Source organism: Candidatus Zixiibacteriota bacterium (genome assembly GCA_026397505.1).
Classification (GTDB): Bacteria; Zixibacteria; MSB-5A5; order GN15; family PGXB01; genus JAPLUR01.
The window spans coordinates 1-57,671 of the sequence record JAPLUR010000116.1; the positions used below are offsets into that span (position 1 = coordinate 1).

49 protein-coding genes and 1 tRNA gene are annotated in these 57,671 nt (G+C 49.6%); 36 read left to right on the top strand and 14 right to left on the bottom strand.

The window, feature by feature from the left end:
• Positions 1-90: 90 nt before the first annotated feature.
• The 8 genes from NT002_11885 to NT002_11920 all read right to left on the bottom strand — a co-directional run bounded on the left by NT002_11885 (position 91) and on the right by NT002_11920 (position 11,374).
• A complete protein-coding gene (locus tag NT002_11885) occupies positions 91-438 on the bottom strand; it encodes a hypothetical protein (protein ID MCX6829961.1) in 348 nt (115 codons plus the stop codon).
• A gap of 623 nt (positions 439-1,061) precedes the next feature.
• Entirely contained in the window at positions 1,062-1,667 is a 606-nt protein-coding gene (locus NT002_11890) for a flavodoxin family protein (protein MCX6829962.1), read from the bottom strand.
• Entirely contained in the window at positions 1,630-3,633 is a 2,004-nt protein-coding gene (locus NT002_11895) for an ATP-binding cassette domain-containing protein (protein MCX6829963.1), read from the bottom strand. Before NT002_11895 ends, NT002_11890 begins: the two co-directional genes overlap by 38 nt.
• Positions 3,543-5,624 carry a VWA domain-containing protein gene (locus NT002_11900; protein ID MCX6829964.1) on the bottom strand — a complete coding sequence of 694 codons (2,082 nt, stop codon included), beginning with the start codon at positions 5,622-5,624 and terminating at the stop codon, positions 3,543-3,545. Before NT002_11900 ends, NT002_11895 begins: the two co-directional genes overlap by 91 nt.
• 18 nt (positions 5,625-5,642) lie before the next feature.
• Positions 5,643-7,559, bottom strand: a complete 1,917-nt coding sequence (locus NT002_11905) for a hypothetical protein (GenBank protein MCX6829965.1) — start codon at positions 7,557-7,559, stop codon at positions 5,643-5,645.
• A 40-nt stretch (positions 7,560-7,599) separates the two neighbouring features.
• Positions 7,600-8,328 (bottom strand): 2-phosphosulfolactate phosphatase, encoded by a 729-nt coding sequence (locus NT002_11910; GenBank protein MCX6829966.1) that lies wholly within the window; start codon positions 8,326-8,328, stop codon positions 7,600-7,602.
• Positions 8,329-9,417: a glycine cleavage system aminomethyltransferase GcvT gene (gene gcvT, locus NT002_11915; GenBank protein MCX6829967.1), complete on the bottom strand. Its 1,089-nt coding sequence runs from the start codon at positions 9,415-9,417 to the stop codon at positions 8,329-8,331. It lies immediately after the preceding gene.
• A gap of 28 nt (positions 9,418-9,445) precedes the next feature.
• Positions 9,446-11,374, bottom strand: a complete 1,929-nt coding sequence (locus NT002_11920) for an aconitate hydratase (protein ID MCX6829968.1) — start codon at positions 11,372-11,374, stop codon at positions 9,446-9,448.
• A gap of 293 nt (positions 11,375-11,667) precedes the next feature.
• On the opposite strand from NT002_11920, the gene NT002_11925 reads away from it, so the two are divergent.
• The 8 genes from NT002_11925 (at position 11,668) to NT002_11960 (ending at position 19,495) form a co-directional block, all read left to right on the top strand.
• Positions 11,668-14,148 carry an SBBP repeat-containing protein gene (locus tag NT002_11925; GenBank protein ID MCX6829969.1) on the top strand — a complete coding sequence of 827 codons (2,481 nt, stop codon included), beginning with the start codon at positions 11,668-11,670 and terminating at the stop codon, positions 14,146-14,148.
• Positions 14,149-14,349: 201 nt separating this feature from the next.
• On the top strand, positions 14,350-15,219 hold the full coding sequence (gene ispE, locus NT002_11930) for a 4-(cytidine 5'-diphospho)-2-C-methyl-D-erythritol kinase (GenBank protein ID MCX6829970.1): 870 nt from the start codon (positions 14,350-14,352) through the stop codon (positions 15,217-15,219).
• 33 nt (positions 15,220-15,252) lie between these two features.
• Positions 15,253-15,522, top strand: coding sequence for a SpoVG family protein (locus NT002_11935; GenBank protein MCX6829971.1), 270 nt, complete (start codon positions 15,253-15,255; stop codon positions 15,520-15,522).
• A 13-nt stretch (positions 15,523-15,535) separates the two neighbouring features.
• Positions 15,536-15,607 (top strand) — tRNA-Gln (locus NT002_11940).
• A gap of 86 nt (positions 15,608-15,693) precedes the next feature.
• A complete protein-coding gene (locus NT002_11945; protein ID MCX6829972.1) occupies positions 15,694-16,629 on the top strand; it encodes a ribose-phosphate pyrophosphokinase in 936 nt (311 codons plus the stop codon).
• A gap of 45 nt (positions 16,630-16,674) precedes the next feature.
• Positions 16,675-17,415, top strand: a complete 741-nt coding sequence (locus tag NT002_11950) for a 50S ribosomal protein L25 (GenBank protein MCX6829973.1) — start codon at positions 16,675-16,677, stop codon at positions 17,413-17,415.
• Positions 17,416-17,617: 202 nt separating this feature from the next.
• A complete protein-coding gene (locus tag NT002_11955) occupies positions 17,618-18,865 on the top strand; it encodes an AAA family ATPase (GenBank protein MCX6829974.1) in 1,248 nt (415 codons plus the stop codon).
• Positions 18,866-18,877: 12 nt separating this feature from the next.
• Positions 18,878-19,495 (top strand): DUF4276 family protein, encoded by a 618-nt coding sequence (locus NT002_11960; GenBank protein ID MCX6829975.1) that lies wholly within the window; start codon positions 18,878-18,880, stop codon positions 19,493-19,495.
• Between the two features lie 97 nt (positions 19,496-19,592).
• Here NT002_11960 and priA read toward each other — a convergent pair whose 3' ends face one another.
• From priA to NT002_11975, 3 genes are all read right to left on the bottom strand, one after another.
• Positions 19,593-21,824, bottom strand: coding sequence for a primosomal protein N' (gene priA, locus NT002_11965; GenBank protein ID MCX6829976.1), 2,232 nt, complete (start codon positions 21,822-21,824; stop codon positions 19,593-19,595).
• A 54-nt stretch (positions 21,825-21,878) separates the two neighbouring features.
• A complete protein-coding gene (locus NT002_11970; protein ID MCX6829977.1) occupies positions 21,879-23,261 on the bottom strand; it encodes a tetratricopeptide repeat protein in 1,383 nt (460 codons plus the stop codon).
• 89 nt (positions 23,262-23,350) lie between these two features.
• Positions 23,351-24,709: a hypothetical protein gene (locus NT002_11975; protein MCX6829978.1), complete on the bottom strand. Its 1,359-nt coding sequence runs from the start codon at positions 24,707-24,709 to the stop codon at positions 23,351-23,353.
• A 381-nt stretch (positions 24,710-25,090) separates the two neighbouring features.
• Here NT002_11975 and NT002_11980 point away from each other — a divergent pair, with 381 nt between their 5' ends.
• The 5 genes from NT002_11980 (at position 25,091) to NT002_12000 (ending at position 27,479) form a co-directional block, all read left to right on the top strand.
• The gene (locus tag NT002_11980) at positions 25,091-25,768 is read left to right on the top strand and encodes a CDP-alcohol phosphatidyltransferase family protein (GenBank protein MCX6829979.1); all 678 of its coding nucleotides are present in this window, start codon (positions 25,091-25,093) and stop codon (positions 25,766-25,768) included.
• 9 nt (positions 25,769-25,777) lie between these two features.
• Positions 25,778-26,326 (top strand): GNAT family protein, encoded by a 549-nt coding sequence (locus tag NT002_11985; GenBank protein MCX6829980.1) that lies wholly within the window; start codon positions 25,778-25,780, stop codon positions 26,324-26,326.
• Position 26,327: 1 nt separating this feature from the next.
• On the top strand, positions 26,328-26,864 hold the full coding sequence (locus NT002_11990; GenBank protein ID MCX6829981.1) for a GNAT family N-acetyltransferase: 537 nt from the start codon (positions 26,328-26,330) through the stop codon (positions 26,862-26,864).
• A gap of 111 nt (positions 26,865-26,975) precedes the next feature.
• The gene (locus NT002_11995) at positions 26,976-27,131 is read left to right on the top strand and encodes a hypothetical protein (GenBank protein ID MCX6829982.1); all 156 of its coding nucleotides are present in this window, start codon (positions 26,976-26,978) and stop codon (positions 27,129-27,131) included.
• Between the two features lie 177 nt (positions 27,132-27,308).
• On the top strand, positions 27,309-27,479 hold the full coding sequence (locus NT002_12000) for a hypothetical protein (GenBank protein MCX6829983.1): 171 nt from the start codon (positions 27,309-27,311) through the stop codon (positions 27,477-27,479).
• Positions 27,480-28,781: 1,302 nt separating this feature from the next.
• Here NT002_12000 and NT002_12005 read toward each other — a convergent pair.
• Positions 28,782-29,339, bottom strand: a complete 558-nt coding sequence (locus NT002_12005) for a hypothetical protein (GenBank protein ID MCX6829984.1) — start codon at positions 29,337-29,339, stop codon at positions 28,782-28,784.
• A 212-nt stretch (positions 29,340-29,551) separates the two neighbouring features.
• Here NT002_12005 and NT002_12010 point away from each other — a divergent pair, with 212 nt between their 5' ends.
• From NT002_12010 to NT002_12090, 17 genes are all read left to right on the top strand, one after another.
• Complete coding sequence (locus NT002_12010; GenBank protein ID MCX6829985.1) at positions 29,552-30,187, top strand: MBL fold metallo-hydrolase; 636 nt, start codon at positions 29,552-29,554, stop codon at positions 30,185-30,187.
• Between the two features lie 9 nt (positions 30,188-30,196).
• The gene (locus NT002_12015; protein MCX6829986.1) at positions 30,197-31,030 is read left to right on the top strand and encodes a histidinol-phosphatase; all 834 of its coding nucleotides are present in this window, start codon (positions 30,197-30,199) and stop codon (positions 31,028-31,030) included.
• 6 nt (positions 31,031-31,036) lie between these two features.
• Positions 31,037-31,639, top strand: coding sequence for a DNA-3-methyladenine glycosylase (locus tag NT002_12020; protein MCX6829987.1), 603 nt, complete (start codon positions 31,037-31,039; stop codon positions 31,637-31,639).
• Between the two features lie 39 nt (positions 31,640-31,678).
• The gene (locus tag NT002_12025) at positions 31,679-32,308 is read left to right on the top strand and encodes a site-2 protease family protein (GenBank protein MCX6829988.1); all 630 of its coding nucleotides are present in this window, start codon (positions 31,679-31,681) and stop codon (positions 32,306-32,308) included.
• Positions 32,309-32,312: 4 nt separating this feature from the next.
• Positions 32,313-33,008, top strand: coding sequence for a hypothetical protein (locus NT002_12030; GenBank protein MCX6829989.1), 696 nt, complete (start codon positions 32,313-32,315; stop codon positions 33,006-33,008).
• A 113-nt stretch (positions 33,009-33,121) separates the two neighbouring features.
• Positions 33,122-35,077 carry an ABC transporter ATP-binding protein gene (locus tag NT002_12035; GenBank protein ID MCX6829990.1) on the top strand — a complete coding sequence of 652 codons (1,956 nt, stop codon included), beginning with the start codon at positions 33,122-33,124 and terminating at the stop codon, positions 35,075-35,077.
• A gap of 21 nt (positions 35,078-35,098) precedes the next feature.
• The gene (locus NT002_12040) at positions 35,099-36,220 is read left to right on the top strand and encodes a glycosyltransferase family 9 protein (GenBank protein ID MCX6829991.1); all 1,122 of its coding nucleotides are present in this window, start codon (positions 35,099-35,101) and stop codon (positions 36,218-36,220) included.
• A gap of 24 nt (positions 36,221-36,244) precedes the next feature.
• Positions 36,245-37,330 carry a glycosyltransferase family 9 protein gene (locus NT002_12045; protein MCX6829992.1) on the top strand — a complete coding sequence of 362 codons (1,086 nt, stop codon included), beginning with the start codon at positions 36,245-36,247 and terminating at the stop codon, positions 37,328-37,330.
• The gene (locus NT002_12050; GenBank protein MCX6829993.1) at positions 37,327-38,085 is read left to right on the top strand and encodes a glycosyltransferase family 2 protein; all 759 of its coding nucleotides are present in this window, start codon (positions 37,327-37,329) and stop codon (positions 38,083-38,085) included. The genes NT002_12045 and NT002_12050 overlap by 4 nt, the downstream gene beginning before the upstream one ends.
• 6 nt (positions 38,086-38,091) lie before the next feature.
• A complete protein-coding gene (locus NT002_12055) occupies positions 38,092-39,126 on the top strand; it encodes a glycosyltransferase family 9 protein (protein MCX6829994.1) in 1,035 nt (344 codons plus the stop codon).
• Positions 39,123-41,264, top strand: a complete 2,142-nt coding sequence (locus NT002_12060; GenBank protein MCX6829995.1) for a bifunctional (p)ppGpp synthetase/guanosine-3',5'-bis(diphosphate) 3'-pyrophosphohydrolase — start codon at positions 39,123-39,125, stop codon at positions 41,262-41,264. The genes NT002_12055 and NT002_12060 overlap by 4 nt, the downstream gene beginning before the upstream one ends.
• Before the next feature lie 206 nt (positions 41,265-41,470).
• Positions 41,471-42,556 carry a hypothetical protein gene (locus NT002_12065; protein ID MCX6829996.1) on the top strand — a complete coding sequence of 362 codons (1,086 nt, stop codon included), beginning with the start codon at positions 41,471-41,473 and terminating at the stop codon, positions 42,554-42,556.
• Positions 42,557-42,567: 11 nt separating this feature from the next.
• Positions 42,568-44,436, top strand: a complete 1,869-nt coding sequence (locus tag NT002_12070; GenBank protein ID MCX6829997.1) for a S8 family serine peptidase — start codon at positions 42,568-42,570, stop codon at positions 44,434-44,436.
• A 210-nt stretch (positions 44,437-44,646) separates the two neighbouring features.
• A complete protein-coding gene (locus tag NT002_12075) occupies positions 44,647-45,312 on the top strand; it encodes a tetratricopeptide repeat protein (protein MCX6829998.1) in 666 nt (221 codons plus the stop codon).
• 108 nt (positions 45,313-45,420) lie between these two features.
• Positions 45,421-46,137 (top strand): ComF family protein, encoded by a 717-nt coding sequence (locus NT002_12080; GenBank protein MCX6829999.1) that lies wholly within the window; start codon positions 45,421-45,423, stop codon positions 46,135-46,137.
• Position 46,138: 1 nt separating this feature from the next.
• The gene (gene xerD, locus NT002_12085; GenBank protein ID MCX6830000.1) at positions 46,139-47,059 is read left to right on the top strand and encodes a site-specific tyrosine recombinase XerD; all 921 of its coding nucleotides are present in this window, start codon (positions 46,139-46,141) and stop codon (positions 47,057-47,059) included.
• 2 nt (positions 47,060-47,061) lie between these two features.
• Positions 47,062-47,988, top strand: a complete 927-nt coding sequence (locus NT002_12090) for a GGDEF domain-containing protein (GenBank protein MCX6830001.1) — start codon at positions 47,062-47,064, stop codon at positions 47,986-47,988.
• Positions 47,989-47,991: 3 nt separating this feature from the next.
• Here the strand turns inward: NT002_12090 and NT002_12095 are convergent, their stop codons facing one another.
• Positions 47,992-50,163 (bottom strand): tetratricopeptide repeat protein, encoded by a 2,172-nt coding sequence (locus tag NT002_12095; GenBank protein ID MCX6830002.1) that lies wholly within the window; start codon positions 50,161-50,163, stop codon positions 47,992-47,994.
• Between the two features lie 268 nt (positions 50,164-50,431).
• Between NT002_12095 and NT002_12100 the strand changes: the two genes are divergently transcribed.
• A complete protein-coding gene (locus tag NT002_12100) occupies positions 50,432-50,740 on the top strand; it encodes an iron-sulfur cluster assembly protein (GenBank protein ID MCX6830003.1) in 309 nt (102 codons plus the stop codon).
• A 225-nt stretch (positions 50,741-50,965) separates the two neighbouring features.
• Entirely contained in the window at positions 50,966-51,781 is an 816-nt protein-coding gene (locus NT002_12105; protein MCX6830004.1) for a T9SS type A sorting domain-containing protein, read from the top strand.
• Positions 51,782-52,215: 434 nt separating this feature from the next.
• Here the strand turns inward: NT002_12105 and NT002_12110 are convergent, their stop codons facing one another.
• Entirely contained in the window at positions 52,216-53,235 is a 1,020-nt protein-coding gene (locus NT002_12110) for a hypothetical protein (GenBank protein MCX6830005.1), read from the bottom strand.
• A gap of 159 nt (positions 53,236-53,394) precedes the next feature.
• On the opposite strand from NT002_12110, the gene NT002_12115 reads away from it, so the two are divergent.
• From NT002_12115 to NT002_12130, 4 genes are all read left to right on the top strand, one after another.
• Positions 53,395-54,183, top strand: coding sequence for an ABC transporter permease (locus NT002_12115; GenBank protein ID MCX6830006.1), 789 nt, complete (start codon positions 53,395-53,397; stop codon positions 54,181-54,183).
• Positions 54,180-54,947: an ATP-binding cassette domain-containing protein gene (locus tag NT002_12120; GenBank protein MCX6830007.1), complete on the top strand. Its 768-nt coding sequence runs from the start codon at positions 54,180-54,182 to the stop codon at positions 54,945-54,947. The genes NT002_12115 and NT002_12120 overlap by 4 nt, the downstream gene beginning before the upstream one ends.
• A gap of 13 nt (positions 54,948-54,960) precedes the next feature.
• The gene (locus NT002_12125) at positions 54,961-55,896 is read left to right on the top strand and encodes an MlaD family protein (protein ID MCX6830008.1); all 936 of its coding nucleotides are present in this window, start codon (positions 54,961-54,963) and stop codon (positions 55,894-55,896) included.
• Positions 55,897-56,610: 714 nt separating this feature from the next.
• On the top strand, positions 56,611-57,486 hold the full coding sequence (locus NT002_12130; protein ID MCX6830009.1) for a hypothetical protein: 876 nt from the start codon (positions 56,611-56,613) through the stop codon (positions 57,484-57,486).
• Positions 57,487-57,671 lie beyond the last annotated feature (185 nt).

The following is a 57,671-nucleotide window of genomic DNA, read 5'->3' on the forward strand; positions in this document are numbered from 1 at the left end:
GAGATAAATTATGTCCAGGCAAATAATAAGGGCGGTCACGTGACCGCCCTTCTATGGCAAAATCAAGGATGTCAAAAATCTTCCTGCCCCTTACTTGTCTCCACTCAACTTCTTCACATACTCGGGAAGGCAGAACGCACCCAGATGAATATCCACATTGTAATAATTGTTCTGCAGTTTCAATGTTTTATAACGGCCATAATCGAAATCATCAATCGGATGATATTTCTTGGAGCAAAAAGCAAACGACCAGTAAGAGGAGGGGTAAATCGGCACGTGCGCCGTGTACATTTTCACGATCGGGAAAATCTGCCGCAGATTCTTATACATCTGCTTCACGGTCTCGGAATTAAAAAACGGCGATTCCGACTGCGCCACCATGATACCATCGGGACCAAGCGTGTCATGCACCTTCTGGTGGAATTTCTTCTGAAACAGCTTTCGTAGGTCGGGTTACTCATTCCGACCCCGGTCGGAATGAGTAACCCGACATTTAATTTCTTTCGCCAAATCTACTCCCGCCTCAATTCGCTCACGGGCGGCTTCAATCTGCCCGTCGGCTATCAAATCCCTTTCCCTTCATATCAAAATCTGTAGCGCATCGATGGTGATTCGGAACCTTTCCCATTATATAGAAGGTAATTATTATGCTTTTTGCTGAAAATCGACATGTTTTCGAACGCCGGAATACGGCCATTGCCCACAATAGCCCAAAAACGACGGGCCATGCCGCTCAAAACTGTGTCACATCTTCACAACTCTCTTGGGCATATTATCTTACACCGTCGGCCTTATACTTTGCCCCAACGAAACTGCGCATTTTAAAAAACGAAGAAACAAACCCAATTTGCCGAACCCCTCCCGACCACCCAACCCATTTTCCGGCAACAAATAAGCAGAAAGTGATCATGTTTTTTGGAGGGTCAAGAATTTAATCGACGAACCCAATTTACTTGGGTTTCGGGTGCCCCTCCGCTGCACATTTATCGTGCCGCGCGGTTCCTCAGACCCGCCGGAATAATATCAAGTGGAGTAGTTTCATCTGCCTTTATTTGGTTATGTCATATGGAATTCAGGCGGGAATAAAGGAGCTGCCCCAATTGAAAAGCTTCCTGCAATTTGGCTGTGTCGCGCCGCACCGGGCCGGCCTCTTTCCAGTCGGAACCGGCATAGAATATTTTGCCGCAATTTTCGATCTCAGTCCACTTGAAAAAGCCGGCAATAACTTTGCGGGCGCACTCGAATTCTCCCCGTTCACCGCCGACCAGCGCCATGGCTCCGAGCCGTTTCTTGGTCAGGATTCTTTTGAAATGATGCCCGGTCAGGCCCTCAAAATCGGGCGGGCAAAGGCAGTTGCATCTATCGATAAATGCCTTGGCCTGAGCCGAGACCGAGTCAAAATAGACCGGCGAGCCGAATAGGACGATGTCGCAATTTATCAGAGTATCATAAACAGGGTAGAGGCCGTCATGGAAAAAACAGTACTCCGGGTCGGGGCTTTTGCCGCAGGCCTGGCAGGGGATATACTGCAGGTCGTTCAGCCGCACCAGCTCATTCACCGGCCGCGCCGGCGATGATTCCGCAATGCCGCGACCGATTTCGGCCAGTAAAAATTCGGTTGAACTGTTCTTAATCGGGCTGCCGCTCAGGGTCAATATCCTGGTCATCTATCTCCTGCAATTTTTCGAGGCGGTGATACAATTCGAGCAGAGCCCCCTCGATACGATTTTTCTCATTGTATGCCGCCGTCAGCTTCTCCCAGTCCGTTTTGGGTATATTGGATTCAATATCTTCTTCGAGCCGCTCCAGAATCCTTTCATGATCTTTTATTCTGGACCCGACCGAGAGGATTTCCTTTTTCAACCGCCCCTTGGCCTGCGACTGTTTTTTGAAATCATAGTACTCACGAATTTTTTCCGGGTCGGTCGGTTTCTTCACCGGCAGTTCTTTTTCGGAATCCTTTTTTTCTTTGTAATAACTGTAATTGCCGCCAAAGACCCTGGCCGTGCCTCTCTCGATCGCAACAATTTTCTCGGCGACCCGGTCGAGGAAATACCGGTCATGGCTGACTATCAAGTAAGTACCATGATAATTCAGGAGCGCCTCCTCGAGCGCCTGGCGCGAATCTATATCGAGATGATTGGTGGGTTCGTCAAAGATGAGGAAATTGGCCGGAAGGAAAAGCAATTTGGCCAGCGCCAGTTTGGTTTTTTCGCCTCCGGAAAGGATCGATACTTTTTTGAGGACATCCTCGCCGCGGAATCCGAAACGGGCCAGGAATGTGCGCAGCCGTCCCGCTTCGGAAAGAGGATCGATCAGCCAGAGTTCATCCAGGACAGTGTTATCCGCATTCAGATCCGAAAGTTCTTGGTCAAAATAGGCGACATCGACTTTCTGCCCGATGCGGACAGACCCCTCCGGAATCTCCAATTCCCCGAGGATCGATTTAAGAACCGTTGTCTTCCCCGAACCGTTGGCGCCGATAAATCCGATCCGGTCGCCCCGGTAGAGAGTGAGATTGACATCAGCGACAACCGTATGGTGACCGTACCCGAAAGAGGCCGCCTCGATCGAGAGCACCTGGTTGTAGGATCTGTCGCCCGAATCGAACGCGATGGACATGCCGCTTTTCTGCGATTCCGGCAGTTCGATTCTTTTAATGCGCGAGAGATATTTCATCTTGGACTGCGCCTGCCTGGTTTTCTGCCCGGCCATGTTGCGGCGGATGAAATCCTCGATCCGCTTAATTTCCTCCTGCTGATGGCGATAGAGATGCTGAAGCTGGCTCTTGCGCTCTTCTCTTTCGGTCAGATATTTTTCCAGACCGTTGAAGTATTGGTCGATCTTCTTATTGGTCAGCTCCCAGACCTTGTTGATAGTATTATTCAGGAACGTACGGTCGTGGGAGACGATGATATAGGCTTTGTTCTGCCCTTTCAGATATTCCTCAAGCCAGATGGTGGAATCGATATCAAGATGGTTGGTCGGTTCATCGAGCAACAGAAAATTGCTTCGTCCGATAAGAATTCGGGCCAGGGCGGCGCGATTTTTTTCACCGCCGGAGAAGCTGGCCATCCGGCTATAGAGCCGGTTCTCGGGAAAACCGAGACCGAGCAAAACTGCCTTCAATTGAGACTCAAATTCGTACCCACCCGCGGCCTCAAAGCGATGCTGAAGCTCGCCCAATTTCTCGATCAATTTCAGCGATTGTGGCTCTCTTTCCAATTCCCTTTCGACTCTCTCCATTTCCGCTTTCAGAAGGAGCAAATCCTGTCGGGCGGCGGCGACATAGTCGAAAAGTGTCGTCGCCTCGGCGCCGGAGAATTCCTGCTCCAGATACCCGATGGTGCAATTCTTGGCCCCGGTGACATTTCCCGAGTCAGGCGTGACACGTCCCGCCATTATCTCGAAAAGGGTTGTCTTGCCGATGCCGTTCGGTCCCACCAGGCCGATACGGTCATCTTCATTAACGGAAAACGAGAGGTCATCAAAGATGACCCGATCCTCAAACTGCTTGGTGATATTTTCGCCGGCCAGGAGTGTCATTGTTCTTCGAGAGTCGGTTCTTTTTCCCGCGACAATATCATCTCCACGGCCATAAGGAGCGCTGCCGCCCAGAGGAAAATTTTCCATAGCTCCCGACCGAAACGGGTTTCGGTCACAATGGCCGCGGAAGCTCTGGCATAAGGAATCACCGTGAATTTTTCCAGACTGAGCGATTTTTTGACCTGGTCGTTAACGGCAGCCGTCAAATCTCCTTCGGAAGCGGGCACGTTGGCCGGAAAAAGATCAATAGTCCGGCGATCGTTTTTAAGCTGGTAGATTCCGGGGAAATCAATCGGGCGGCAGTCGAATATGATTTGCCCCGATTTATCGGCACCGGCGAGCGAGTATTCCTGTTCTTCCGGTGTCACCAACTGCACCGAGCCCGGTTCCACCAACCGCTCCGGCAGAGATCTGGTGATCTTTTCCCCGACATAGTTCTTCAGTTCATATGAGGAGATATCGCCGGCCAGGTATTCCATGGTGCGGATGACAAACGGTACAAAGAAAGAATGAGTGGCCAGGTCGGAATAGGCGGGAGTTATGGGAGCGGTCAGCACCATGATGCGGCCCATGCCGTGTCGTCCCTCGACCAGCGCGGGGGCACCATTGGAAAAATATGCCAGGTCGCTGTTGCCGTGGCCGTCTTTGATGGTGGGTAGAGCAAAGAATCTGAAGGTCGGCAGGTTCTCTTTTTGAGAGAAAGCAAAGGCTTTGAAAATTGGATGACCGTAGTCCAATCGCTCCAGGGTGTAATATCCGGCGCCGCTGAAATCGAGAGGGGGACGTTTGATTACGGTCAAATCGATTTTCGACCCGAATGCGCCATTGAAGTAATTGGCGTCGATATCGGCGCCCAGAATATAGAATAATCCGCCGCCGCCATCGGTGTAGTGCAATAGCTGCATGGTCTCGGCCGGACCGAGCACTTTTGTTCCAGCGATGACAACGACATCATAGTCACTCAATCGAATCGATGAGAGCTGGTCGGCGGAAACGTTTTTGACCGACCAGTACCGCGCCAGCTCTTCCGAGGGCACCAGCGCCAGACGGATCAGCCCGCCGGAAGCATCTCCGCTGACGATGAGAATATTGAACTGCTGGGGAATTTTGAAAGTAAAATAGGACCGATTGTCGGGAGAAAATCCGTCATCGCCAATCTCCACCCATCCGGAGTGAAAGCCGGCGGTGGGCACGGCGTGCCGGAATGTCACTGTTTGTTTTCCCTTTGGCTCCAGCCGGAATTCGGACTGCATTACGCGGGTGCCATCGACAAAGAGCGAGGCCAGCTGTTCGGTTTTGGTGCGATCGTCATAATTTTCGATTTCCGTCCTGACCGTGAAATCATTGCCCGCTTCAATTAGCTGGCCGCCCAGGTCGGCGTTGATCACGCCGCAATTCCCATCGGTTTCGAGCGGGAGATCCACGAAATAGATGGTTACGCCCTGCGGGGCACTGTCGGGCTGTTCCGGCAGGGAATTGATCTGGAAATCAGTAACAAGGTATAATTCCTTATTCAGGTTCCTTGCTTTGGTCAATAGCTCTGCCGCCTTTTTAAAAGCCCCGGATAATTCACTTCTCTCAAACCCCGGTTTTAAATCAGTGAGAATGCGGGAGGCCACCTCACGGTTGAAGAATTGCTCCCCGGCCGGGAAATAGGTCTGCCGGTCGAAGGGGATTAGAATTACCTCATCAGATTGGCCGAAATTTTTCAAAATTTCTGCGACCTTATTTTTGGCTAGGTCAAACAGCTGTCCATCCTTGACCTGCCGTTGCATCGAGGCGGAACGATCAAGCAGGATCGCCGATGAAACTCCGGCATGCGAGCCGATATAACCACCCCTGGTGGCCGGGCGGGCGAAAGCCAGCACTGCCGCCAGAATGATGAGCATGCGCAGAACCAATAAAAGCAATTGCCGGATTTTTATCCGGCGTACCTGACGTTTCTGCATCTCTTTGAGGTGCTTAAGAGATGAGAACGGTACAATCTTCACACGCCGTTTGGAGAATAGGTGAATCAGAAGGGGGATAAGCGCGGCGGCCGCGGCGATAAGGACGGCGGAATTCAGAAAATTGAACATAGGGAAAACAAAATGCTGTTAATTACTGTATGGCTTATCGATATATTTCATGCACAGTTCACGCTGGTATACCGCCAGAGGATTTTTCAATCCCTCCTGATAATACTCGATAGCCCGCCGGCGGTCTTTCTTGAGATCGTACAGATTTCCCAGGGCAAGCACGGCCTCGCCACGATAGTACGTTCTTTGCTCCGTAAAAAGGGCTGACTCAAGAAATTGGGCGCCATTATCATATTCTTTGAGGCCGAGATAAGCCAGTCCCGCCCGGAGTTTTTGAGCGGGGTCATCGGGGGCCTTGTTAACCAGATCCAGAGCCCAAGTGAGGGCATCGGAATAGTACCGATTGGCGAGTGTCGAATCGTAATTTTTCCCCCGGGCGCCGAGCATCTTCCCCAGGAAGAGGAGGAATTCAATCTTTCCGGGAATCGATTTCTCCATGCTGTAATAATTCTGAGCGGTCTTGACAGCGCCGGCTGTGTCGCCCCGAACGGCCATGATTCTCGCCTGCAGAAGCCGGGCGGTGGCATAGGTGGTGTCAATGGTGCAAACCGAATCGAATGCTTTCCAGGACTGATCGTATCGCCCGTCGATAAGAAGAAGAATCCCCAATATCTGGAAATAGACCGCGCGGGCGGAATCAATGGCGATCAATCTGCGGTACCCTTCCTCCGCCTGATAATAATGGCCGTATTGATAATAGGTCAGAGCCAGTTTTTTCCAAGTATCGGCCGAATCAGCGCGTGTCTGATCGTACTTGGTCATTTCCTGATAATATTCAATTTGCCTGTCGAATTGGAAAATCGCTCCGGCCCGATTGGCGTAGAAGTCAAAGATCGCCCGGTTCAGCGACAATGTGTCGATATAATGCCGCCATAATGATTGAAGAGAATCAATCGGTCGGCCATAAATCTCCTCCATAACAGGAGGTATCGTCAGGTCATCGGACCTCTCATAAAGCGATTTGACCTTGCCGATCCCATAAGTGTCGGCCAGATATTTCACAAAGGAAGCGGCCGTGACCTCCGCGGCGTGCGGGTCGGCGGTCAGATATCCCGAGGTGGTCAATATCTTTTTTATCTCGGGAAGATTACTCTGGGCTTTGATTTTTCTTATTTCATACAGGGAAAAATCGAAATAACCGGCCAAACCCTCTACCAGGAAAGGCGGGGCGTAGCCCCAGACGCGAAGAAGCCTCAGGATATTGGGCAAGATAGCATCGACTGAAACGTAATCGTGGTTATAGATAGTATAGATGCTGGAGCGGCCGGGATCAATGGCGTAGCCGAATCGTTTATCCCAATTGATGGAGGGCGAGGCGCAGGGAGTTAAGTAAAGATTGATCTTGCCGGTGGTGCTTATTTCCAGCGCATCGCGAAAGCGAACATAATCGGTTTCGATATAATTCTTGATATTATTCCAGTGGAAATCGGCCAGGGAATTTTTAATAAAGTAAAAATTGAAATTGGTCGATGGGTCGGAGGCGTATTGACTCTCTATTTCCGGATCATGGATGCAGAGAGCCGTATCGAGTGTCACTCTTCCACGAGGGCTGATCAGGAGTTGATAGAGGGAATTGTTTTTACCCGGTATATTTTCGATACGTGCGGGGAGATTGTACTCTACGCTGAACCGCTCGGCCTGCATGTAAGGAGTGGCCCCGATGGTTGTCAGATGGACCGTAAATTCCACTTTCTGGCTGTCGGCGGCGGCGACGGCAATATCAAGATTTGCATTAACAAGAAAGGTCTTTATTTTCCGGCCGGTGAGGACATTGATTGTATCTCGGTCAATTTCGAAATATTTATCAAGAGCGGCCGGTTTTTGACGGACAATCAGTTCAAACTCCACCCCGTTGGCGGCGGAAAGTGCGGAGGCGGCGGTTCCGATCGTGAAGGACAGCAGCAGGAGTGACAGAATCAATATATCTCTTTTCATAATCACCTGTTTTACGTGAAAAATGGCCTCCCGGCCCAAATTAAACGCTTTCGAGCACAAGTCGGCTGTCTTTCAAAATCGGCAGAACGGGCAGCGAGTCGATTTCGCCGGCCATGGTCACATCTTTCTCGAAACCCAGCTTGACCAAATGGCGGCCATGTTCTCCCCGGGCTATTGTTTTCTGCAGGGCGCGGCTGTTGCTTCGGTAAAGAAGCAGGGCCAGTGTGGCGGCATCATTCAACTCGAGTTCCAGTTTTGCCTCGGCGGCAAGTTTATGAAGCAGCATCCCGCCACAGAGAGTATCCTCAATGGAGAAATCGCCATCCTGTCCGGAGCAAAGAATGGCCAGGTCCTGTTCGGCCTGCGCCACCCGTTGCACGACTGCGGAGATATTGACCAGCGCCCCGGTAATGATCAGTTTTGATGCGCCGGCCCGATTATATCCCTTGGTACCATTGGAAGTCGTAAAAATGACCGTTTTCCCACTCACTTTGTCTTCGGTATACTCAAAAGGAGAGTTTCCAAGATCAAAACCGTCGATTTTGATTCCTCCCCGTTCCCCCCCCAGAATGGTTGATTCGACACCGATTTTGGAACGCATCTCGGCCGCTTCGCCAGATCCAACTACCGGGATTACGGCTCGGGCGCCCGATTTAAGAGCCTGACAGATGGTCGTCGAGGCTCTCAGGACATCGATCACAACGACCGTTTTGCCGGCGAGGCGGGTTTCGCCGACCGGTTCGGGGATTAGAAATAAATCAGCGTGCATTTATCGGTGGGTTCCTTCCTTATAAAACGGCGGCTTGATCACGACGGCGGGGAATAGTTTATCGCGCACTTTGACCTGCACCGTGCTGCCGATTTTAGTCAGCGATAACGGCAGATACCCCATCGCCACCGGTTTCTCCAGTGAGGGAGAAAAGGTGCCCGAGGTGACATGCCCAACCGTTTTTCCCTCATGCACCAGTTCATACCCGTGACGCGGGAAAACCTTCCCTTCCATTTCCAGGCAGATCAGACGGCGGGTCGGTTTCTCATCTTTCTGTTTCAGGAGCACGTTCCTTCCCGTGAAATCGCCCTTGTCGAAATTCACCACCCATGCCAGCCCGGCCTCGATCGGGGTGGTTGTCTTATCAATATCATTGCCATAGAGGGACATTTTCATTTCCAGACGGAGTGAATCGCGTGCGCCCAGGCCGATCAGTTTCATATCATACTTCCTGCCGGCCTCATAACAGGCTTGCCAGAGATCGTCGCACATATGAGGCGGAATATACATCTCGAATCCATCCTCGCCGGTATATCCAGTGCGCGAAATGAGAAGGGAATGTTTCCCGACTTTCATATTGGCAAAATGATAATATGGAACTGAATCCAGACTGTAATCGGTCACCAGCGACATCACTTCCTGGGCATGCGGCCCCTGGATCGCGAGCATTCCGATCTGGTCTGAGATATTCTTTAATTCTACTCCTTTATCCAGATGCGATTTCAGCCAGTCAAAATCCTTCTGAATATTTGAAGCGTTGACCACCAGCATATATTTGTCCGGCAGACGGTAAACCAGGAGGTCATCGACAATACCGCCGTCATCATAGCAGAATATGGAGTACTGGATCTGGCCGACCTGGAGCTGCGAGGCATCGTTGGTGGTCATTTTCTGAATAAGGCCCAGGGCACCCGGGCCGGAAATCTCGAACTCCCCCATGTGGGAGAGATCAAACATTCCGACATTCTTGCGTACGGCCAGATGCTCGTCGGTTATACCGGTGTATTGAATCGGCATCATATATCCGGCGAACGGAACCATCTTGGCCCCCGCCTCAACATGGTATTTATGAAATGGAGTTTTCTTCACTTCCCCTGATGTCTCGCCTGACTCCAATTCATTTACCTCCTTCACGTGTATAGTTGAGCAGACCTCCGGCAATAATGATTTCTCTCTGCCGGGGGGTCAGATCTATTCTGAAATTGTAATTATGGTCGTTGGACTTATTCATAACTTCGATAGTATTGTCGGTCTTGACCGCTTCTCTGATATTCGGGATTTCCAGCTGGTCGCCCTGCTTGATATCATCATAATCGGCCGGGTTGACAAAAGTGGCCGGAAGGATGCCGAAATTGATCAGGTTGGCCAGATGAATCCGCGCGAACGATTTGGTCACGACCAGCTTAACCCCGAGAAACATCGGCGCCAGGGCGGCATGCTCGCGTGAGGAACCCTGCCCGTAATTATCGCCGCCGACTATAAACCCGCCGCCTTTTTCTTTGGCCCGCTTGGGGAATTCCGGGTCGACCTGATAGTACACGAATTCGGCTATCTTGGGAATATTGGAGCGGAGCGGCAGTACTTTCGCGCCGGCCGGCATGATATGATCGGTCGTGATATTGTCGCCGACTTTGAGAAGAACCTCACCTATGAGCAGATTCCCCATCGGCTTGTTGATCGGTAGCGGCGCGATATTGGGACCGCGAACGACCTCGACTTTGTCGGGACTCTTCGCCGGGGGAATGATTCCGGCATCATCGATCTTGATTGAGGTGGGCAGAGTTATCCGGGGATATTTTCCAATCTTGCGCGGGTCAGTGATATACCCGGTCAGCGCCGCAGCCACACAAACTTCAGGGCTGGCGAGATAGACATTGGCATCCTTGGTGCCGCTTCGCCCGGGGAAATTGCGGTTGAAAGAACGGATCGAAACGCCTCCCGATGGCGGCGCCTGCCCCATACCGATACAGGGGCCGCAGGCCGATTCGATTATCCTCGCCCCCGAGGCGATAATATCGGTCAACGCGCCGTTGGCCGAAATTGCCTCAAATACCTGCTTGCTTCCGGGGGTGATGGTCATCGACACGTCGGGATGCACGGTTTTCCCTTTGAGTAGCCGGGCGGTAACCATCAGGTCATAAAGAGACGAATTGGTGCAACTTCCCACACAAACCTGATGCACCTTAACACCTTTCAGTTTCTTTACCTCGATGACATTATCCGGCGAGTGCGGCTGGGCAATCAACGGTTCCAGCTTGTTAAGGTCGATTTCAATCCGCTCGGCATATACGGCATCCGGGTCAGGCTCGAGTTTGGTATAGTCTTTGGCTCGTTTCTGCAGTCTGAGATATTCCCTGGTGCGCTCATCGGAGGGGAAGATAGAGGTGGTCGCGCCCAGTTCGGCCCCCATGTTGGTGATAGTCGCCCGCTCCGGCACCGTAAGGTAGGTCACTCCCGGGCCGGAGTATTCCATGATTTTCCCGACGCCTCCTTTGACAGTCAGTCGTCGAAGGACTTCGAGAATAATGTCTTTGGCCGTGACATACGGCTGGAGTTTTCCTTTGAGATAAATATTGACAATCTGGGGCATCTTAAGATAGAACGGCCCGCCCCCCATCGCCACGGCGACATCGAGGCCGCCGGCGCCGATAGAAAGCATTCCCAGCCCGCCGTTGGTGGGGGTGTGCGAGTCGGAGCCAAGCAGGGTTCGGCCCGGACGCCCGAACCGCTCGAGATGAACCTGGTGGCAGATCCCGTTGCCGGGGCGGGAGAAATAGATACCATATTTGGCCGCAATCGTTTGCAGGAACATATGGTCGTCGGCGTTTTCGAAACTGGCCTGGAGCATATTGTGGTCGACATAGGAAACCGATTTCTCGGTCTGGACTTTTTTGAGACCGAGCGCCTCAAACTGAAGGTAGGCCATGGTTCCGGTGGCATCCTGGGTGAGGGTCTGGTCGATTTTGATGGCGATATCCTCGCCGGGTTTCATTTTGCCGGAAACGAGGTGGGCCGAAATGATTTTTTCTGCTAAATTCATCCCCATATTTCAACTCCTTTTCTGCATAACTCCTTAAAGATACGAAAGAAACGTTCTGCAGAGCAAAAGTCAACCCCTATTTGGCGGTTTTGGAGTGTGCCCTCCTCCTTTGACTGGCGGCAAAAAGATAGCAAAGACTTGACAAAAACGGTTCTGCTTTCTTCTTATTATCCGCCCATTAAATCACTTGCTATTATTCGGATAGATATTATATTTGTTTCTGTCCAATTGAAAATACACCCCGATCGCTGAGGCCGGATTAGAGGACATATCAATGTTTCACCTCTTTGGGAGGAGATATGCACAAGCTTAAGACCCTTTCGATTCTTGTAGTCGCCATCGGCTTTATAATGATGTTGACCAATCTTGCCCTGCCCAATGATAATGGGCAATCAATTTCAAATGATCTTCAGGTTATGAAGAGCATTTCATCCCTGCCGTTGGCATTTACCAAAAACAATGGCCAGTGGCCGGATAGTATTCTGTTCCGGGCCAACGCGGGCGGAGCTACCATGTGGTTCACCGCGACCGGCGCCTTTTACCAGTTCACGAGGCGGGCGGGAAACGATAGCGCCCTTGATGCGCGAGATCCAATTGGGCGACCCGACAAGTTCAATCGGGAATGTGACAGCATCGAAATCATGATGCTCAAAGCCTCATTTGTCGGGGCCAACCCTACCCCGCGAGCATCCGGCGAGAAACTGATGGAATACAAATGCAACTATTTCATTGGCAATGAGTCGGATAAATGGCGCACGGATGTCCCCTATTACTCTGCAATCGTCTTGAAAGAAGTCTATCCTGGGATTGACCTGACCTACTACGGCAATGGCCGCCAGATGGAGTATGACTTTGTCGTTCATCCTCGGGCAGACTATTCAAAAATATGGATTCAGTACGAAGGCGCTGAAGGGTTGGCGGTTGCCGATGACGGCGCGCTGTTAGTGACGACGAAGTGGGGTGTGATACGGGAACTGGCGCCGGTAGTGTATCAAGAGGTTGGCGGCAGTCGCCAGCCGGTAACAGCCGAATATCTGATCGGAGCCGATCACTCATTCGGATTCCGTTTGGGTCCGGAGTTCAACCCCTCGCTGTCGGTGGTGATCGACCCAGTTTTGGTCTACAGCACGTACTTGGGAGGTACGGGTGAAGACTGCGGAATGGGTATCGCAATTGACAGGAGCGGCGCGACATTTATAACAGGATACACCATGTCCGCGAATTTTCCAACCGTTACGCCTTTAATCGATAACCTTAATGGCATTTCAGATGTCTTTGTGACGAAGCTGAGTCCGGCCGGGGATAGCCTTATCTATAGTACCTATCTTGGAGGGAACAATAATGATCAAGGTGAAGCTCTCACCGTGGATGCCGACGGCAATGCATTTGTGACAGGATTTACCGGGTCAAGTGACTTCCCGGTTTACTATGCTTATCAAGGCACTTTTCGAGGGGGAGGCATTGACGGCTTTGTGACCAAGCTCTCCAGCAGTGGTAACAGTCTTATATACAGCACCTACCTGGGCGGGAGCGATGATGACCAGGGCAACGCCATCGTGGTGGACGGGTCTGGGGCGGCGTATCTGACGGGGAGTACGATTTCCGCCGATTTCCCGATGCTCAATCCGTGTCAAATATATCAGGGGAATCGTGATGCTTTCATCACAAAGTTAAGTAGCAGCGGCACTAGCCTTGTTTTTAGCACGTGTCTTGGAGGAAGTCAGAACTGGGAGGAAGGCTATGGCATTGCTGTAGATGCGGCTGGGTCAATTTTTGTCACTGGAGCAGCATATTCTGCAAGCTTCCCGACTTTGAATGCTTATGATTCCATACATGGGGAAGGTTTGGATGCTTTTGTCACCAAGCTAGGCGCGACCGGCGGTTGCTTGGTTTATAGCACCTATCTTGGTGGTGATGGAAATGACTATGGTTTCGACATTGCCATAGATTCAATTGGCGCGGCCTATGTAACCGGAACTACCGGATCAACTGATTTTCCGACTTTCAACGCTTACGATCCCACATTTAATGGTGTCACGGATGCTTTTATCACAAAGCTGAGTAGTGCGGGTAATAGCCTTGATTATAGCACTTATATAGGTGGCGATAGCAGTGATAGAGGTGACGGCATTGACATTAACGCAGACGGCGAGGCTTATATCACGGGGGAGACATTTTCCCCCAATTTTCCCGTATTTAACGCCTATGATTCCACATATAATGGAAACGCGGATGCCTTTATTACCAAAATCAATAGCGCCGGTAATTTCCTCGTTTATAGTACTTATTTGGGCGGCTATAGTTATAATCGATGCAAGGATATAGTTATCAATTCGGCCGGAGCGGCCTATGTCACAGGATGGACGTCTTTTCCCGACTTTCCAACAACGCCCGACGCTTTTGATATCAGCTTTAATGGCGGGGCCGACGCATTTGTGACCAAGTTGAGTGCGTCCGACGATGCCGATGGTGACGACGTCGCAGATGATGTCGACAATTGCCCAAATATCTCCAACCCGGATCAGTCGGATGTTGACCAGGATGGTATCGGCGACGCCTGCGATCCATACTGCTGTGCGAAGGCAGGGGATGCCAATCACAGCCAGGTGGTCAATATTCAGGACATTACATTTTTGATCAACTTTTTATACAAGGGCGGCGGCGAGCCACCATGTTTTCATGAAGGTGATGCAAATGGCAATATAATCATTAATATTCAGGACATTACCTATTTGATAAACTACCTCTATAAAGGCGGCCCGGCGCCGAAATGCCCTTGAGCTCCTTTGAAGTTGAATGAATCACGAATGGGGACAGATAAGCTCTGTCCCCATTTTTGTCGGCCAACCATTTCCTCTCGCGAGGTGATGCCAAATTCCCAATAATCAAATTCCTTAACCGCCGCCAATTAATTGCAAAAAAGTGTTGCATAGATTTTGACAAAACCCTTATATTATACCGGGCTCAGGAAAAAAGAGATTATGGACAGGATGAACATCAAAGCACCGGCGAAGATTAATCTTTTCTTGAAGATTCTGGGAAAACGACAAGATGGGTATCATAATATCCTTTCCTGGTTTCAGGCGGTTAATCTCTTTGATTATTTATCTTTCGAAAAAACCGAGAGAAAAGGCTTCGAATTGGCCATTGATAGGGACAGCAATCTCCCGACTGATTCGGGCAACCTGATTACCCGGGCGGCCGGCTTACTCTTTGAACGATATGATCTTCAAGGTGGGCTTAAGATTCGATTGACCAAGAATATTCCGATTGCCGCAGGATTAGGCGGCGGCTCATCTGATGCTGCCGCAACCATTTATGCCATTAATTCTCTTTATGAATTGAATCTTACCGGGAAAGAATTGAATGATTTGGGTCAGGCAATTGGTTCTGATGTCCCCTTCTTTTTCTCCTCCGGTCAGGGGGAAGTCTCTGGCAGAGGTGAGATTATAAAAGAAATTGACTTGCCGACCGATTATTTTATAATTTTAGTGACGCCCAAATTAGAAATATCAACTGGCGAGAGTTACCGTCGGCTCAATTTAGGCTTGACATCGAACGATGCCAATGTTAAGTTATATAGCTGCAGCAATTTTAAGCAACTAATTGACTGCATTGGTGATCTTGGTAATGATTTTGAGAGTATGCATTTGCAGTCCTATCCGGTATTGGGAAGGATTATGGATGCACTGAATAGGGCCGGGGCCGAATTAACCCGCATGAGCGGTTCCGGACCGACTATTTTTGGACTGTTTAAGGATATGCCTGAGAGGGAGGATTTGATTCAAATCACCCGGGGGGATTGGCAATTGATGACAGTTCGGCCAATTACCCTGCCCGCTTGGGAATGATCTGCTAGCCAATTTTTGGCGGGAGGAAGAACCGTGGAGATCACCGAAGTACGCATTATCCTGCGGGATGAAGACAAACTGAAGGGATTTGCCAATGTTACCTTCGACAACGCTTTCGTGATACGCGGCATGAAGATTATCGCCGGAAACAAAGGTTACTTTGTTTCGATGCCCAGCCGGAAGCGGCCTGATGGGACGCACCAGGATGTAGCCCATCCGGTTAACAACGAAACCAGAAGATTGATTGAGGACAAGGTTTTGGCCGCCTATGAGGCGGCATTGAAAGTGAAAAGCAAAGTTTAGAACCGAATATAACTGGGGTGTCGTCAAGCGGTAAGACACAAGCCTTTGGAGCTTGGATTCCCAGGTTCGAATCCTGGCACCCCAGCTTATAACTACTCGGAGCACAGTAGGTTGGGGTATAGTACCTTTCGGATCGAGACCAAGTAATGAGAAGGGATAAAAAGGCTTATTATGTTGGACCTAAAGCTAATCGCCGGGAACTCTAACCGGCCACTGGCACGAAAAATCGCCCGCTATATCGGGGCGGAACTGACTGCCTGTGAAATCAAGCGGTTTTCCGACGGTGAGATTTTTGTTCAGTTGAACGAAAATATCCGGGGAACGGATGTTTTTATCATCCAGTCGACCAACGCCCCGGCCGAAAACATAATGGAGCTTCTAATCCTTATTGAGGCTTCCCGCCGTGCCTCGGCATCGCGCATCACGGCCGTCATCCCGTACTACGGCTATGGCCGTCAGGATCGCAAGGATCGTCCGCGGGTCCCGATTACCGCCAAACTGGTGGCCAATCTGATCACTACTGCCGGCGCCGACCGGGTAATCACTATGGACCTTCATGCCGCCCAGATTCAGGGATTTTTCGATATCCCGCACGACCATCTTTATTCCTCGCGGTTTTTTAATGACTATCTTCTCAACCACAATGTCCAGGATATAGTGGTGGTTTCGCCCGATGTCGGCTCGATCAAGCTGGCCCGCGCATTTGCCAAGGCCTTCGAGGCCGGTCTGGCCATTGTCGATAAAAGGCGCCCCTCGCCCAATCAGTCGGAGGTGCTCAATATTATCGGCGAAATCGCCGGTCGGAATATTATCATCCGTGATGATATGGTTGATACCGGCGGCACACTCTGTCAGGCGGCGGAAATTCTGGCCGAGAAGGGGGCGCTTGAGATTCTCGCGGTTTGCACCCACCCGGTTCTTTCCGGCGGCGCCATCGAGAGAATCAATAACAGCGTAATTAAGAAGATGTATATTTCGGATTCGATAAATGTGGAAGAAAAGCATCTTCCCGACAAATTCGTCGTTCTAACCTGTGCCAATCTGTTCGGCGAGGCGATCATGCGGATTTCCGGGGAAAAATCGGTCTCGTCTCTCTTTGATGATTGAGGCTTGCATCGTGGTAAATAACATTTTGGAGGTTCATAGTAGAAGATGAAAGAAATCAAACTGACGGCGGAATCGAGAGAAGGAGCCGGAAAAGAGATATCCCGCAAGATGCGCCGGCAGGGAGTGGTCCCCGGTGTCATTTATGGTCCGGAAACGAAACCGTTCCCCATCTCCCTGAAAACCAGCGATCTGGCCGGATTGATACGGACGCAGGGTCGTACCAATATGCTGATTGATCTTGACCTGGCCGGCGAAATGGCGCCGCGCAAGGTTATTATAAGAGAGCTTCAACGTGACCCGGTTGACGGAAGTTTTACCCATATCGATATGTATCAGGTGTCGATGAAGAAAAAACTGCACCTGTCGGCGGTTGTTCACTTGGCCGGTCTGGCCGCAGGCGTGAAGAATTCCGGAGGCATTCTGGAACATGTAACGCGCGAAATCGAAATTGCCTGTCTTCCCTCGGATATTCCCGAGCGGGTTGAGGTGGATGTGACAGCGCTTGAAATCGGCGATTCGGTGCATGTAAGCGATTTGAAAATTGAGAAGGTTGACATCTTAACCGACCTGAATCAGACTATTGCCACAGTGGTACCTCCGACCATTATCAAGGCTGAAGCGGTGGCGGCTCCGACGGCAGAAGCTGTTGCGGCGGAAGGTGAGGCGGCGGAAGGTGAAGCCAAGGCTGAGGGTGAGGCCAAGACTGAGGGCGAAGGCGCCAAGAAACCGGAAGAGGCGGCCAAAGGGGCCAAGCCGACCAAACCCGGAAAACCGGAAAAGAAATAGCATTTTCCCCGTTTGGATATTACATATAAAAAAAACCGCCCCCGTGGGCGGTTTTCTTATGCTTTGGGTGGCCTCCAGTCAAGCCGCATTTATGGTCAAGGGACAAAAAAGATGAGAAATGACAAAGGTATTGATTTAACCTGCAACAATTGTTAAATTAAACCTGACTGATAGACCTGAAATTATTGATTGTGAGATTGCAATGAGACAATCCAATTCACGAACTCGCGAAGCCCCTCTTATAACTTACTTAAAGGTTCAGAACTACCGGGCACTCCAGAATCTAGAACTTAAGGATATTACGCCGCTTACAGTATTCTTGGGGCCGAATGGAAGTGGGAAATCGACGGTGTTTGACGTTTTCGCCTTTCTGTCAGAGTGCTTTTCTATAGGATTACGCAAGGCATGGGATAAAAGAGGAAGATTCAAAGAGCTTAGAACTAGAAATGAAAGCGGTGCAGTTAAAATCGAATTGAAATATAGAGAACCCAGATTTCCATTAATCACTTATCATCTCGCTATCGATGAGGAATCAAGAGGTCCGGTTGTGACAGAGGAGTGGCTGCAATGGAAACGTAAGCCGCGCGGAAGGCCATTTCGCTTCTTGGAATTCCGTAGGGGTGCTGGTACAGTAATCACTGGTGACATGCCGGATGAGGATGATCAGCGAATCGAGGAAAAATTAGAATCGCAGGAAATGCTTGCTGTAAATACTCTGGGTCAATTAGCAAAACATCCGAGGGTTGTTTCTTTAAGAAAATTCATAACTGACTGGTATTTAAGTTACCTTTCAGCTGATAATGCAAAAGGTCTTCAGGAGGCAGGCCCCCAGGAACGGCTATCGCAGACGGGCGATAATCTCTCGAATGTTATTCAATATTTGAAAGAGCAACATTCTACTGAGCTCAATAGAATTCTCACCACGCTCTCAAACCGCGTCCCGCGGTTAGAGAGGGTCCAGGCTGATATAATGCCTGATGGTCGCCTTCTTCTACAAATAAAAGATGCGCCTTTTGAACGTCCAATTCTGGCGAAATTCACATCTGATGGAACGCTTAAAATGCTCGCATATTTGACCATTCTCTACGACCCGACGCCTCCACAATTAATAGGCATAGAAGAACCCGAGAATCATCTGCACCCGCGATTACTTCCAGAACTTGCAGATGAATGTGTTAAATCTGCTGAACGTTCTCAATTATTGGTGACGACCCACTCGCCCTATTTCGTAAATGACCTCAAGCCAGAACAATTATGGGTGTTATATAGAGACGACCATGGTTTTACGCGGGCAAGCAATGCTGCTAGTATGAAGATGGTACAATCGCTTGTCGCTGAAGGCGGCAAATTAGGGGACCTTTGGATGGAAGGCCATTTCGATGTTGGCGATCCGCTGACAAATTCTGGTGGTCCCCGTCAAACCGAGTTGCCGCTCGGTCATTCCACTTGATAAATGGATTTTATGCGTATAGAATTTCTTCTGGAAGAAAGATCGGCCGAAGCAGTCATGCGCAATATAGTCCCTAAAATAATCAATTGGGATGCAATTGTCGGCTATCATGTATTTAACGGCAAGCACGATCTTCTGGGCAAATTGCCCAATAGGCTTAAAGGCTATAAGGAAATTTGCCGTTTTGACCCCTGCAAGATTGTCGTTCTCATTGATAAGGATCGGCAAGATTGTCATGTGCTGAAAACTCGTTTGGAAAGGGTCGCAGCAGATGCAGGTTTGATTACTAAAACACAATGTGGACTTAATATGCAATTTCAAGTCCTGAACAGACTGGCAATTGAAGAATTGGAGGCTTGGTTTTTTGGCGATAATCAGGCGCTTTCCACTGCTTACCCTCGTGTGCCAACCCATCTCCATGCCAAGGCAAAATATAGGAATCCTGATGGAATACCTGGTGGTACATCTCAAGCTTTGGAAAGGGTTCTCATGCAAGCCGGTTACTATGCAGGTGGCATGCCCAAAATAGAAGTTGCCATGAAGGTATCTAGCCTAATGAATCCTGATAGGAACACTTCCAAGAGTTTCCAAGTCTTCAAGGCAGGGCTATTGGCGTTGCGTATTCCATAGAATATGGGGGCCACGAAACTCGCTATGCAAAATCCGCTATATTTTCGTGTCATGGGGCGCTTTCACTATTGCAGGTAACGCGGTCATCAATACAGAATCACATCATATCGTAGGGGTCGATATCAACGATGAGCTTGATCGATGAGGGGAGACCGAAATTTTGCTCGGCTTGCTCCCAGGCTGAAAGAAATTTCACGAATTTGGAAATCTGGCCGGTCTTGACAAAGAGATGCCGCCGATATAATCCCCGCAGACGGTAAAGGGGCGAGGGGGCCGGGCCGAGAATTTCCCCCTTCACTCCGGTCTTTTCCACTCCGGCGGAAAGACGTTTTCTAAAAGTGAGCGCTGCTTTCTGCAGCGATTCCTCTTTCTTCGCCGAAATGCGGAAATTGACAATATGTGTGAAAGGCGGATAGGCCAATTCTTTTCGTGATTTTATTTCCCGCGCATAGAAAGTATCATAATCCTGGCGGGCGGCGTCATCGATAAGGTCGGTTTCGGGGTTGAAGGTCTGTATGATAACTTCCCCCGGCTGCTTGCCGCGCCCGGAACGTCCGGCCACCTGAATCAGTTTGGCAAACAGCTTCTCCGATGCCCGGAAATCGGGCATGTCCATGCCGATATCGGCCATCAAAACGCCGACCAGCGATACCCGCGGGAAATCGATTCCCTTGGTCACCATCTGCGTCCCAAGAAGGAGGTTGTACTTCCCGGCGGCAAAATCGGAAAGTATTATGTGCGCCCGATCCCGTTCGGCGGCGCTGTCGGAATCAAGACGAATCATTTTTGCCTCCGGGAAAAGCCCGCCGATATTCTCTTCGATCTTTTGCGTCCCGGTACCGATGTATAGGAAATGGCCCCCGCCGCAAGAGGCGCAAACATCATAGCTGCTGTTGATGTAACCGCAGAAATGGCACATCAGCTTGTTCCCCGCCCGATGATAGGTAAGATGCAACTGGCAATGCGGGCAAAGAGGCGTATGTCCGCAATCGGTGCATTTGATCCGTGGGGAGAAGCCGCGACGGTTTAGGTATAAGATCACCTGCTCTTTCTTATGAAGAGCACTCTTGACATGTGATACCAGCGTTTTCGTGAAAAAGATATTATCATCTGCAGGGAATTCTTCCTTAAGATCAACCAGCCGCACGATAGGGCGTTCGATGGTTTCCGGGCGGCGGGTAAGCCGGAGAAGCCGGTACCTTCCGGTGAGAGCATTATAGAACGATTCCAGCGATGGTGAAGCAGAACCAAGGATAATCGGTATACCGGCCAGCTTGGCGCGCATGACCGCGCTGTCGCGACCCTGAAAGCGGGGTGCTGGATCATCCTGCTTGTATGACTCATCATGCTCCTCATCGACAATAATCATTCCGAGGTTGTCCAGCGGTGCAAAAATGGCCGAGCGGGCGCCGATAACAATTTTGTACCGTCCATCTCTGATATTCTGCCATACTTGCAAGCGGTCTTTGGGTTTCAGAGCCGAGTGCAGCAGAGCGATATGCTCAGGGAAAAAGCTCTTGAAGTAAGAGAGAAGCGTTCCAGCCAGCGCGATTTCCGGGACCAGCACCAGGACGGTCCTTTTTTGCCGGATAACCTCAGCGGCAATATGGCAATAAACCAGGGTCTTGCCGGAGCCGGTGATTCCGTGGAGAAGGTAAGGGGTGAAGCGATTAAGATCGGCCATGATTGTGGCTATGGCCTCGGCCTGTTCTTTATTTGGGGTATGTATACCGACCTCCGGGCGAGCCGGTATATAATCAAAGATATCGAATTTGCCGGGGTCGGAAGGAGCGGCGCCGCTTTCTTTACCGGCGACAAAAGCGGCCTTGAGCATCCCCCGGGTCTGCAATTCCTCAAGTAAACCGGGATATTTGCGCTCCAGGGTCGAAGCCTGACGCCCGCTGATAGCACCCTTGCGATTAATAATCTTGATCACCGGCTCGGGTATCTTCCCCTCCGCCATGCCCTGCTCATATTGATGGCCGGGAAAGTAAGAGGGTTTCCTTACCTTTCTCAGTTCCGGCGGCAGGGAGGTGTTGAGAACATCACCGATATTAGCCAGATAGTATTCCGCCATCCAATTCAGGAAATTGAATAACTCCCGGCTGAAAAGAGTCTCTTTTTCTATCGTATCGATTACCGCCTTCAGGCCGGACCCCGCATACTGCTCGGCCGGGGAGAGGTAGTATCCAATGAGCTTGCGTCGCCCGACCGGCACCAGGCAACGTTGTCCCGGCTGGGGCAATTCTCCCAGATTATCCGGCCACTTGTAGGTGAGTGCTTTTTTTGGCACCCCCGGGACGGCAATATTGATATGAGGTTCTTTCATAAGAAAAAAAAGGCAGGTCTGGTTAAGACCTGCCTGGCTTTACTCTCGGGAACATCATGGCTTATTCAATTCCGCGATTTTTTCCTCAGCCTTCTTGGCTTTTTCGGGCATATTGTTGCTCGTATAAAGATCCTTTAGAACCTCCCAGAGCTTGGCATCACCCGGGTCGATCTCAATGGCCTTTTCAAAGGGACCGATGGCGTCGGCAAATTTCTGCTGCTGGACATAAATATCGCCCAGGTTGATCCAGTGGTCCTTCCGAAAAGGTTCCAATTCGGTCAGCTTTGTGAAAATATCAATCGATCCTTCATATCGGCCGAGAACCAGAAGGACAACGCCGTACTGCTCAAGAATGGTGACATTATCCGGCTCATATTTCAATCCGGTGGCGAAATATGCTGCTGAGGAATCAAGCAAGGCATCGCGCATTTTCAGAATCCTATCGGCATCGGCATTCTTCTCCGCCTGTTTGTAGTATTTAATTGAGTCCGAGATGTCCTGCGACCGGATCAGAAAGTACTGGCCGACATCAACATAGGCGCCGCCGAAAGTCGAATCGGCTGCAATCGCTTTCAAATCATAAATATGAGCGCTGTCCAGATTCTTCTTGTTGCTGTAGGAGATGGCAATATTAAACAGAATGTTGGCGTCATTGGGGAATTTCTGGAGATATTTATTGAAATAGGTGATAGCATTATCCCAATCATTAAGCTGAATATATCCATAAGCGATATTCTGAATGAGATAGGTCGAATCGGGTACCAATTCGGAGGCTTTGCGGAAATAATAAAGCGAAGAATCGTACTGTTTCATCCTGTCAAAAACCAGCCCTTCACCTTCATACGACCGGTATTTGCCCGGATCGATGGCCGCGGCAACGGCAAAGAAAACCTTACCGCTGTCGGCCACCGCCTTTAATTCTTCATTGGCGGCGGCTATCTCGGTGGAATCAGTCGAGCTCTTGATCTTTGGCGTCAGTTCATTGTCCATTCGCTCTATTGCCTTCACTCCGCTGTTGTAGTTCTCGCGCCAGTAAAGAACTTTGATTGAATCCATTAAAGCCGCGGATTTCTTGCAGTCGGATTTCAGATTCGCCTTGATATCATTATTACTACAGGCAACAGTCATGGAATCATAATTGGCTGACATTTTGGCGAATAGCTCAACCTTTTTTCCATAATCATATTCCTTGGCGGCATATTCGGCAAAAATATTTCCTCTCAGGAAATATGCTTCGGGGACCTGGCCGTAGTAGTAAAGAACCGAATCCAGTAAGACCATCGCTTCGCTATGCCTCGGCGGCACGCTCAATAAGGCAATTTTGGCCGATTTCATATAAGCCGAAAGCGGCAATCTTGCTTTAGGCTGCCCCGCCAGCGTGGGAAATGCCATTGCTGCCAGAATAAGGGCAATGATTAGATACTTAATAAGTCTCATCGACTCCTCCGTCTGTGGACTAACTTTAACATAACAGCCGATCAATTTAGTGTCTTCATCCATGCGTGTCAATGCCAATTATCTTCTTTCTATGAGGTTCTGACAGTGAAGTTCAAGACCGCCTTATCGTTAACCTTAACCGGAATCTTGAAAATCACCGTGTTGGCATCCTCCTTGGTATACGTGAAGTTGCTCTTTAGAATAGTCCATTCGCCGTAGAGCCGTTTCTTCACCGTAACAGTTATATCCTCTTTCTTATGATTGCGCAGACTTATTTCGTAGGTTCTTTCCTCAACTCGATCGGATATGCGTTGATAATCAAGGACTTTTTCACCGGCCGAAATGTCGAAAGCATTTCCGATATTCAGTTGAACCTTTTCATCTTTGGGGGTATGCTTGATGCGATCCTCGCCGAGGAGAATCATGGAGCCATCAGTATCGGCTTTGAAAATTCTGGCTCTTCCTGAAGGGAGTGGAATGCCCAGCCCGGTTTCTTTGGAATTGACAAACTGAAGTTTTACCGATACCTGGTCGCTATTCAATTCGGGTTCAAAGAAATACTCCTTTTCAACCGTCGTTTGCGCAGGATCAAACAGCGATATCTGTTTAATCTCATTATTAGCCAGCGTCGCTTTTCTGGGTAGCGTGTAAAGGTGGTATTCAAAGAATTCCTTTTCTTCAAACCCGGCCGTGCCTTTGGCAGCCATCTGAATATCGGCTGTCTCGTAAGTTGCCAGTCGCCGTCTCGGCTCGGGTGCCCGGTGGATATCGCCTGCCACCAACTTCAGAGAGGCCTCCTTGAAAGTCGCGCCGCTATTGTTGGTTATCGAGGCCCAGCCGTTAAGATCCAACCCTTTTTCATCCGGGGATAGAATCCCCACAAATTCAGCGTTCCAATCCATGCCGCCGGTTTGGTAGCTGACCTGGCAGGAAGCCGAACCCGAGAAATCGGATTGATAGAGCCAAAAAAGGGTCGGGCGCGTAATCAATCCTTCGGGAAGATCGGGGAAATTGGTGTTGACAATTTCATCAAGGCGAAGAATCTGTATCTTGGCGTCCTTATCCTTCAACACCACAGCGCCGCCGGAATATGACAGAAGGGTTCCACTGAACAGCTTGCCGGTCTTATCAATCAGGTCGATATTTTTGTCAACATATTTGGCGTAAATCTTATCGGGGGAGACCAGGTCGTAAGCATAATTCTGTTCCAGAATGGCGGCCGATTTGGTTTTATCGGCCAATTCAAAGCCGACCGAAGTGGCATCAATCAAAGAGGGAACATCAACAAAAGATATTTTCCCCGTTCCTTTGTCGAAATTCAAGGTTCGTATTTCCCGAACAACCCCCAGATTATTATATACGGTTACCGCAACATCATCGGCCCACAGCGCACCGGCCTGTGCCAGAAGCAGGATCGCCAAGATCGGAATTAATAATCTCTTTTTCACAATCTCTCCTTTCTTTACTATTATACCGCTACGACGATTGAACCTTCCCAAATTAAGCAATAAAAATATGCTGTTTAAATATGAATCTATTATCTTCAAACAGGTTATGGAAGAAAAAAATACTCAAAATGATCACAAGGGACCCCGCCCAATTTCTTCCAACGATGGTTTCATTGATTATGTTCGGGAGGGTCAATTATGCCCCATCTGTTCTTTTGCAAGGCTGGTGCGGGAACCGGGAAATATTATCCGCTGTCCGATCTGCGGGTATGGAAACGGCGCCGGATGCACCTGATAGAACTGATTTTCCGCCGGTCGGCGGATAAAAAAATTATTATATTAATGTGCAAAATCCAAGAGAGCTAACGTCTGCTTGAGAGTATGAAAGAAACGGCCCGAATTAACTTGCGGGATATTTTCCTGATTCCCAACCTGATGTCGCTTATGCGGATCATCCTGACCCCCTTTATAGGTTATTTCCTCTGGATCGGGACTGACCGCGGAAACGAAATCTGTGTCGGTTTCTTGGCGCTGGCCGGCCTGACCGATTTGCTCGATGGTTTCCTCGCGCGAAAACTTAATCAGATCACGCCGCTGGGGATAGTTCTTGACCCGATTGCCGACAAGCTTTTTGCCATTTTCCTGATAATTGAGTTGATTTTTTTCCGCGCTTTCCCGATCTGGCTGGCCGCCGCCATTATCGGCCGGGACCTGTTGATCATGGCGGGCGGCATGGTGCTGCTTCGGGAAAAGGAACTGATACTCCCCTCCAACCTGACCGGGAAATATTATTTCTCCTCGTTATCGCTTCTTATATTGAGTTATGTCGTTTCGTTTCCCTTCGGCAAAGTGATGTTTCTTGGACTGACCGCGGCTCTGCTAGTCATTTCAATTATCAACTATGGAATGATTTTCCTGATAATGTCAAAGGGAGCGCCCCGGCCGGAATTTAGGGATAAACCACACTATAAATTCGCCCGCTCTGTGCTGACAATTATAATTATGGTTATCGTGCTGTATAAGTTTTATGGCGAAGTTGTAATCCGCTATCTCAAGTAGGATGCTATTATGGATCTGCGGCTGGAAGGGAAACAGATAGTCTTAAGGCCGGTGCACCGCTCCGATGCACCTTCGATATGCGCCAATGCAAAAGATAGAGAGATCGGGCGGTTCACTCATGTCCCGCATCCATACCAGATAAAAAATGCCTACGATTTCATCAAGGGTGTTCGTCGATGGGAGCGGCAAAAACAGGTGGTGCTGCTGGGAATCGAAAACAGGGAAACCGGGGAAATTGTCGGCATAATAAACCTGTTTCATATCGACCGGCCAAACCGCCATGCCGAGGTGGGGTACTGGCTGGGAAAGAAGCACTGGCGTCGGGGGATTATGTCCGAAGCGCTGCATCTTATGCTTGATTATGCCTTTCGGGAAATGAAACTGGTGCGGGTCAGTGCCAAGGTTTTCCACCCCAATACCGCCTCGGCAAAACTGCTGGAAAAGTCGGGGTTCAAACTCGAGGCGCGTCTGCGGAAAATAGCCTTTCATCACCGGCACTGGTATGATGATCTCTGCTACGGCATTCTGAAAGAGGAATTCAGAAGGGGTGGGGTCTGATATGATAGTTGTACTGGAGGGTAAAAGATTCAGGCTTCGCACGTTGGTGCGCGCCGATGCCGAAACGGTTTATAAATACGCCAAAGACCCGGCTATCTCCCGGTACACTTTTGTACCCCGGCCGTACCCCAAGAAGTGCGCTTATGATTTTATCCGCAGGAATCATATCAAGGCGCGCAAAGGGCTTAATATTGTGCTCGGAATTGAACTGAAAGAAACCGGCGAGATTATTGGATTGATCGGCCTGGAGCAGATCAATAAGGGAAGTAAGAACGCCGAGCTGGGGTACTGGCTGGCGAAACGATATTGGGGCAAGGGGTATATGAGCGAGGCTGTCCGGCTTACGGTGAAGTATGGTTTCCGAAAGATGAAATTGGTGCGGATATATGCGCGGGTAATGCACCCCAATATTGCCTCGGCGAGATTATTGGAGAAGGTCGGATTTACCTACGAGGGGCGGATGCGCAAGGTGACATTCAGGAACGGCCGCTGGCTGGATGACCTGCGCTACGGGATGTTGCGAGAAGAACTTAAGTAGGGGTAGGTCAAGACCCCTTGGCGGTCTTGACTATCTTGCTTTTATTATAGGGGTAGGTCAAGACCCCTTAGCGGTCTTGACTATTTTCTATCTTGGCATTGATTATAGATTATGTCTCTCTTGAGAAGATATTATTCACCGGGCAATATTTATTTTGTCACGGTTGTGACTTATGACCGTAAGCCGATTCTCGTGGAAAATAGCGACCTTTTCAATCAATCGATCGCTGTCACGAAAGAGCAAATGGCATTCCAGATACCAGCCTGAGTTATTCTTCCGGAGCATTTTCACATGCTCATAGAACCAGACCAAAGCGATTTATCTGAGATCATAAAGAGGATCAAACTATCTTTTGCAGGTAAATATCGGCTTCGAAATAATACAAGAAGCGGTCGGGTATGGCAATTGAGGTTTTGGGATCATATCATAAGGAATGAATCGGATATGAATCGCCATATCGATTATGTTCATTATAATCCGGTGAAACATGGTTTGGTATCCCGCCCGATTGATTATGAGCATTCCTCATTTCGCAGATTTGTCGCGGATGGATTCTATACGCCGGATTGGGACGTTATGGGAAAGATTGAGTTAAGCGGTGAATTTGGGGAATGAAAATAGTCAAGACCGCAAAGGGGTCTTGACCTACCCGGCTGGATGACCTCCGCTACGGGATGTTGAGGGAGGAATTTAAGCCATAAAAGGATATTGACTTTCGGGGCCGGATGGATAGATTTAAGACAGGTGTGATTTCTGATTTGATTGACAGCTGAACAAGCGAAACAAGTAGGTCAGTCTTGACCTGCCCGGCTCACGACCCGCTACATGCGGGAGGGTTGCACGGTATGTCAAATGATTATTATTATAAGATCAATGAAAAATCGGAGGTATTAGAAAATGATCCAATTACCTAAGTTCTCGCAATATTATATAGTCTCAATTATCTTCCCTGGGGTATTTAATGCCCTAATAGTACTATATACAATCCATCTTACTTTTTGCCCAGAAATCGAGGATTCTATCAAAACCTATGAATGGTCATTGTTAATATTCTCTGCGATTATTTTGACTCTTGTTCTTGGCATGATAATTGAAAGCGTAATCTTTGAGATAGTCGCGTTCAAGAAATCAAAAAAGGGAATGGTAAGTTCATATAATGACTTAGAGAATTGGCGAGATAAAATGCTCGCAAATGTCGCCAAAAAGAAGGATGACCTGGAATCAAGACATCTTGTCGGCTTTACAGAGAAGCTAATGTCAGAGTATTATTGTCTAAACAATATCATCGTAGGAATAATTATTTCCATGCTAGTACTCATTGCTTATTTCAATTACCCCACCTTTAATGTATGCGCTCTTCACGTTTGCGTATTTGTCATATACTTAATGTCAATACTTCTTCTAATGATTGCAATGAGAACTTGGTTGCATGAACTATACAAATTGCAGAATTGAAAAGGTGGCAATATAATTGGCCCAAATCTAAGTCCACATTCTGGGGAAATAAAAAGGTTATTTCTGTCGTTTGCACCCACCGGGTACCCGTTTAGCTTAGCAGGACAGGAGTAGGAGTCATGATCCGGATGGATGACCTACCCGGCTACCCGGTTGTATGTGGTCACTTCAACGTCTCGGATCATTGGGACTACTATTTTTCCTGCAAATTTTCGGGGATTCATCGGTAGCATAGGAATCATTGTCACGCTCTTCTTTGTATTTCTCCCAGCCTAAAAGGAGCGCGATTCTATATGTCCACACCCACGTGCGAATGATCGCTATCATTAGCCAAACGCCTAACAATATTGATAATATTGCAACGATAAGGCTATTATCTGAAATTAACTTCATTTAAGCCTTCTTTCTTTTAAAGTTCCCTTACCGAATTGTCCAACTTACTGAAAATCGTTTCCATAATGTCTAGTACTTTTCTATTTCACGATACCATTTGGAATAATAACTAAGAACATGCATATATTTATCTTTAACCCAACTTGCATCCGTTGCGAATAGTACATGACACAGTTTATCGTCTCCAATATGTCTAATACTATTATATAATACAAGCCGCATATTCATCGATGTAAATACGGTGTCACTCTTAGAAGCAGTATCAGGCCGTCCATATTTCTTCACTAAGTCACTGTCAGTACGAATATATTCGTTTATTAGATCTTCTATGCTTGCTATACTTCCCCGCATCGTATGAAATTTATAGCCAGCGACAACTAATGAGTCATTTTGGAATCCGTACCAAACGGTATCCCTGCCAGTTATACCATATAGCACTTTTGGGCAGATCTTATCACCGAGAGTCTGATATTCCAGTGTTATAGTTTCTCCCTTAATCACTTCTTCAGGTGAGCTTAACCACTTGCTTCCACGAAATGTTAGCGGTTGCGTCGGCTTTTCACTACTATTGCAACCTACATAGAGAATTAATACAAGAAAAAGAGTTAGAGTTATCCATTTCTTCATTTTGGGTTTCCTTTACGCCAGTGTTATAAGCTAATATAATAGAATCCAATTATTATGACGAGAAATATCTATCTAGCCGGGTGGCCCTCAGCCTGCTGAGGGTGCGCCAATTCGCGCCGATTAACTATTTCCGTCCGCCCAATTACCATTTGACAAATCCCCGATATTGACTATTTTGCCGTCCAAATTAAACCCTCAGGCGTATGAATAATATGCAAATCGAGACTATCATTGTCGGCCCCTTTGAGGTCAACTGCTATCTGGTGTATGAGTTGGATGCGAAAACCGGCGTCATTATCGATCCGGGCGGTGATGAAGAGGTCATTATCCGGCGTATCGAAAAGGCCGGGTTCACGCCCAGTGCAATTCTATTGACCCACGGCCATGGCGACCATATTGCCGCGGTCGGGGCGCTTAAGGCAAAATATCAGGTGCCGCTTTATGTCGGCGTCGGTGATGAAAAGATGCTGGAGTCCCCCTCGGAGAATATCTCGGCCATGTTCGGCTTTGAAATCACCTGCCCGAAGGCCGAATTCGCGCTGAAAGGGGATGAGACCATTCAGGCGGGCAATCTTGAATTCACCGTTTTCGCCGCGCCGGGACATTCGGTTGGAAGTCTCTGCTATTTTATCGGCAAGCATCTTTTCTGCGGCGATGTTTTGTTCAACGGCTCGATCGGTCGCACCGATCTCCCCGGTGGCGACCATGAGCAACTGATAGGTTCGATTGAAAAAAATATCCTGACCCTGCCTGATGATATTCTCTGCTATCCGGGGCACGGGCCGAGAACCACGGTGGGATCGGAGCGGAGAAATAATCCGTTTCTGTCCGGAAGACATTTTGTATGAGGTGCATCTATGGTTCGCAATTATGACCTGGCCCTGGCCGATTACCATATTCACCCCGATTTTTCTGTCGATGCGGTCGGCAGTGTCGATGATTACTGCCGCGCGGCGCTGGAAAAGGGTCTGGCCGAGATCTGTTTTACCACTCATTATGATGCCAATCCTACCGGCGCCGAGGGGGACCGTCGCATGCGCCTTGACGGCAAAATTGTACCGCTCTCCTTTGATACGGTCGGGCGATATGTTGATACGGTCAACGCCGTGCAGGGGGAGTACTTCGCGCAAGGGTTGGAAGTGCGTTGCGGCATAGAAGTCGGGTACTATCCCGGCTGTGAAGAGCATATTCGCGAGCTGTTTCAAAAATATCCGTTTCACTATAAACTGGTGGCGATTCATGAAATCGAGGATATCTGCCTCTGCTGCCAGAAGCAGGTCAAGGATTGTTTTTCCCGCTTTCCGATGGAGGAAATGGCCAATCAATATTTCGTCCTCATGGAGCAGGCGGTCGAAAGCCGTCTTTTTGATGCGGTCGCCCACTTTGATGTTTACAAAAAATACGGCCTGCAATATTATGGCGAGGAAATTCTCAAGGTGCACCGGGGGCGGGTGGAACCGGTTTTTGCCGCCATGGCCAGAGCCGAAGTAGGGATGGAGATTAATACTTCGGCACTGCGCAAGGGTCATGTCGAATATTATCCCACGATGGAAATTGTCAACCTGGCGCGGCAAGCCGGCGTGCATATCGCCGCCATCGGCTCCGATGCTCACACTCCCGATGAGGTCGGTTTCGATTTCGAGGCGGCGGCCGGAATTGCCTATGAACTTTTTCCATACTGCGACGAATAACCTCCGATGACCTCTTCTGTCATCAAACTCGGCCGCGATTTTTACCTTCGCCCCACCCTGAAAGTCGCCCGCGACTTGATTGGGAAATTTCTGGTATATAAGAAAGGGAAACATCTCCTTTCGGCGCGGCTGGTGGAAGTTGAGGCATATATCGGCGAGGAGGATCCCGCCTGTCATGCCGCGGTCGGCCGCACCCGCCGCAACGATGTTATGTACGGTGTCGGCGGTCATAGCTACATTTACTTTATCTATGGTATGTACTATTGCCTTAATGTCGTGACCGAACGGGCCGGTTTCCCCTCGGCGGTGCTGATACGCGGCGCCGAGCCGGTGGAAGGAGCGGAATTGATGAAACGGCCTTATGCCAACCCCGGCTCCAACCGTCTGACCGACGGGCCCGGAAAAATCTGCAAGGCGTTCGGCCTCACCCGCGAGCAAAACGGCCTTGATTTGACCGGTGCGAAACTCTATCTTGAGGATCGCGGATACAGACCTTTGCGTATCGGAACCTCGCGCCGTATCGGAATAAGAAAAGGAACGGACAAACTCTGGCGGTTTTTTGAGGAATCCTCACCCTTTGTTTCCGCGAAAATTGGAACGAAGAAGTGAAATCATGCAAGAATTTGGACCAGTGAATGGAGATAACAGGTGTTTGGACCGGATTTTATTAAAGAAGCTTTGATTGCCGCCCCGGCGATACTCTTCTCGCTGACCGTACATGAATTTTTTCACGCTTATATTGCTCTCCGGTTTGGCGATACAACCGCCCGCGATATGGGGCGGCTGACCCTCAACCCGCTGGCTCATCTCGATTTATTTGGCACTATCATGATGTTTATGTCGGGATTCCGCTTCGGCTGGGCTAAGCCGGTGCCAATCAACCCCTACAATCTGCGCAACCCGCGGGTAGCCGATTTTTGGATTTCAGCCGCCGGGCCGCTTTCCAATTTGGGATTGGGACTTATTTTCGGAATCGCCTTCCGGGCTGCCTATGGCGGGAGTATCAGTCTCCCCCCCGGGGTGATGCAATTTCTCCTATTCGGGGTGATGATCAATGTCTCCCTGGCTTTTTTCAATCTCATTCCCCTTTTTCCTCTCGATGGGTCACATATTCTCAAAAGCGTTCTTCCGGCCCGATTCGAAATCCCCCTTATGGAATTTGAGCGATTTGCCCCCTTTATTCTGATATTCCTGATTGTCATCGGTGGTTTTTGGTTCATTCTCGGTCCCTTTATAAGATTATTTGTCCATCTTTTTGCCGGTATGAATATTGGTTAGATTGATGAAGGTTATTTCATCTGCAATGTCGATGCTGATGCTCGCCCTTATTGTGAGCGGTTGCACTCTGGCTGACAGGCATCGGGCTGTCACCGAGGAAACCCGGGCGCAGGCTGCCTTGCCCGAGGGGCGCGGTGACGCTTACCTTTTTGATGTCACGATTGTACGGCAGGGGAAAAAGAATTCGGCGCGACTTGATGTTTATCAACAGGGTGACAGCATCAGCTTTTTCGCCCGCGGCTATCTGGGAAAAGGAGTCATGAAGGGATTGCTTGAAAAAGAATCCCTCACTGTCTATTTTCCAACCGAAAATGAATTCTATTCCGGCCGGCTCAGCGCGCTCGTTAATGATCGCTGCGCCGATAGCGTTAGATTTGAGGAATTGATTCTTGCTCTGTTCCGGAAGATTCCCTCTTTGGTGGAAGCCGCTCCGGAATATTTCTATCTGACGGCCACAAAAGAGACGCCGCAGGAGGTGGCCTATCGCCTTGAATCAAAAAGCTGTCAGGGGGGAATCGGACTGAAATATGATTTCACCGGCGGGCGGTTCGCTCTCAGTGAAATCAGCTACCTGTCGGATAAGGGGGATTTTCGTTTTGAAGCGCGGCGAAGGAATGTCCGGCTGAATATCAAACTCCCCGCGGACAAGTTCGTAATTCCGATACCGTCAACGGCCGCAAGGATTTACCCCCGACAGTAGTTCGGTGGTTGACTTTTATCCTACGGTGTGGTTAATTTAAAAATTTATAGGTGATTTTGTGGCTTTCGTGGCCGGAAATGGTCGGGAGGGCCAGTTTTAGGATTTTTGTCTTTATGAACCTGATTCGCCGCACATTCAGTTGCCTGAAACCATACTGGCGGCATGTTGCCGCCTCATCGCTATCGGCGGCGTTGTATGCCGTGCTTTCGGGTCTACTGGTCTGGCTGGCCGGGCCGCTACTGATGACTCTCTTTGCCGTCTCTAATCAGAATCTAACAGGGAACCCCTCCGGGATGCCTCTTCCGCAGGCAACCGTAATGCAGCAGGAAACAAGCGGCTCCAGACTAATCCCCGGCCAAAATCTCCAGAAGGATTTCGATTTCCTGGTCCGCATAAAAAACCAATTTAAAGACAGATTGAATAATCTCGTTTTGGGCGCCGATCGCAAGGCGACCCTGCTAAATTTCTGTCTGCTTATTATGATTGTCGCTGTGCTGGCCAACCTCTTTTTGTATTTCCAGGGGTATTTTATGGCCTTTGTCCAGCAATCGATTGTGCGCGATTTCCGCAACCGTCTGTTTGAAAAATATCAGGAGCTTTCGCTCAGTTTTTTCCATCGCCAGCGCACCGGCCAGTTGATCTCGCGGGTTACCAATGATGTGGTTGTGCTCAATGAAACGGTCGACCTCGGTTTCAATCGTCTGGTGACCGACTCGCTGACAGTGCTGTTGCTGGCCGCCTTCCTGATTCTTCTTTCATGGAAACTGACCCTGCTGGCGACGCTTGTCCTGCCTTTGGTGTTCGGGTTTATCTACTGGATGGGGAAAAAACTGCGCAAGTACTCCGAAAGGTCGCAGGAGAAGATGGCTGATGTCAACTCGGTGTTGGAGGAGACGGTATCCAATATCCGGATTGTCAAAGCCTATGCCATGGAGAAATTCGAAATCCGGAAATTCATAAGAGCGACCGGTGATTATTTCCGTTCCCTGGTAAGAATGACCCGCATTCGTCACCTGGCCAGCCCGATAAGCGAGGTAATGATAGTGGTGGCGGGAATCTGCATTCTCCTTTTTGCCGGAACCCGGATAATTGAGGGGAAAGGAGAGATGGATGCCGGCGATTTCATGACTTTCATTATCGCCATGTTTTCCCTCATCAAACCGATTAAGACACTTCTCACGATTCATATCAAGGTGCAGGAGGGGATGGCGGCGGCGGAAAGAATTTTCGGCATTATCGACACCCCCGTTCAGGTGCAGGAGTCTCCGAAAGCGATTTCCAAGGACAACTTCGATTCCATTATCAAGTATGATCATGTCTCCTTTTCGTACAACAGCGGTGAGCCGGTTATCGAGGATGTCTCTTTTGAAGTGAAGAAAGGCGAGGTGGTGGCGCTGGTTGGTCCCTCGGGAGCGGGCAAATCGACCCTCTTTGATCTCCTGCCCCGTTTCTATGACCCGCAAAAAGGGCAAATTTCCATTGATGGTGTCGATATCCGCGATGTCAGGCTGGAATCGCTGCGGCGCCTGTTCGGCATTGTCACCCAGGAGACATTCCTTTTCAATGACACCATTCTGCGCAATATCGCGTATGGGCTCGAGGGAGTCTCGCTTGACAAAGTCATCGAAGCGGCTCTCGCGGCCAATGCCGATGGATTTATCCAGGGTTTCGAGAAAAAGTATGATACGCCGGTCGGCAACCGCGGCGTAATGCTTTCCGGTGGGCAGCGACAGCGGATAGCCATCGCCCGCGCCCTTCTGAAAAACCCGCCAATTTTGATTTTCGATGAGGCCACCTCGGCTCTCGATACCGAATCGGAAATTCAGGTGCAGGAAGCAATCAACAACCTGATGAAAGACCGCACCACGCTGGTCATAGCGCATCGTCTTTCCACTATTATCACCGCCCACCGAATACTGGTAATCGAAAAGGGGCGGATAATCGAATCGGGACGGCATCAGGAGTTGCTGGACCTGGGTGGATTGTACCATAAATTGTATCTGATGCAATTCAGGAACGATACCGAAGAAAACGGCGTCAAGGCCGAAATTCCGGCCAAAACAAATTAGAGGGTTTCCATGCCGCCGGTTGTGGTCAAAAAAACAGAGCATCTTTTCAAGAGAATTCTCTTTCTGTTTCTCCGCCTGATTTTAAAGAACGGCGACCGTTCCCTCTGGCCGATTTCTCCTGATAAAGTGAAGTCGATTCTCATCCTTCGCCCCGACAAGTTGGGCGATATGATTGCCACCGTCCCGGCGATTCACGCTCTCAAGCAGAGATTTCCCCATATCAAAATTGTCGTGATGGCTTCACCCAGAAACAAGGAAATTATTGAAAGCGACCCGCAGGTTGATGCTATCGCCCTCTATACTAAGAATTTTCTGTTCGATCTCGGTGTCATTGCCCGCTTACGCCGAGAAAAATTCGATATAGTTTATGACCCTATCTGCCATGATTCTATCACCGGCCTGCTTTTGACAAAAATTATCGGCCGGAATTCTATCAAGGCCGCCTCCCGCAAGCTGAAATTCCACCGCTTCTATGATTATTGCGAGTTATATCAGCCGGATGGCGAAGATCATAATATCGACAACGGACTTCTGATTCTCAATGTCTTCGGTATCGATCCGGCCGGAGTAGATCCCTTTTTGCCGATTTTTATTCCGCCGGAATCGATCAAAAAGGCCGAGGCATTTTTCCGCGCCCTCCCCTCCGAAAATTCTTTCTGGGTGGGGGTGAATATTTCCGCCGGGAGCTTTACTCGCACGCTTCCCCTGGAGAAATACGCCGCCATTATAAATGGCATCGCCGGGAAATACCGAGCATTCAAGTTTCTCATTTTCTGCACCATGGATGAGCGCGAAAGGGGGATCAGTCTGCTCGGCTCGGTCAAAGCGGCTGCGTGTCTGGTGCCGGAAAATCTTTCGCTTCTTGATGCGGTCGCCGTTCTGGGCCGGGTCACTGCGTTTATCAGTCCCGATACTTCACTGGTGCATATCGCGGGACTGATGAAAATTCCTCTGGTGGGGCTTTATTCCGGGCATATGAGGAATTTCCATTTTTGGCGGCCGTACCGTCGGAAATACGGAGCGGTAATAGCCGGAAATATCGACCATTTGCATGATATCGAGCCGGAGCAGGTGCTGCGGGAATTTGACCTGGTGATAACCGAACTGAAGCAGACCCACCCGGAGGCGGTACCGTTGTCGTAAAACCGGTCAGATTTAGATTCTGATATGAAAATTGCCGAACAGATATTCAAACGCTTTGCCCTCTGGGCAGTCAGGCTATTCTTCGGCCGTGGAGTGGTGGAACCGGGGAAAATCGATATCCGCGCGATCAGGCGGATTCTTATCTACCGTCCGGAGAAAATCGGCGATATGTTTATCTCCCTGCCGCTGGTGGCGATGCTCAAAAAAGCCTCGCCCGGAATGATGATTGACGCCATTGTCTCACCGATTTCGCTCAAACTGGTAGAGAATGACCGCCGCTTCAATCAAATCTATGTTTATGAGAAATCATTCTGGTCGGATATTATGACCGCGCGCCGGATCCGCCGGAATGATTATGACTTGATTATCGATCTGGTCGGATCCGATTCGGTGACAGCCGCAGTATCGGTCATATATCTATCAAAGAGAAGTGCGCTGAAAGTCGCGGTGGGGAAGAAAAATCTCGCCCGATACTATGACAGGAATTTCGACATTTTCACCGATCGCCATATGGTTGAAAGCACTATGCAGGTTCTCGGCCTTCTTGGGTTGTCGGCCTCTCCCGATGATTATTTTGCCCCTCCGGATGTCTCCGAACCGCAGCGGGAGGCGGCCCGGCAATTTGTGTCGGGACTTGGTCTGAGAAACGGCGACATCCCGGTCGGCGTGAATATCTCGGCGGGAAATATGAATCGCCGGTGGTCTATGGAGAATTATTTCTCTTTTATAGGTGAACTTCAGAAACAATTTCCTCATTATCGGGTGGTTATTTTTTCAACTCCGGAGGATTATGAGGCGGCGCGCAGACTTCAGCAAAGCCTGTCCGGGGTTTCTGTACTGCCTGAAAGACTCTCTCTTCTTGAAGTTTCCGCATTTATCGCACAAATGAAGCTACTTATTTCACCTGATACTTCTCTTATCCATATCGCCCGTTCTTTCAGAGTGCCGGTGGTGGGACTTTATTTACCATTCCATGACAATTACCGCCGCTGGGTCCCTCTGGCGCAGCCGAATGGTCTGCTGGTGGCGCCCGATAACAATTCCATAGATAGAATTTCCCCGGAAAAAGTTCTGGAAGAGGTAGGACGCATTTTAGGAGGGAAGGGATGAGGAAAATCTCCGCGGTAATAATTGCCATGAATGAAGAGGATAATCTTGGACGCTGCCTCGATTCCATAAAATGGGTTGACGAAATCATTGTGATTGATAGCGGCTCGACCGATCGCACCAGGGAAATTGCGCTGAAGGCCGGCGCCAGAGTGTACGAAATTGAGTGGAAAGGATTCGGGGAGGCCAAGAGATATGGGGTCTCAAAGGCGGAGGGGGAGTGGATACTCTCGCTCGATGCCGACGAGGAAATGACCCCGGGGGTGATAGAGGAAATTCAAGCAATAATTCGCGACGGTGCCACATTGCCGGCTTATTATATGCCGCGCCGAACAATGTTTCTGGGGCGATGGATTTCGCACTGCGGCTGGTACCCCGACCGGGTGATGCGGCTATTTCTAAGATCGCGGGCGAATTTCAATGAGGCCACCGTGCATGAAAAGGTGATCTTTGACGGCCCGGCCGGTTATCTCAGGAATGAAATCAGGCATTACAGCTACCCCACGTTGGAGCATTATCTCAGAAAATTCAATCGCTATACTACATTGGGTGCCGAGGAGGCATATCGGTCGGGAAAAAAGGGAGGTTGGTTCGCACTGTTAGTCAAACCGCCGGCGGCCTTTTTCAAACACTATATTGCCAGACAGGGTTTCAGAGATGGGTGGGAAGGGTTTGTCATCTCTGTTTTATCGTGTGCCGCTGTTTTCGTTAAGTACGCCAAGTTGAAAGATATGAAACGGAAGAATCAAGAGAGGTAGGGACCGTTGGTTCGAAGAATACAAATTGCCCCCGGTGACAAGCTTCTAATCAGCCGGACCGACCGTCTGGGCGACTTGATACTGGCTCTGCCTCTGGTGCAGACGCTCAAAGCCCGTTATCCGTCCGCCCGGGTCGAGGTACTGACCTCGGATTATGCGGCCCCGATTCTGAAACATCATCCTGCGGTCGATGGAGTCATGACGATTAATCATGCCTTATTGGCCTCCGACCGGGAATATCGTGCGGAATTGACCCGAGCGCTGGCTTCCGCCGGATACAAAGCCGTGGCTGTTTTATACCCGGAAAAGAATATCTGTCGTATTTTCTGGCGGGCGGGTATTCCGATTCGCATCGGCACGGCCGGCAGATTTCATTCCATATATTTCAACCGTCGCCTCTTTCATCGCCGGAATCCAAGCACCAGGCATGAATCGGAATATAACCTCGATTTCCTCAAGTTTTTTGAAGATGGGGAATCGTCGCCGATACCGGAGATTCATATCGCCGGGGAAGAAAAATCCCGCTCGACGCAGTTTCTTCAGAGCAAGGGGATTGGAACGGATTTTGTCGTAATCCACCCCGGCTCCGGCGGTTCCGCACATAAATGGCCGCTTGATAATTTTCTCCGGTTATATGATTATATGGTCAAGTCGGGGATAGAGGCCGTCATCACCGGCTCAAAGGAAGAAGGTGCGGAAATTATAGCTCTGGCCCGGAGGATGAATATCACCATTAAGGAAATCACCGGCAAGACCGATTTGAGAATGCTGGCCGCGGTGCTGGCGCGGGCCAGGGCCACGGTGGCCAATTCCACCGGCCCGCTCCACCTGGCAGCGGCGGTTGGGACGAGAGTTGTCGGGCTGTACCCCCGGAATAAAATCATGTCGCCTGTTCGCTGGGGACCTTTGGGCAAGGGGCATCTGGTCTTGCAGCCGCCGGAAAAGGGGCAGAAGATGGATTCAATCACGGTGGAGCAGGTCGCCGAAAGTATGCGAATCCTCGCGAGAGGCCCTATAAAGGATGGAAGTATCCTGAAATGAACTTGGCCGAATTTATCATACAGACCGAAGCCTGGAATTCCAATATCAATATTCCCATGATTCGCAAGGCTTACGAGTTTTCCGATGACGCTCATGCGGGGCAGTTGCGCGAATCGGGGGAAGCGTATGTGGAGCATTGTCTCCATGTCGCCCTGATTCTGGCGGAGTTGCATCTGGATTCCACTACCATTGCCGCCGGCCTCATACATGACGTCGTGGAGGATACCGGCATCAAGATTGACCGTATCAAGCAGGAATTCGGCGAGGAGATCACTGCCCTGGTTGATGCCGTCACCAAGTTGGGCGCAGTGCAGTTCAAGTCCGAGCAGGAGCAGCAGGTGGAGTATTTCCGTAAGATGCTTCTCTCCATGGCCAAGGATATCCGGGTGATCTTGATCAAGCTGGCCGACCGCCTTCACAACATGCGAACTCTCGAGCATCTTTCTCCCGAAAAGAGAAAGCGGATCGCCACCGAAACCCGCGAGGTCTACTCCCCGCTGGCGCACCGATTCGGTATTTCCAAGGTCAAAACGGAACTGGAGGACCTCTCGCTGAAATTTCTGGAGCCGGAAATTTATGCCGATCTGGCCAACAAGATCGAGTTGAAAAAAGAGGAGCGCGAGGCTTATGTCCAGCAGATTGTCATACCGATCCGGAAGGTTCTGGGTGAAAGAGGCATCAAGGCGGAGGTTACCGGCCGCGCTAAGCACATCGATTCCATTTATCGAAAAATAAGAGACCGGAAAGTTGCTTTTGAGCAGATCGCCGACCTTCTGGCAATCCGGATAATTGTCCGCACCAAATCCGAATGCTACCACGCCCTGGGGATAGTTCACGAGCTGTGGAAACCGGTGCTGCACAAGTTCGGCGATTATATCGCCAATCCCAAACCGAATAATTATCAATCGCTGCATACGGCCATTTTCGGTCCCGAAGGCAAGATCGTAGAAGTTCAGATTCGTACTTACGAGATGCACCATGTCGCCGAAAACGGTATTGCGGCCCACTGGCTGTATAAAGAGGGGCGCCAGCAGCTCGATAAGACCGATCAGCAAATGCTCTGGCTGCGCGATGTTCTCGACTGGCAGAAAGATATGACCAACCCCTCGGAGTTTCTGGAATACCTGAAAATCGACCTGTTTCCCGAGGATATTTATGTATATACCCCCGACGGAGAGATAAAACATCTCCCGGCCGGAGCCACCCCGCTCGATTTTGCCTTTGCCGTTCATACCGAAGTCGGTATCCGCTGCAATGGCGCGAAAATAAACGGGCGGATTTCGCCTCTTTCAACAAAGCTTCAGTCGGGCGACAAGGTTGAAATCATGACCAGTCCACTCCGCCACCCCACCCACGACTGGCTCAATATTGCCACTACCTCGGCCACCAAGACAAAAATCAGGCGCTGGCTCAAACAGGCCGGTCATGACCAGGCGCTCGTCCTCGGTAAGGAACTTCTGGAGCGGGAACTGAAAAAGAAACGCCTCAAAATCCCGCCTGATGAGGAACTGCTGGCGGTGGCGCAGGGATTATCGCAGATGTCCGTCGAGAATCTTTATTATGCCATTGGCAGCGGCAACATATCCGCCGGTCAGGTAGTGCTCAAACTCGTGCCTGAAGAGGTGGAACCGGCAAAACCCTCGGTCGTGGAAAAAGTCTTGGATCGGTTCCGTTCGGAGCGCGGGATCAAGATCGAAGGAATGGGAAACATGATGTTCCGTTTTGCGGGCTGCTGCCAGCCAATCCCGGGCGAAGAGGTGATCGGGTATATCACCCGCGGCCGGGGCGTTACCATTCATCGCATCGACTGCCCCGCCGCTCAGGAACTGATCAAACAACCCGAAAGAACTGTCCCGGTTACCTGGGATGTCTCCAAAGACCAGACTTTCGTGGTTCGTCTGGAGGTCAATGTCACGCCCCGGCGGAATATCCTGGCCGAAATCACCGAGTCGATCGCCGATGCCAATACCAATGTGCGTGGCGCCGATATAAATATCTCCGACACCAATTCCACCGGATATATTGTGGTCGAAGTCAATAACCTGAGTCAGTTGGAGCGGGTGCTTGAAAGGATAAGGAAAGTCAAGGGGGTTATCTCGGTAAAAAGGGCGTTGGGCGGCGACCATTTGGCCGAATGAGATTCCGCTCATTCGAGCTTTGAATCCAATCGACCATTCAATATTTTCCCTTGACATTCTATTTCTCAAGAATATACTTACGACAGGCTATTCTTTCATAACGTTGTTGCGACCTGTGGATTTGCAGATAAACAAAGCGGGCAAAGGCTCGTCTTTGATAATGGATATAGGGTTTATAAAGTTAAATTTAGAAAGGAGGTGAGATAATGAGAAAGAAGAACCATTTATTGACGGTGATGGCGCTTATGGCCGGTTTGGGGCTTTTCCTCTGCTGCTGTGATGACTGCCCGACCTGCCCAAAGCCACAGGCACCGGTATTGGGTCATTATCGAATTTATGCTTTCGACGGGCTACAGGGGCTTTTGATGTCAATCGATACCCCGGCCGATACGGTCGTGGATTCGGTGCGGGTGGATTATTACGGCTCATTCATTTATGTCACGCCGGACGGCCAGAGACTGCTTGTAATGAACGTGGGCGACAGCGGCAACAAATTGGAAATCTATAATACGTCTGATCTTGCGCATGTTGGCACACTTAATCAATATGGTTTCTACTATTTTGATGGAAGCGATAATTATGGAATATGTGCATTGGGCAGTATTCGCTTTATTGATCCAATATCCCTCTTACCTATTGACACTATCAATCGAAGCGTTCGATCGGGTTATTTGGATACCGTATCAAATCTCTTTCTTGCTGCAGCGGCTTCCAGTGCGACCATTTACAAGATTGATTGCATTACCCGGACTCTGGTGGACTCGTTCACCAATATGTTCGGGGGTAATGTGACGAACCTGGCTTATAACCGACTGACAAATGACATTTATTACTTCACATTCATAGGCTCATATTACTCCTATTTCGTCCAGTATGATTGTGATGGGGATTCTGTTATCGACAAGACTGTTGTCACCCAGACGACCGGCGGCATTTCTATCACACCTGATTGCAGGCGGGTCTATATGACCGACGGCGGTAATGGCATGCTGGGAACAATACCTCAGGGGCAGATATGGGTTTTTGATGCTCTGACTAACCGGGTATTGACGTGGATACCCAACTATAATATTGCGACGGGGAGGCGGCTGGTGCCCCTGTTCGGGCAGGTGGTTATCACCCCGGACAATAATAGAGCCTATCTGGGCGCAGCGCGGAGTTCGGGTGGACCGATACCGATGCCGGTCATTGATCTAAACACGAATCAAATCATAAAAACCGTTTTTTCGGACACCCTAAATGGAAACATCGGGGCGATGACTGTGGCGATAGGGCCTGTTCCGAAAAAATGAAGGAGGCTAAAATGCGATCTAAAAGAAACTCGTTATGCACAATGGTCATTGTGACTTTACTGACCGGTATGTGCATTCCTGCGCATGCCGAGCATTATTATTGCAGAATCGGGGAGAAGCCTTTGGCTGTCTGCGACTCCATCGTAACCGTTAAATTCAGTCCTCTTGTCCCGCAACCAAATGCGGAAACATTCGCCCAGACTGTTCCCGGCCTTGATGAACGCTATGCGCCCGAAAGGGTGAGTCGTGGCTTTTACGTTTATCATGTTGACGAAGGATACAATATTGACTCCTTGCTGGGGTATCTGAATGTGATACCTGCCGTGCAATTCGCGTTCCCTGCCTATCGTGACTCTTGTGGCTCCGTCTGCATACTCAACGACCTTTTCATTATATGCTATAAAACGGATGTCACGCAGCAGATGATGGACAGTATGGCGAACTTCTATCATGTAGAACAAATCTCTGGTCCAATGGAATATACCGGCAGCAGGGCGATGATTGCAAGCAGTTTTGAAGGCTTGAATACGTTGGAAATTGCCAATCGCTTCTATGAGTCGGGCCTGGTCGAATATTCCCAGCCGGCGATGTTCGTACCGAAACCATCGAGCATTGATCCCAACGACCCCTTTTTCCAGTATCAATATAATCTTTATAATCATGGCCAGACCGGCGGCAAACCGGGTATTGATATCGGCGTAAGAAAGGCCTGGGAGATAACGCAAGGAGACCAGAATGTATTGATCGCCATTATTGATTGCGGCTTTATCAGGATTCACGAGGATTTGAACAGCAGTCGAATTCTATGGAATAGTGGTTATGATTTCGTTGGTTCTACTGCCGACTCGATAGTACCGGACACTGATCCCAGCCCCGGCACATTATCAGCCCATGGCGTGGCCTGCCAGGGGATTATCAGCGCGCAGATGAATAACACCCTTGGCATTTCGGGCATCGCCCCGGGATGTAGTATTATACCGATAAAGGCATTTGACGACGACGAATATGGCAGTGATAATCCAACTGTATACGAAGGGGCCATCAGGCATGCCATAAATATTGCTAAGGCGTGGAAATTCCCGCCAATGGTTATCAGCTGTTCCTGGGGGTATCCCCCATATTTTTATGTCGATAATATCGCCAAGATAATAGATACCGCAGCCATGTATGGAATACCGATTGTTTTCGCCAGCGGTAACCAGGGTTCGATAGGTTACTTATATGAGTCCGTGAGCTTCCCGGCATACTTGGAAAACGCGATCGCCGTTGGGGCGGTTAGAAAGACAGGTGAAAGATGGTCGTACAGTGGTAGCGGCGAAGGGTTGGACGTAGTTGCCCCATCAGGATTTGCTTGGATTGATGCCGGTGACCTTTATACTCTCGACCAGCCGGGTGAAGATGGATATAACCCTGCCTTTGTTTCTTGTGCGCTTACCAATGAAGACTATCTCTGCACATTCGGGGGTACATCCGGCGCAGCGCCACAAGTGGCCGCCACTCTGGCGCTGGTGCGCAGCAGACGCCCGGATATTAAATCCTTCAATACCCTGAAAATGATTATAAATAGTTCGGCTGTTGATGGGATTGGCGACTCTTATGACAGTGTTGGTTGGGATCCGGCATACGGCTACGGTCTGGCCAGCGCTTTCCGGGCGCTGTTGGCGGTCTCACGCGGCGACCCCAATAATGACCATACTATAAACATGTCCGACATAACTTATCTTATCAATTTCCTCTACAAAGGCGGCCCGGCCCCCGTGCCTGACCGGCTCATGGGGGACGTCTTCTGCGACGGCATACTCAATATTCATGATATCCAATACCTCATAAACTACCTCTACAAGGGCGGCCCGGCACCAATAATTTGCTTTAAATATTAGAATCCAGCCAACCAAATTTTAAGGAGGGCGGCATCAATCCGTCCTCCCCTATAAGCTGCATTCAACTGTAGCTTATTTCTACCGCAAACCGTGTTTTTTCTTCATTTTCACTTCCTTCCAATCGACCATAAATAAATCTTGGACTGTCCGTTCCAATTGCGTATAATTGGTGACAAAATGGATTTACATTAACCTTATTGGGAATAGTAAATGAGTAATAATTTTTGCCCCTCCTGCGGCGGGCCGGTCAAGCCCGAAAGCAATTTCTGCCCGGCGTGCGGCGCCGCACTTTCTGGCTCAAAGAAGAGCGACAATTCCAGGAAAAGCACCTTCTCAACCCAACTCCTGATTCTGATTGGCTTCATTGTCGTTGCGGCTGCGGCTTATCTGATTTTCGTGCCTCAGCGCCAATCTCAACCCCAAAAAGCGGCCGACGAGAATTTCCAGCACCCGCAAATCCCCGGTATGCCGGCCGGAACCCAGGCCGAGTTTGACAAAATTGTGGCCAATCTTCCCAAGACATATGACAGTCTGGTTGAGCTGGGGAACCATTTTATGGATAATCAGGTTTTTCCACTGGCCATAGAGTGCTACACCAGAGCCATCAATCTGAACGGCACCGACGCCAATATTCATACCGACCTCGGCGCCTGCTACCATTCTACCGGCAAAAACCAGGAGGCGATTGATTCCTTTGAGAAGGCGATAAGTCTTGACCCGAAACATGCCATCGCCCATTTCAACCTGGGGATTGTCTATCGGGGGATGAATGACAATGAAAAAGCCCGTTTCTATTGGAACAAATTCCTCGAGCTTAATCCTAACTCTCCTCTGGTTGACAGCGTTCGAGCCTATCTGAAAGCACTCGAGGTTTAACAGGGACTCTTCGCGGTGGTTTGGAGCCGCCGGATGGGCATTTGGCGGCCCGATATTTGTAGATTGATATAAAATCGTTAAATTAGGATTGTGTCCAGGTTAGGAAATTTGGCCGGCAGGTTGGGGCTGGAGAATCTCCTTGAATTTATTTACCCTTCCTCCTGCCTCAACTGCAACAGAAATATCGATCATCCGGGCGAGTTGATTTGTGAGGTATGCTGGCATAAAGCGACTGTCATGCCCCTTGTGATTTGCGCCGGCTGCGGCCAGTTGATACCCGACGGCACCGGCTGCCTCAACTGCCGTTCCCCGCAGAAACCGCTTCCCGCTCTCACTCTTGGCCATTATCTTGATCCCCTCAAAAATATAATTCATCAGATGAAATACCACGGCTATCGGAAGCTGAGCGGGGAACTGGGGGAGAGGCTGGTCGGCCAATATCGGGCGGTTCTGGAATCTTTTTCCGTCGATTTGATCATTCCCATTCCGCTTGATTATTTTCGGGAGTGGAAAAGAGGTTTTAATCAAGCGGCCCTTCTTTCCGATATAATAGGAGAAAGGTTGAATTTGCCCGTGGCCGGGCAACTTCTGAGGAAAATCCGCCGAACCAAAGACCAGACAAAGCTGGATCCTGTAGAACGAGAGGAAAATATGCGCGGTGCGTTCCGGGCCGACAGCAACATGCTGAAGGGGAAGAGGATTCTTCTGGTTGATGATGTCGTCACCACCGGGACGACTTTGCGCGAGGCCCGCCGTGCCCTGAATGAGGCAGGCGCAGATGCCATTTTGGCTCTGACCGTCGCGGCCGCCGGGTATGATAAATGATATGGCTGTTCTGACCGAAAGCAATCAAGCGATTAACGACTATCTGCAGTTTCAGGAACTGGAGCGCGGGCTTTCACCCAACAGTCTTGCCTCCTACAGGTGCGATATTGTGGAATTTGCGAGATTGTTCAAAATATCAACTGATTATGAAATCCCCCACCGCGCCGTCAATGACTATATCGTCCGGCTGAACAATCTCAATCGTCGCCCTTCATCGATTGCCCGAAAAATCTCCGCCCTCAGGAATTTCTACAAATATTTGCGTGATCGGGAGCTGGTCAGGCAGAATCCGTTTGAATTTGCCCGCGTGCCCAAGATTTCGCGGTATCATCCGGATTATCTTACCGTTGATCAGGTCACCAGAATTTTGAGTCAGCCGGATCCGAGCGGCAGAAACGGCCTCCGCGATCGCGCCATGCTGGAAATGCTCTATGGAACCGGCATGAGAATATCGGAACTCATAAACCTGCGTCTCTCGGCCGTCTACGACGAAATCGGTTTTATCAAAGTTGTCGGCAAGGGAAACAAGGAAAGGTTGGTGCCTTACGGCCGGTATGCACGTGAGGCGGTGGAAAAGTACCTGACCGAAATAAGAGAAAAGGTTCGTAGCACGACGCAGAGCGATATTCTTTTTCTTTCCAATCGCAATCAGAAGCTGTCCCGGGTAGGGGTCTGGAAAATTATCAAGAAATATGCAGCCCGATCCGGTATTGCCAAAACCGTCACCCCCCATACTTTTCGCCACAGTTTTGCCACCCACATGATCGAGGGGGGGGCCGACCTTCGCACCGTGCAGGAACTTCTGGGGCACGCCAGCATCACGACCACCCAGATTTACACCCAGGTCGACAAGGAATACCTGCTTTCGGTGCATCGCGAATATCATCCGCGCGAACGGTCCTCGCGAAAGCGGGAGGGGTAATTATGTTCCACTGCGCCTGCCGCCAGGAGGGTATCGATGTCGTCTATAATCTTTCCCGCTCTTTTGCCCGAGAGAAGATATCCTTTCATTATTTTCGGACCCTCGATGAACTCCTGATACTCTCCCAGCGATACCAGCTCGATTTGGTGATTATTGCCGGTAAGGGTGATTTCTTGAAAGAAGTTGAGATGGTCCATCTGATGAAAGATCATATCTTTCTGGCCATTATTCCGACCGTGCTGTACCATCCCGACCCCACCGAATCGCTTCTGATAACCGGTTTCGAAAACGGCGCCGACAGTTTCCTGCACGGCCGGTGGAATGAGAAATTGTTTGAGGCCCAGTTGCGTATGATAGCCGCCCGGAGTCGCCGCGACATTTCGGTCAATCCCTCCACCTGGCTGCCGGGGCCGGGACTGATTGAAAGAGAAATCGATCGTCTGATGAAACTGGGGACCGAATTCGGAGTCTGTTATGCCGATATTGATGATTTCAAAGCGTATAACGATTATTACGGCTATTATTACGGCGATCGTGTCATTCGCCTGACCGCCCGCATCATCCGCGATGTCGTTTTCGACCTCTGCCGCGAGGGTTTTGTCGGACATATCGGCGGTGATGATTTCATTTTTATTTTGCCCCCCAGCCTGGTCGAATCGGCCTGCCAGAATATCATCAGGACTTTCGATACTCTGATTCCCTATCGGTATGCCGAGGAGGATCGACTTCGCGGCATCATCCATACTCAGAATCGGAAAGGGGTAATGGAGTCTTTCACTTTCCTGACCATTTCTATCGCGGTGCTGATCAATCAGCAGGGGGTTTTCAAGCATGTCGGAGAGATGTCGCACATGCTGGCCGATCTCAAGAAATATTCCAAATCGCTCAAAGGCTCGAATTATGTCTTTGAGCGGCGCAAAAAATATTAGGGGCTATTGGTTTTCAATTCTTTTGAGGAGATCCCGAGCCGGTTCAAATTGGGGGTTGATTAAGAGCAGCTTGCGAAGATAATATTTGGCCGAATCGGGCGGGTAGCCGAAACTCTGAAAGGTGGCCGCCAGATTGAAATAGGCCTGGGCGGAGCTGCTGTCCATCGCAATCCCCCGGCGATATAATTCGATCGCTTTGGCCGGCTGCCGGGTGGCATAATAGATATTCCCACAGTTGATACAATCGATAGCGCCCGGTTCGCCCAATTTGCCGCCGCTCTGAAACATCTCCTGTGCCCTCGAAAAATCCTTCATGCGACCGTACAATGCGCCCAGTTTGAACAACGGCTCCTTGCGCGATGGGGCCACCTGTTTCGCCTGAAGGTAGTATAATTCCGACTTCACAAGATCATTGCCGGCCAGATAGAGATCGCCCAGATTGATATAACCCTGAACGAGTTCGGGATTCAGATTGATGGCCTTCTTATAGTGGTTTTCGGCCTGCGCGGGGTCATTCTGACTCTCATAAATCAGGCCGATATTATTATAGGCCTGGGCGAAATTTGGATCATACTGGATCGCCTTATTAAAGGTAGCCAGCGCGGCATTGTACTGTCCCAGCCGATATTGCACAAAACCAAGATTGTTGAGCATGGTCGGCGAATAAGGATCGCTTTCCAGCGCGGCCCGATATTCCTTCTCGGCCATCATCAGATTCCCCTGACGTTCGTAAGTCAGTCCAAGATTGAAATGAATCTGCGCCTTATTCTCAAAACCGATATCAAAATAGGTGCGGTTGGAGAAAATAAGGAGAATGAGGAAAATCGCACCATATATCCGAACACGACTCCAGTCTTTCTCTTTGATGTCGCCATAAATTTCCAGGGTGCCGGCCGCCGCGAAGAGCAGCAGGAACGGAATGACCGGCAGCCGGTGGCGCGCGGTTACAAGGAAAAGAATCACCGTGGGCAAATACCCAATAATGAATAAATAAAAAAGAGACAATTCCCGGCGTCTTTTCCAGGAGGCCGCAAGACCTGCGACGGCCAGGGGCAAAAGAAGGCCGAAGGGGAAATAAATCAGCTTCTTCCAGAGGAGAAGTGAAAAAAGCGAGGAGTAATTGCGGCTGAAATAGATGTCGCCGTTATCCGAATTTTCGAACCCCACTAGAAAATAGATTATTTTCCTGAAAGTCAGGGCAAGAAACCGGCCCGGATTGCTCCCGATGAATTTCAGAGCTTTATCGGTCCAGAAAGATGATTCTTCGCCGGCAGTGAGTTTCTTACCGGTTTCTTTTTCGGCTGCCCGGCGGGTAGCGGCGGTAAACTGATTCCAGGGGAGAGATTCATCCAGTTTTACCTCCGGCATAAGCATGGTCAGCCCCTCGGCATCGCGGTTGTTACCGAGATAGAAATTAACGCCTCCCTGCGAAGAGACCAGTATTGCCTCCCCGGTGACCAGATAATTCCGCAGGGTTACGCTTAAGACGGGAATTAACAACCCCGCCAGATAGATGAAGGGGATGAGGAGTCTCTTTTTGAAATCCCTGATACTTGCAAATCCGAGATAAATCCAAATCAGAAACAGAGGCGCCAGCAGCAGAATATTCGGCCGGGTAATGGCCGCCAGGCCGAAAATGATCCCCGTTCCCAGCCATTGGCGCGGCTTACGTTCCCCCTTGTATAGAAGCATGAGATAAACTGACAGCAAAGCCAGCGTAATAAAAAGAGCCTCCAGCATGAACATGGTATCATAGAAAATCATTGTGCCATAAGCGGCAAAAGCCAGTCCGGCGATAATACCTGCTTTTTTCGAAAAAGCCCTTTTCCCCAACAGATAAATGAGGACGGCCGAAAATGATGGGAGCAGGCATTGGAGCAGCCTGGACCAGAAAATGGAACTCCCCGTAATTTTCAGAAGCACGGCCAGAAAATAGGGATATAATGGCCCGCGGAAATAAGCTTCGCTCCCCCAGAATTTACCGCCGATTATCTCGCTGGCCCAGTTGAAATGCCACAGTTCATCAACCATTGGAAAATTAAAAGATGGATTGGAACGGTATTGAAGGAGATAAATCAATCGGATCAGGAAAGCTGCCGCAAAGATAATCATCGGCCATTTGACGCCTTCCGGCCGCCGGGCCGGAGAATTTGTCGAGTTCCTTTTACCTGTCATACTTAAATCCAATAGGGGAATATAGTATTCCTGACGGCAAAGGCAATGAGCAAACTGGTGGAAAATAGAGCCGGGCCTTTTCCTTAATAGCCTTCATATGGTTATCTCATTGAGGGAGAATAGAGAGTGTCGGTCGGGAGGTTTAACCTCGCCGTGGTTTATTGGCCGAGGCTCAAATTATATACTTACGGGAAATAATTTCCGTGTCGTATATAAATAAAAACAAATTGTGCAAGGGAACCATTGCTGCGAAAACTAATATAATAAGATGGAGGATGACTTGGTAACTAAGGAAATAGTCTTGGCAGCATTAAAGAACTGTTATGACCCGGAAATTCCAATCAACATCGTTGACCTCGGCCTCGTTTATGATATCCGCGTTGACGGCGGTAAGGTTGATGTTGATATGACTCTTACCGCGCCGGGCTGTCCCATGCATGTCCCCATTTCTACTGATGCCAGGAACAAGATTCAGGCGATAGATGGAGTCGAACAGGCCACTATTCACATCGTCTGGGAGCCGCGGTGGACCCCGGATCGGATGTCGGATGAGGCCAAAAAATCGATGAGATTTTGAAATAAAATTACAATTGGCGGAGAAATATCTCTTGACATCCGGCCTTTAAGAACTTATTATAGAATTAGGAAACCCTCGCCCTGCCCTCACAGAAATACTAGGACGGAAATGAAGCGATTTGTATTGCGGATTTGTAAACGGTTGCCCGGCGAACATGGACTGTTTGCTTTGATTCGGCCGGCGACTCAACTTAAACCTTTAACCCTATACGGGGGGTGAGCATTGATGAAGCATTTTAGCATCATTACTGTCATCTTGGTGATCTTCATGTTCTCTTCGATCATGGCTGCTGAGGTAAATACTCTTGCGGCTGCCAAAGTGCGGGTCGAGAATGATAAGTTAATCGTTCCGATTGAACTGAAAAATGTTCAGCCGATGGCGGCTCTGGATTTGCCTTTGAAGTATTCGAAGGGCGTTACTCTGGAGGAAGTCACTTTTGACGGAACTCGTTCCGAGAACTTTGACTTCAAGTTTGCAAACATCGACAATGCCAATAACCAGGTGATCATTGGAATGATCCCGATGGTTTACGGCAACAAGACCGATCTGGAACCGGGGAGCGGCGTCGTCGCCAACCTTGTTTTCCGCATCGACAATCCGTCGCTGGAATCGGTTGAATTAACGCCGATTGTTACCAGAAATCCCGACCATTCGTTGATGTATGTTTACACTGAGGGCACCGAATTGAAGTCGATGGAGCCGGAATTATCCGGTTTGGTTGTGGCTCTCAATGGCGCTTCCACGCCCGAAAACGCTCTGCCGACGAAATTTGCCCTGAAGCAGAATGCGCCCAATCCTTTTAACCCGACGACCATGGTCTCTTATGATCTGCCTAAGCCCACTAATGTGCGGCTGGAGATCTTCAACGTCCTCGGGCAGAGAGTGAAAACTCTGGTTGATGGTTACCAGGAGGCCGGTTCTCAGTCGGTGATGTGGGATGGCACGGATCGCAGCGGCTCGTCTGTAGCAAGCGGTATTTATTTCTACCGCATTCAGGCCGGTGAGAATAGTGCCACCATGAAAATGATGATGCTGAAGTAGGAAAGAAGACATTACATAGCCAACAGCAAGTGAGGAGAGCCCGCCGCATGGCGGGCTCTTTTTTTGGGCATTTTCTGCGCCTCTGCAATGACTTGACTCCATGCAGGTTAGTCAGGCACGGCTTATCAATTATAAGAGGCACCGGCGCAGATAATGCGACCGAACGCCCCGAAAGCAACCCCCGGCAAAAGCTGACTTAACCACAATTACTTGTAATACAAGGGATTGTTCGGCCGCCTCAAAAGGCGGCATGAAAATTGTTATGTTATTCTCTGTCGGATAACGGAATTTTTGCTAACAGGCAAAGTGAGGTTGTCCCGCAATCTGCCGGATGCAAGATAATCGACGGCTGCTTTGGCGGTACGCTGATCGGTTGCTCCTCAGGGAGAGAGAGAAGGGTTCCCATCCTGGACGCCGGGAGCCCTTTCTTCTATTTAAATTATGTATGATTCGGCATCACCCGGATGCGCCGGAGCCACCTTCAGCCTGCGTCCATCACCATCATTGATACAAGTGATTTCCACCGCTGACTGATCTTTGGAATCGCAATAGCGGGCCGTGATCGCGGCGGCCTTATTCAGGTTTGATTCCGCGCCTTCACCGATCAAGAGCGCTATCGGCGAGCCGGTGTCGAGCGCCTCGAGCATTATCTCACCCGGTCGGGCATATTTCATGATTTTATTGTTATCACTCTCGTGCCGCCCGACAATCAGCTTGGTCCCTTCGTCAAGACGGAAATGTCGCCCTACCCGCAGCAAATTGAGATCGTCAAAATCGATTTTCTCGGTATGCTTAAGAAGGTCTCTCAGCCGCTTGGAATATCCAATGTCGGTCAGCAGACACCCGGCCGCAGGATTGGGGTAATCGGTGAGACCCAGTTCCGCCGCCAGTTCCATCTGACGATGCCGTGAGCGCCCGGAAACGGCCTCTAATTTGTTGCGGTCAAGAAGTCCCTTCTGCTCCGGAATTGTCTCCGGGAAGAGCCTGGCTGAAAGGGGGCGCACCAGATATCCTTCAAGCCCGCTTTCTCTTTCCACCAGGTTCATGCTGCCTCGAAACTGCGATTTCGGCCTCTGCCCAAGTACCTCGCCGGTTATGATGAAATCGGCGCCAACCATCTCCATAAACTGCTTGGCCTCTCTGAGCATCAATATCCGACAGTCGATACAGGGGTTCATGTTCTTGCCGTAGCCAAACCGGGGTTTCTTGACAATATCGATGAACTTCTCACCCAGATGCATCAGTTTGACCGAGAAACCGAACTTCTCGGCCATCGGGTAGGGATTGGAGCCGCAACTGGATTTATCGGTAATATCACAACCGAAATGGGTCAGGAAGGTCAGTGCGGTAACCTCGATGTCCTGCCTTAGAACTAACAAAATTGCCAGGGAGGAATCGAGCCCCCCCGAAAAGAGGGCAACCGCATGACCTCGTTTAGAACTGCTGTTATCCATCAATCATACCTCAATCCTGATTATAACACATAATAACGGCGGGGCTAAGCAGATTCTTTGAATTCCGGGGCGAATTTCGCCATCCATGCACCGAAAAAGATGCCTTGACAATTATACCTAACCCGTCTACAATAACCCTTTGTTAGAAATTGGAGTCGTATGAAACTGATAAGAGCTCTTCTGAACTGGTTGAAATCATTTGCTTTTGAATGCCAGAGGCTCTTTTTCTTTTCGTTGAAAATGGTTCGCTCCTGTTTTGGGCGCCCCATCTATCCGGCCGAGACCTGGGAGCAAATGTATCTTATCGGGGTTGGTTCGCTCTTTCTGGTGATCCTAACCGGCATTTCGGCCGGGCAGGGGATGGCGCTCCAGTTCTCCAACGAATTGGCTGATTTCGGAAGCAAAAACTACCTGGGACGAATTATGGTCCTGGCGATTGTCCGGGAACTGGGGCCGGTGTTGACCGGCTTGATGGTGGCTGCTCGGGTGGCGTCCGGAATTACCGCCGAAATCGGCGCCATGAAATCCTCCAACCAGCTTGATGCCCTGACCGCTTTCGGCATCGACCCGATCCGCAAGCTGGCCGCTCCGAGGTTGATTTCGCTCATCGTCATGCTGCCGGTGCTGACTATTATCTGCGATGTTATCGCTATCACCGGCGGATGGCTGATTGCCATTTTCATCTCCCATATAACCTCCATTACCTATTGGACCGCAGTCAGGGAGAAGCTGATATTCGGCAATATTTTCATGGGCCTGTTCAAGCCGCTGATCTATGGCTTTGTCATTGGTTTTATCGCCTGCTATAAAGGTTTCACCGCCGAGGGCGGCACCAAAGGGGTCGGCCGCGCCACGACCGAATCGGTGGTCATTACCTCTATCACCATCCTGATCGGCAATTTCATGATCACCAAATTGATTTTCTCTTTCCTGAAAGGGTATCTATGATTGCTTTCCGGAAAGTTAATTATTCCATTGCCGATCGCCCAATTCTCAAGAATGTCTCATTCGAAATCCCCACCGGCGAGTCACGGGTGATTATGGGGCATTCCGGCTCCGGGAAATCGACCATCCTCCGCCTGATCCTCGGCCTTATCCGCCCGGACAATGGTGAAATCGTCGTCGATAACTGCAATGTCTGCGGCGTGAAAGAGAAAGACCTCCGCGAAATCCGCAAGCGTATCGGCATGGTGTTTCAGGATGGCGCCCTGTTTGACTCTTTGACCGTCGGCGAGAATGTCGGTTTCTACCTTCTGGAATATACCCGAATGACCATGGCGGAGATTGAAAGCAAAGTCCGCGAGATGCTCGGGTTTGTGGGGTTATCCGAGGAGATAATCGACCGGCTGCCCGATGAGCTTTCGGGCGGCATGCAGCGCCGGGTGGCAATCGGCCGGGCGCTTCTCTCCACCGACCCCAAAATCATGCTCTATGATGAGCCGACCACCGGCCTTGACCCGCAGGCAACCACCAATGTCATCGCTCTGATAAACCGCCTGGCCGAGGTCAAGCATGTCACTTCCATTGTGGTGACCCATCAGATCGCCGATGCTTTTGAGATGGCCGACAAATTTATCATTATCGATGACGGCGAGGTTGCTTTTGATGGCGACTTGAAAACGCTCCGGGAATCGACCGAGCCCCGGGTGGTCGAGTTTCTGACTCCCTTTCGGGATTCGATTGCCAATGTCCGTAAAATAGATTTTATTTGAGATGAGGATATAAATGAAACGAAGTATAAGAGTCAAATGGGGGGAACTTAGAGTCGGCCTTCTGATAACCGTTGCCATAGCAGTCATGCTCTGGGCCTCTTTTTCGGGGAGCGGAACATCGATTTTCGACACCAAAACCGGCTATATGGGCTACCTCAGCAATGTCAACGGGCTGGTCAGCGGGGCGCCGGTCTGGATTGCCGGAGTCGAGGTGGGCAATGTTACCCATATTAAGTTTGTCAATCTCGATTCGGCGCGGCAGATAGAAATCCGGCTGCGGGTAAAAAAATCAATTACCAATATGATTACCACCGATGCCGGCATGAAACTCGGCACGATCGGTTTTCTGGGCGATAAATACATCGAGATCGTACCGGGGACACTGACCAAACCGCGCCTTGAGCCCGGAAGTGTGATTCCCACGGTTCCAGGCGCCGATCTGGCCGCGATGCTGGCCGAGGGGCAGAAGGCAATGGAACATGCCCATGATTTGTCCGATAACCTCACCGATCTTACCGGCAAACTGCGTCGTGGTGAGGGAACCGCCGGGCAGATGTTCACCAACGATACGCTGTTCCATGAGATGACCAAAATGGTCTCGGCTATGACGGTCCTTATCGAGGAGATGCAAAAAAGCCAGAAACAGATTACCTCATCGATTAAAGATGTCGCGCGGAATTTGGACACGATTACGACCCAGATAAATTCCAACCGGGGCACCGTGGGGAAACTGATTGCTGATCCGGGGCTGTATAACAACCTTCACTCCTCCGCCGGGCGGATCGATTCGATTCTGGCGCGGGTGGAAAGGGGCGAGGGTTCCGCCGGGGCGCTGGTTAAAGATGATTCATTATATATTGAGATAAGGGATCTGGTTTTGCGGGTAGAGAATCTGGTGAGCGACATCGAGAAAAACCCCCGCAAGTATTTCAAGTTCTCGGTCTTCTAGGGCGAGCTTCTTTTGACTTTTGTGCGCGGCAGACTTTAGTTCAGGTAGGTCGGTGTTCCGAAATTCCGCATCAGCGGAATTGAGAAACCCGACAATCTATCTGCGGGAACGAAAAACCCGACAAGAGGCGACGAAATGAAATCGTTACGCAGGTTTTATCTCAAGAATCGGAAATATTTTATCACGATTGTAACATATAATCGACAGTCCATCTTATTGCATGATACTTCTCTCTTTTGGAAATGCTGGCCGATAGCAATGCCTGAAGCCTGGTGCATTTTGCCGAATCATTGTCATCTTTTGATAGATATTGGCAGCGAGGATATTTCGAAAGTAATTCATGGATTCAAGATTAAATATTCCCGCCTGTATCGCAGTCGCGAGCGTGCGGGCCGGGTCTGGCAAAACCGTTTTTGGGACCATATAATCAGAGATGACGGTGATTGGCGACGGCATATTGATTATATACACTATAATGCGGTCAAGCATGGCTTGGTCGACGATCCTTTTGAATATGAACATTCATCATTAAAGGAATATTACAATAATTGTCTTTATGAAAGGAATTGGGGTGTGAATAGAGGCGTAGAATGTTCAGGGGAATATGGAGAAATATAAGATGTCGGGTTTCACAATTCCGAGGTTGCGGAATTTCCGAACCCGACCTACGAAAGCTACTATTATTTCTATTGATATAGTTGGAGAGGCAAAAGTATGGCTTCAAAATGTGTGAATTGTGGCAAAGATTTATCCCTTTGGGGGAAAATGCTGGGGGGCAATAATGCATTATGCCCTCAATGCAAAATTGAAAGACAAGGTAGAATTGACCAATACTTGGCAAAGCTATGCGAGTTTGGGAGCGATAACTATTTGTCTCTAGAGGAAGGGAGAAGACTCGATGATTTGCAGAAGGCGCTTGGTCTGCAAGAATCAGATTTAGCGGAAGCTGATCGAACTCTGAAAAATCTTCGGGAAGTCACGAAAAAGGCAGATATTGGGGAGTATGAGAGGAAACTTGATCAAATGGGAGAAGATGGGTTACTTACGGATCAAGAAGAAAAGGAGCTGAGTGACCTGTTGGTACAATTGAGACTCGAGAACGCTGATATCGAGCACACATTTGGGAAATTCATGCATTTAAAACGCCTTACAGCCATAAGAGCAGGGAATCTTCCTGTTCTTATGGCTGACATACTACTAAAGAAAAACGAGCAATGTCATTATGAAATTAGATGCGAACTTGCAGAGGAAAAAAGGCGGACGAGATATGAAGGCGGGACGAGAGGAATAAGTTTACGTGTTGCAAAGGGGCTCTATTACCGCGTGGGTGGCTTTAAGGGTGAGAGGATTGTCGATACCTCGAATGAAGTTTCCGACCAGGGTACTCTATATTTGACAAATAAGAGAATAATTTTCGTTGGCACCAAAAAGAGTGTCACCTACCCGATAGATAAGATCGTGAATTTTACCAAATTCACAAATGCAATCCAATTTCAAAAAGAAAATGAGGCAAAGCCAAAATATTTCTTGATTAAAGATGAATTTGTGGCGGATGAAATCGGAATGATATTGTCAAAAATTGCGCAATGATTTGACTTGTTATCCTTCCTGCGCACGGCATTTTTTATGAATGCAATACCGCCGGGTGGCCCATCATTCATGATGGTATTATTCCTCTCGCAGTTCAGTTATGACGTCGTACCGAAATTCCGCGCCAGCAGAATTGAGAAACCCATAACTTTGCTGTGGGAAATTTCCATAAACGGAGCGGGGGC

Coding starts and splice junctions, on each gene's coding strand:
- NT002_11890 (MCX6829962.1), bottom strand. CDS start 1,667: ATGACCAGGATATTGACCCTGAGCGGCAGCCCGATTAAGAACAGTTCA.
- NT002_11895 (MCX6829963.1), bottom strand. CDS start 3,633: ATGGAAAATTTTCCTCTGGGCGGCAGCGCTCCTTATGGCCGTGGAGAT.
- NT002_11900 (MCX6829964.1), bottom strand. CDS start 5,624: ATGTTCAATTTTCTGAATTCCGCCGTCCTTATCGCCGCGGCCGCCGCG.
- NT002_11905 (MCX6829965.1), bottom strand. CDS start 7,559: ATGAAAAGAGATATATTGATTCTGTCACTCCTGCTGCTGTCCTTCACG.
- NT002_11910 (MCX6829966.1), bottom strand. CDS start 8,328: ATGCACGCTGATTTATTTCTAATCCCCGAACCGGTCGGCGAAACCCGC.
- NT002_11920 (MCX6829968.1), bottom strand. CDS start 11,374: ATGGGGATGAATTTAGCAGAAAAAATCATTTCGGCCCACCTCGTTTCC.
- NT002_11925 (MCX6829969.1), top strand. CDS start 11,668: ATGCACAAGCTTAAGACCCTTTCGATTCTTGTAGTCGCCATCGGCTTT.
- ispE (MCX6829970.1), top strand. CDS start 14,350: ATGGACAGGATGAACATCAAAGCACCGGCGAAGATTAATCTTTTCTTG.
- NT002_11945 (MCX6829972.1), top strand. CDS start 15,694: ATGTTGGACCTAAAGCTAATCGCCGGGAACTCTAACCGGCCACTGGCA.
- NT002_11950 (MCX6829973.1), top strand. CDS start 16,675: ATGAAAGAAATCAAACTGACGGCGGAATCGAGAGAAGGAGCCGGAAAA.
- NT002_11955 (MCX6829974.1), top strand. CDS start 17,618: ATGAGACAATCCAATTCACGAACTCGCGAAGCCCCTCTTATAACTTAC.
- NT002_11960 (MCX6829975.1), top strand. CDS start 18,878: ATGCGTATAGAATTTCTTCTGGAAGAAAGATCGGCCGAAGCAGTCATG.
- priA (MCX6829976.1), bottom strand. CDS start 21,824: ATGAAAGAACCTCATATCAATATTGCCGTCCCGGGGGTGCCAAAAAAA.
- NT002_11970 (MCX6829977.1), bottom strand. CDS start 23,261: ATGAGACTTATTAAGTATCTAATCATTGCCCTTATTCTGGCAGCAATG.
- NT002_11980 (MCX6829979.1), top strand. CDS start 25,091: ATGAAAGAAACGGCCCGAATTAACTTGCGGGATATTTTCCTGATTCCC.
- NT002_11985 (MCX6829980.1), top strand. CDS start 25,778: ATGGATCTGCGGCTGGAAGGGAAACAGATAGTCTTAAGGCCGGTGCAC.
- NT002_11990 (MCX6829981.1), top strand. CDS start 26,328: ATGATAGTTGTACTGGAGGGTAAAAGATTCAGGCTTCGCACGTTGGTG.
- NT002_11995 (MCX6829982.1), top strand. CDS start 26,976: ATGTCTCTCTTGAGAAGATATTATTCACCGGGCAATATTTATTTTGTC.
- NT002_12000 (MCX6829983.1), top strand. CDS start 27,309: ATGAATCGCCATATCGATTATGTTCATTATAATCCGGTGAAACATGGT.
- NT002_12005 (MCX6829984.1), bottom strand. CDS start 29,339: ATGAAGAAATGGATAACTCTAACTCTTTTTCTTGTATTAATTCTCTAT.
- NT002_12010 (MCX6829985.1), top strand. CDS start 29,552: ATGCAAATCGAGACTATCATTGTCGGCCCCTTTGAGGTCAACTGCTAT.
- NT002_12015 (MCX6829986.1), top strand. CDS start 30,197: ATGGTTCGCAATTATGACCTGGCCCTGGCCGATTACCATATTCACCCC.
- NT002_12020 (MCX6829987.1), top strand. CDS start 31,037: ATGACCTCTTCTGTCATCAAACTCGGCCGCGATTTTTACCTTCGCCCC.
- NT002_12030 (MCX6829989.1), top strand. CDS start 32,313: ATGAAGGTTATTTCATCTGCAATGTCGATGCTGATGCTCGCCCTTATT.
- NT002_12035 (MCX6829990.1), top strand. CDS start 33,122: ATGAACCTGATTCGCCGCACATTCAGTTGCCTGAAACCATACTGGCGG.
- NT002_12045 (MCX6829992.1), top strand. CDS start 36,245: ATGAAAATTGCCGAACAGATATTCAAACGCTTTGCCCTCTGGGCAGTC.
- NT002_12050 (MCX6829993.1), top strand. CDS start 37,327: ATGAGGAAAATCTCCGCGGTAATAATTGCCATGAATGAAGAGGATAAT.
- NT002_12060 (MCX6829995.1), top strand. CDS start 39,123: ATGAACTTGGCCGAATTTATCATACAGACCGAAGCCTGGAATTCCAAT.
- NT002_12065 (MCX6829996.1), top strand. CDS start 41,471: ATGAGAAAGAAGAACCATTTATTGACGGTGATGGCGCTTATGGCCGGT.
- NT002_12070 (MCX6829997.1), top strand. CDS start 42,568: ATGCGATCTAAAAGAAACTCGTTATGCACAATGGTCATTGTGACTTTA.
- NT002_12075 (MCX6829998.1), top strand. CDS start 44,647: ATGAGTAATAATTTTTGCCCCTCCTGCGGCGGGCCGGTCAAGCCCGAA.
- xerD (MCX6830000.1), top strand. CDS start 46,139: ATGGCTGTTCTGACCGAAAGCAATCAAGCGATTAACGACTATCTGCAG.
- NT002_12090 (MCX6830001.1), top strand. CDS start 47,062: ATGTTCCACTGCGCCTGCCGCCAGGAGGGTATCGATGTCGTCTATAAT.
- NT002_12095 (MCX6830002.1), bottom strand. CDS start 50,163: ATGACAGGTAAAAGGAACTCGACAAATTCTCCGGCCCGGCGGCCGGAA.
- NT002_12100 (MCX6830003.1), top strand. CDS start 50,432: ATGGAGGATGACTTGGTAACTAAGGAAATAGTCTTGGCAGCATTAAAG.
- NT002_12105 (MCX6830004.1), top strand. CDS start 50,966: ATGAAGCATTTTAGCATCATTACTGTCATCTTGGTGATCTTCATGTTC.
- NT002_12110 (MCX6830005.1), bottom strand. CDS start 53,235: ATGGATAACAGCAGTTCTAAACGAGGTCATGCGGTTGCCCTCTTTTCG.
- NT002_12115 (MCX6830006.1), top strand. CDS start 53,395: ATGAAACTGATAAGAGCTCTTCTGAACTGGTTGAAATCATTTGCTTTT.
- NT002_12120 (MCX6830007.1), top strand. CDS start 54,180: ATGATTGCTTTCCGGAAAGTTAATTATTCCATTGCCGATCGCCCAATT.
- NT002_12125 (MCX6830008.1), top strand. CDS start 54,961: ATGAAACGAAGTATAAGAGTCAAATGGGGGGAACTTAGAGTCGGCCTT.
- NT002_12130 (MCX6830009.1), top strand. CDS start 56,611: ATGGCTTCAAAATGTGTGAATTGTGGCAAAGATTTATCCCTTTGGGGG.